The organism is Nitrobacter vulgaris (assembly GCF_031453995.1).
GTDB lineage: Bacteria > Pseudomonadota > Alphaproteobacteria > Rhizobiales > Xanthobacteraceae > Nitrobacter > Nitrobacter vulgaris.
In genome coordinates, this window is sequence record NZ_JAVDPZ010000024.1 from 1 (window position 1) to 56,693 (window position 56,693).

The following is a 56,693-nucleotide window of genomic DNA, read 5'->3' on the forward strand; positions in this document are numbered from 1 at the left end:
TAGGGAAAAGCGCGCTTCGCGAGCGGCCTCTGCCGCGCCCAGACTGGCCTGCTTTTACTCCGCCTCCGTGGCTTGGTTTTGCTCCGCCGTTGACATGGGAAACTGCGGCGATCCCTTCGAATGCGAGCGCATGGGCCAGCATCTCGCCGGAGAGGGCATCAATCTCCCATTTTCCTCCGATGCACAGGACCCTGGGCTTTGCCTCCGGACCCAGGGAGGAGGGGTATTCATCTCTTAGATCGTCGAGGAGCGAGTCCATTCCGCTTGTTAGGCGCATGCGGTGCTCGGCGCTTGCGTTCTGGAGGTACGCCTCGCTTGCCAGACGAAGGACCTCAATGCCGATTGCATCGTAGAACGATATGACTGAAGTCTTCTCGATCTCGGTGCTTGCGATCTCGGCAGCTTCGTCGGCGTCATCTGCAATCAGCCGCTGATAGATGCGGGCCGGAACGTCCAGTGCAGGCGTCGAGCCGAGCATGGTGTCGAGGAAGCGCAGTTGTGGCAGATTGCGCCCGAGAACCAGCAGGCAAACGGTGAGGGGGGTGGAGAGGATCAGCCCCACTGGGCCCCAGAGCGCTGTCCACAATATCGTCGCGGCGATCAGAGATATGGCCGACAGGCCGGTGCTGGACCCATAGAGCAGCGGCTCGACGATGTTGTTGCTTATCAACTCGAGGATGACGATCAGCGCAATGGTCCAGAGCAGCATGCTCCAGCCGCTGTCGACGGCAAAGGCGAGCGCGATCGGAAAGATCGCAGCAATCAGCGGGCCGACATAGGGAACGAAGCGCATGACCGCGCCCACGGCGCCCCACAGCAGTGCGCCGGGTACGCCGATGATCCAGAGGCCGGCAGCGAGCGGCACACCGTAACTGACGTTCACGAGCAGCTGCATCAGAAGATATCTGCTGATACGCGCACCGGCCTCCTGAATCGCATCCGTTGAGCGATGGAAGTTCCCTCCGAATAGGCGCAGAAGCCGGTCGCGAAGATCGCCGATATCAAGCAGCGCCAGAATGACGAAGATCAAGACGATGCCGGCGGTAGCCAGGGGCTCCACTGAACGCACAAGCCAGCCAAATGCCTGCTCGAACGGTGTTGGCGGTATGGGAACGATTTCGACGCGCTGCGGGACGGGGCCGCCCGCTGGTTTATCGTCCTTTGACTCCACCTCTTTCTGTAAGCGTTCGACGGTTCTCAGCACGCCGTCCAAAAATCCGGGTGCTTTGAGATTCTCGCGTAGATCTGACAGCTTCGTCAGTATGGTCGATTGATAGGTCGGCAATTCGACCGCCATCGAACGGACCTGGGCGCCGAGAACGACGCCTAGTCCCAGCAGAGCGCACACGACGGTCACTATGACGAGACCCGTCGCAAGCAGTCTGGGGAGGCCTTTTCGGACAAACCAGGTGACCGGCGGGTTCAGTGCAAACGTGATCAGGAAGGCGATCGCGAGCGGTATGAGTATATCGCGGCCGTAGTACAGGCCGGCAAGGAGGATAGTGGCCGTCGCCAGGGCGGCCGCAATTTTCACAATATCCAGTTCGCGAGACGTGACCGGATCCGCACGGACCTGGCTTGGTAAGGGACGTCCTGGGACTGTAGGAAAATCAGGCATTCTGCTCCGCCTCACACCAAAACGCGAACGGACCCAGCAAGTTCCTTCATGCCAATGTCGCGAGCGTGCCTCGTCACGCCGATTTCGCACTGCCCCAGATCAGGGCGCGCTTAAATCCGCTGTGCTACTAACGGCGCCACGAACGCGCAAATACGGTGGAATGAGTGGACGACGATAATGGTTTTCAAGCAACACGACGTAATCATCGAGAGGTGGACGGAAGCTCGCCAAGCTGAACCGGGTCCGTCGGTGTTATTGTTGGCGCGAGAATCGAATGCACTAAGCCGCTCCTATGGGCTATAGAAAGCCCTCCTGAACAGCACGCATGTAACCAAATGACCATCCCATTCGATCCGACTGCCCTCCTTGACATCGCCGACAAACTTGGCCTGCTAGACGGCGTCAAGAAAAAGCTGTTCCGCAATCCGGATGCAGCCACAGACAAGTTGGCGACCGTGCTCGACGAGCTGTCGAAAATCTATTCCACCCTCGAATCCGAGTTGGTCCGCTTCCTCAGCCTGCATTTCGAACCGGCGGGTAATCTGGCGGCCGAGCGGCAGGTCTTACTCACATTGGAAAGCGGTCAGCTCACGGTTCGAATGGGCGAAGCCCGGGGCCACTGTCACAAGATTTACAACATCTACCAGAAGCACCTCGACCGCTGGTTTCACCGGGTGCTGTCGCCACAGGAGGCGGAAACCATGAAGCGGCTCTTCGAAGCGCTGAGCTATGGCGATTCCCAGATGGATCTGGCCATTCACCAACTGGCCGGCTGGTTGGGTACGGCGGCCAGCGAGACGCTCGATCTCATCGATGCAGGCAAGGTAGCCGAGGCCCAGCAGAACATTCGCACTGCTCGCCGAGAGGTGTTGCCCGCACGCCAGGCCATTACCCAGACCCTGGCCCGTCTGGTTGTTCTTCAAGGTGACTTTGTCTCTGCGTCAGGAACCGATTGACGTAGCAACATTCTAGGTCGGTTTGACAAAGTGTCTGATCCAGAGGCGGATGGCTGCGAAGCCGAGATAGCTTCGGCGATTTTGTTATATCCGGTCGCCAGGCGGCGAAGGTGCGCCACCCTTGGCTTGGCGGTCCTCGCCGTTCGAACGAAGCGTCGATCAGGGGAGCTTGTCGAGCACGATCAGCTGCCGCTCCTCACGCCTGCCGGGCGCGCTCTCCAGGCATGCCTCCAGGGCATCCTTGACTTGCTAGCACCTTCCCGTCGGTGCTTCGGGATCGTCGCTGAAGTGCGCGATGTACCTTTTTTCGCCCTGGCTGGATATGTTTTTGGGTCCCCTCGTAAGGAATTTCAGCGTAGGCCTCTTCGTCGATCAGGTTGCCATTTTTATCCAGCAGACCGGTACGCTTAATCGTCGCCCTGGGCCGTGATGTCTGGTCGCGGAGGCGCCAAAGAATAATGAATGTTGTCAAACATCATGAGGTGCGTTCGACTTCAAGTTTCGCCTGCTCGATGCCGGACGTTTCGATCGCATTTAACAATGCCGCCTCATATCTTCCCAGGAACTAACCCCTGGCTGCCGGTTGGATTGGGCTCTCGAGGAATGTCATGTCAAAGAGCGATACATTACGGTACGGCCCTCCGGGAGAGCGCGCGGTGCATCTTTGCGTCGATATGCAGAGAATGTTTGCCGAAGGCACCGAATGGAAGATGCCCTGGCTTGAGCGGGTGTTGCCGAACATCATCGCGATCACGTCCGCTCATCCCGAGAGAACGTTTTTCACCCGATTTATCCCGGCCGAGAAGCCCGGACACGGCGTGGGGATGTGGCGGCATTATTACGAGCGATGGGCCTCAATGACTATCGACCGAATCGGGTCTGACATGGTGGGGCTGGTCCCTGACCTCGCCGCGTTCGTCCCTCCCGGCAGGGTCTTTGACAAGCATGTCTACTCCCCTTGGACCGGAAGCGACCTTCATCAGCAACTGCGCGGTGCTGGAATCGACAGCCTTATCATAACCGGCGGGGAAACGGACGTTTGCGTTCTGTGCACGATGTTGGGAGCGATCGACTGGGGCTTTCGGGTCATCCTCGTACAGGACGCGCTTTGCAGTTCGGCTGATGAAACGCACGACGCGATGATGAATATCTACATGAATCGGTTCGGAGAGCAGGTTGAGACCGTCACGACGGAGACTCTCCTTGAGTGCTGGTAAGGCAAAATCTCTTGAATTCGGGCCCCTCGCATCTCGTGCGGATCCTCCTGCCCCAGGAAACTGGCAGCAAGAACTGGTTCGGCGGTTTTCTCGAAGACTTAGCGGATAAGTTCGGCGGGCCACGAGCTTTCAGCGCCCTTCGGGTTTGGGTTTCTGACTCAGCGGCGGCGGCGAGACCGAGGAAGCATTGCGGTCGTCGAAGTCATGTGGGGCGACCGCACTTCTGGCGGTCCTTGTAGGATAGATTGGCCGGGGAGCTCCCGCGGCGGGCGATTGCCACTCGGGCCAACGAATCACGCAATTCTTGGCGGCTTGTGGCGCTGGTATACAAACGCGCCGAAGGAAATAGCAAGGATGCCTCAGTCGCAAAATCCATCGCGGCGAAGGAACACCTTGTTGATGGCGACGGCCGCCTGCGCTCCTTCCGCGATGGCTGCTGCGACAAGAAGGACGTCGCGCGACACGTCGCCGGCAACATATACGCCGGGGACACTAGTCTCCTCTGTATCAGTGTCCATCACGACGCCACCCTTCGCATCCCGCTGGCAGCCGAGACGCTTCGAAAGGTCAGATGCCTGATGGCAGCCGGTCGAGAAGAATAGGCCGACCCGGGGCAAATCAGGTCCGCTTTTGAATATGATCTTCGTAAGCTCCCCGTTCGTGCCTTCGAGACGTTGAATGGGCTCGGGACGCACTAGAATATTATGTTTGTCAAGCTTTCGCATAGCTTTCGCGCTGATTTCACTCCCATCGCTGCAAACCACAATGTCCTGGATCCAGTGTTTCATCATAAGGGCAAGCTCCGCGCCTTTATCCCCTTTCCCCAACGCGGCTACAGGCTTTCCTGCGTACTCAAAGCCATCGCAGTAAAGACAATGATGGATTGAAATCCCGTAGAGCGGTTCGATGCCGGCAAGTTCAGGAAGTTCGTCAACGAGACCCGTCGCGAGCAAGATCTTCGATGCGTTGCCTGTGGTGCCGTCCGAGCAGCTAAATTCAAACGAGCTGCCGACAGAAACAATGTCGGTTACTCTTGTCCCGCGCACCGAGACAGAATTATAGCGTGTGAGTTCTTGACGGGCCTCGCCCAGGAATGCAGCGGGAGATCGGCCTTCCCGACCGAGCAGACCATGTATTGCCGGGGACCTCAGATTGCGTTGTTGTCCTTCGTCACAGAGCAAGGCCGTGCGGCGGCATCTTCCCAGGAGAAGCGCAGCGCTTAGTCCGGCCGGTCCGCCACCGACGATGAGAACATCGTATTTCATCAAAAGCTACTTTCGTTGCGTACCTGTATAGGGCCACACGCGCAGCCCGGAACCCAAACCAGCCGATCAAGCGTTAGGAGGTCGGAGGATATCATGCCGGGCGCCCTTACAGCACCAGAGTCGACAGAACTGACGCCCGAAGAGCGCCGGGAGCGCAGGCGGCTGCGCCGTGAAAAGCAGCGCGAGGACAATGTCAAACGGGCGGCGAAGATGCATACTGCCCGGCTTAAGAAAGCTGATAGCTCGAAAGCGCCGTCCGACATCACGCGATCAGTTCACGTCGGGTGCTCGGGCTGGCGTTACTGGAAATGGCGAGATTCATTCTATGCCGACGTGCCTCAGCAGGAATGGTTCGCATACTATTTGAAACGCTTCGATACCGTTGAGATTAACGCGTCCTTCTACTCATGGCCGACAGTAGCCGGCGTTCAGGCTTGGCGCCGCGCGCCCGGCAAAAAGAAGTTTGTGTACACCGTCAAGGTTTGCGAGCTCATCACTCATGTGAAGAAGTTTAAAGGCACAAAGACGCTCGTTCGGGATTTTGGAGTGATCGCCGACATTCTCGGTGACCAGATGGGCTGCTTCCTGTTCCAGCTTCCGCCGAGCTATCGATACACCAACGCCCGTCTCAAGGAAATTGTCAGCCAGCTCGACCCGGCACGCCGCAATGTTGTCGAATTCAGGCACGCCAGCTGGTGGAACGAAGAGGTCTACAGCGCCTTTCGCAAGGCAGGAATAATATTCTGCTCCTGCAGCGGACCAAGATTGCCGGATGTGCTCGTCAGGACGGCGAACGAAGTGTATATCCGCCTGCATGGTCCGAAGCGCTGGTATCGGCATGACTATTCAAATAACGAACTGACGGAGTGGGCGCGCCGGATTAAAGCGAGTAGGACGAAGCGCGCCTGGATTTACTTCAATAACGATTACGACGCCCATGCTCCGAAGAACGCCGCTGTTCTCCGGCGCATGTTGAAGCACGTTGGTTCCACTCTCCCGAAATAAGGTGCTTCCGGTTGATTCGCCTCTTAAAACACGGGAGACGACAAGGAACGGCAAGCGCGCTCCGCGCCGATGAGTATGCCGACAGCAAACTAAAACCTATCCGGCTTCACATGATTCTAGGACGTTGCCCTCGCAGCGCATTCGATAAGGCCGCAGTTGATCCGCCGCATGAGCTTGCTGTTTTATTATTCGGCCGCTGCCAGTTGCGTTGATGCGTTGACTACTTCCTTTATGGCCGACATCACTTGATCCGTGGCTGTTTGTTGTATCATGTGGCCGTTCCCAGCAAGCCTATAGAATCTGCTCTGAGGAATATCGGCGTGTAGCCGGGCTGACTGACTCTCGATATCGATCAACTTGTCTTCCTCTCCGGCGATGATGACTATCGGCATGTTCAAATCCTCATACTGACGGCGCAGCATAGCGTCCGGAATCATTAACGCCGACTCAGCGGCTGATGCCCTTATCTGAGCTGGCCGCAGCGCCAATTCCTTGGGAAAGGCACCAAATTTCTTAGGTACCGATCTCGGGCCAAATATTTTTTTCAGCATGAGCGGCCATATGACCCGGCTCAAGAGGGGGGATATGGTGCGACTTAAAATATCACCCACGATCGGCAAAGCAGGTGCGCCCATCGCTACGACGTCGGGCCGTGCAGTGGGATAGTAATATCCGGATGCGAGAACTAAGCCCCGGACTAAGCTTGGATACTTTAGGGCTATTGCGACCGCAACCGAAGCGCCCCAAGAATGGCCAAGCACCACTGCGTTAGCAACGCCAAGTTGCGCGAGCGCCGCGTCGATCAATTCCGCCTGGGTATCGGGCGTCCACACGACGTTGCGCGGACGCTCGCTGTGGCCGAAGCCGGGGCGATCGAAAACGATGACCCGGTGATCCACGGCGGCGAGGTCGATCAGACCGCTGGATTCGAAGTCCTGGATCATGCTTCCGTTGCCATGAAGGAATACGACCGCGTCGCCGGTCCCCCGTTCGACGTAGTGAAGCCGGACCCCGTTTACGTCGAGGAAGCTGCCCGCAGGCGGATTATCGCGCTCCGCTTTGTTTGCGAGATGTCTATTGACGGCGGCGGCGAGAGCCAGAGTTGTAAGCGCTATTGCGGAGGCAACAAAGAGCGAAGGTGCCTTGCGACTACTTTGACTTGGAACTGCTTGACGAAGTCTCTTCAAGGATGGAACGGGGGTCACGGGAGCATACTCAGTCGGCGCATGCACGAGATCTCGGACAATTCTGGGAAATGTTGCAGCGCGGAGCGAACCAGCGGCTCCGAGGATCGTTCCGTACCGCCCACTTCAATTGTCGAGATACGCAACGATCGTCCAATTTTGGGGGAACCAGCGAAGAGCGCTGCCGGCGCGCCATAATGAGCCAAAAATGCACGGTATATCCCCTCGGGGAACACGGGGATGATCGACGTGTGTGCGTCTTTTGACAGCATTCGAAAAAGGCTGACATGCCGCTCCGCATCGGCCTAACAATTGGGTGACAATTGAAAAAACCAGGATCAGCCTTAGTAAGCTAACTCCAACAATCGGCATGAGCCGTGGCCATTCGCCGAAAGCCGCTTCCGGGGGGATCGATTCAACGCTTCCGCGTGAAGATGAAAACCGAGCTCCAATCGGCTCATATATGCTTTAGCATAGGAACGTTGCAGATTACGGACTGTTAATCGGAGGAAATCATCCTTTATTGTCCGGAGTCTTGCAGATGTATCACCATGTGAAAAAGCTCATGTTTACTGTGCGGGTTGATGAACCCGATCCGCATTTCGGGAATATGCTTTTGGAACAATTTGGAGGCGCAAACGGCGAACTGGCGGCTGCGATGCAGTATTCCATTCAGGGTTTGAACTGTGAAGACCCTGAGCGCAAAGACCTCCTGATGGATATCGGAACGGAAGAACTCAGTCATCTTGAAATCGTAGGCACATTGGCCCGTCTGCACCTTGCGCCCACGAAGTTTGATCGTGAAGCAGCAGAGGCCGATCCTCTAATCGCAATCGCCGGGGGTGGCGGCGTTAACCTCTTTAACTCGCAAGGAAATCCTTGGACGGCAGATTATTTGAAAATCACCGGAGAGTTGGATGTCGATCTACGAAGTAATATTGCGGCCGAAGCACGCGCGAAAATCGTTTATGAGCGGCTGATCAATTTCTGCGATGACGCAGGTACCAAGGACGCATTGCAATTTCTGATGACGCGCGAAATTACGCATATGAAGGCTTTCGCGGCAGCCCTTGAGAGCATGTCCAAACCCGCGTTTTCGATAGGCCGGATCGCGCCTACACCGGGACTGGTGAATCAATTCTTCAACGATTCGACGGGATCGGGAGATCACGGTGAGATCGACACCCGTGGTCCCTGGAATGAAGGCGGCGATTGGGAGTTCATGAAGTCACCGGCAATTCAAACCGATGCCGATGCCGACACTAAGGCTTCCATGGAAAGCTCTCCCCCGGAAGCCGCCGAGGGAGTACAGGAGCTTCTTGTTGACGAACTTCGCGACATCCTTCATGCGGAAAAACAACTCACCAAAGCGCTTCCACAAATGGCGGAAGCAGCCAGATTTACTCAGCTCCGCGAGCTTTTTGAGCAGCACCTAATCGAAACGGAAAATCAGATTGAACGCATCAATGAGTGTTTTTCTCTCCTCGGAGAGACAGCTCGCGCTAAGCCCTGCAAAGGCATGATGGGGTTGGTCGAGGAAGGTCAAGAAGTGATGGATAAAGGGGAGAAAAAGCCGGACGCTGCGGCTGATCTTGCGCTCATTGGCGCCGCTCAGCGAGTCGAGCATTACGAAATATCGGGCTACACCAGCGCTCGTAATCTCGCCTCTCAACTTCGCCACAGCGCCATCAGCGCACTTCTCTCGGCGTCACTGGCGGAAGAAGAGAATGCAGACCAGTTGCTTAATCAAGTCGCTCGATCTTTGATGTCGGTGGCAAGAATGCCAGCGGCACTTGAGCGGACGGCCATGGAGGAAAAATGAGTTGAGTGCATCCCTCTGCACGAGCTTCCGACCAAGCTGTAGCGGGTGCTGGAGACGCCCGGACTGAACTGGTCTGAAGGAAACAATATAAATAGCGAAAAATTTAGATTTGCCGCTTTAATACGGAATACTACCGCTCACAAGATAGGAAGACGGTATGTGAGAACATTTGGGACTGCGCGAGTGGCAGTATTGTAAAACTGAATCAAGGAAGCAGTAGCTCCTAATCTGCTTCCTTGATTCATGCCATCCAGCGTCTCCATTCGCTGGGATGTCCCAGCTCATATGGTTGGCCCGCGCAATCCTATCATAGCTCGGGATTGAAGAGTTGAAGCGACAGTTTAACAAGGGGCAAGGGCGTCCAATACAGCCGGTATTTTTAAAGCGCGGCAGATGCACGCTGCTCTTCGTCTTACTGAATGAGATGGTGTCGGGATACAGAGCGCTCCGAGCAAGATTCGTTAAGCAATGGCTGGCCCACCATCAGACCCTCGCCAACACCGATATTGAGCGATTTTATGAACCCACCGATGAGGCTGAAAAAACAGTCGATCACTATACGAAGGCGATTAATGACTCTCGCAATAAATGCATGCTTCCGTTATCGAACGATTTGGAAAGGCCTCGTCCCCGTCGTCCTCGAACCAGCGCCGCGGACGCTCTGTTGATAAGCCCGCTGTTGCGGTAGCGACCGGTCCGTCCGTTGTCTTCAAGTTTCGAGCAGATCAAACCGTTGTTGCCTATCCTGCTGAACGCTTCGAAGTAGGACAACTTTTTGCGGAAGAGCAGCGGGCGCAAAACGGCAACGCCTGGTCATCAGTTGCAGCAGGCCAACGCTTTCGCGTAACGATCTGACGCTGGAAGATTGAGAAGCCTAGTTTCGCAGTAAAAGCCCGATCTCGTGGTTGGGGTGGCATCGTTCAAATTGCCCGTGTCCAACAGCTATTTTCTGATACTCCGGCGGTCTCGTTTGAGAGGTCATTCACAGCTAGCGTTATAAAAGATCGCGACGACGATTAACAATCTGCCATCGTGGCGTCCTCGCGATTCCGACCCGCAAGCGCTACTACCAAGACTAGCCGACAAAGGCGTCCCGGGTTGACGGCGAGATGACCCAAACTCAGCATCTCCGCCATACAGTTGCCAATCCATTCAAATGTATGGAGTGGCTTCGCTGGAGTGGCGAGTGAGATTGCCGAAGCTTGCGTTTAAGAAGCCGGCAAACTCTCTCGGCGGATCGCGAACTCGCGATGCCGGATTGAACCTGCTGATAACCGTTCTCAATGCCATCGAGTTTCTGCTGATCAACTTCAGGCTGCTGTTCTCGGATTCCTAAGTCCAGACCCGATACGCGCGCGCGCCGAGCGGGACCAGCGTGCCCGACCGTAGGAACGATTCGCCTGAGGGGGAGTTCGCTTCCAACAATCATAACGTGGTGGATTACCATGACACGATCCGTTGAGGAATTGAGACGGGAGTCAGAGCGTAACCGGGCCGAGCTCGCGGCGACGGTGGATCGGCTGAGGGAGCAGCTCACCGACACGGCGGAGGAACTGCGCTACAAGGTGTCGCCGCAAGGGATCAAATCGGAGGTTTCCGATTTCGTCAGCCGCAAAACTCATAGTTGGATTGATGAGCTCAAGCAGCGGGCGATGGAAAATCCGATGCAGGCAATCGCTGCTGGGACTGCGGTTGCGGTGCCCGCCCTGCGGCTGGCACGGGGATTTCCACTTCCTCTCTTGATTATGGGTGCAGGCTTGGTCCTGAGTTCGAAGTCCATGCGCGCCCGGGCAACGGACGCCGCCGCTCCGGCAGCAGAAAAGGTCAAGGAAATGGCAGGTGAGACTGCCTCGCGCGTGCGATCGTTCGGTGAGGATGCGATTGACGCGGCGTCCCGGACAGGTCGCGATGTCACCGACAAGCTAAGCGAGGCTCAAGCTAGGGCGGCCGGAATGGCCGAGGACCTGACCGACCTGGCGGCGCGGTCTACCGACAGAGTGAAAGCTAGCCTGGATATTGCCTCGGAAACCGCGAAAGCGAAGTTCGAACAGGTTCGCTCCACTGTACGCGACAAGGCTAATGCGGCCCCGGAAACCGCCCAGCAGATGATCGGTGACAACGCCGCCCTGATTGCCGGTCTGGGAGTTGCGTTCGGCGCGATCATTGCCGCTTCCCTTCCCGCCACTCAGGCTGAAGCCACTGTATTAGGTAAGGCAAGTGTCGGGGTGAAGCGCACGGCGGGCCAGGCCGTCCAATCCGGATTAGAGGAGGCCAAGGATGCGGTGCTGTCGGCAGCCGATGGCGCCGCCAAGAACCTGTCCCAGGCGGATCTCGGTAAAACCGCTAGCCACATGACTCGGGAAATGTCTGACAAATTGAAGGAAGCAGCCGACGATATCGTATCCGCGGCGTTCAATCCTGCAAACCCAAGGTAAACCTCATGAGCGAATTTGATATCCGACAAGCTGTTCCTCAAAAGCAAGACTCGACGTCCTCTCAAAGTCTGAAGGGCGAGATCGCTGATGCAAGCGCCGAGATCAGTCAACGCGCCCGCGATGCGCTGCGCGCGTCGAAGGACGTGGCGCGTGACAAGTTTAAGGAGGCCTCCGGCGCTGCCGCGGAAGTTGCGGAGGGAGCCTCGGATCACTTCCGGGATAAAACCCAGGAGCAACAGCGATCCGGAGCCGACATCATCGACCGGCTTGCTGGGAACATTCGGCAAGCAGCCCATGCATTCGAAAACGACGCGCCGTTTGCCGCGCGCGGCATCAATTCCAGCGCCGACTACGTGGAAGATGCTGCCGAGAAGATTCGCAATGGCACCTTCCGAGATCTCGTTGACGGGGCCTCCGATTTCGCAAAGCGGCAACCGGCTGCCTTCCTCGGACTGTCGGTGCTTGCGGGCTTCGCAGCCGTGCGTTTCTTTAGAGCGTCGGAAAAACATACCGCGTCATCCCAACAGGAGGACGTGTGATGAGTACACGATCCGATTTTGGGACAATCTCAACCCTGCTCAGCGATGCACTTTCGCAATTCGCGAAGCTTTTTCAGAACGAGGTCGATCTCGCTAAGGCCGAGCTCGCCGAGAAGGTCCAGCGTGTCGGTTGGGCAGTCGGTTTTTTGGCGGGCGGAGCGGTGCTCGTCATTCCCGCGCTTGTCATGGCCCTGTTTGCGCTGTCGGCTGCCTTAATGGCGGCCGGCTGGTCGCCGGCGATTTCCTACCTCGTCTGCGCAGTCGGTGCCGCAGCGGTTGCCAGCGCGCTGTTTGCCGTTGGCATGAACCGGCTGGATGCGCGCAACTTGGCACCTCGAGAAACGATAAGTCAGCTCGAGAAAGACAAAGTCACCGTAAAGGACATGGTGCGATGAGTAATTTTTTGGACAATCTGAAGGAAGCCGTTGGCGAAAACCCGCTTTCTGCCGCGCTGATCGGCGGTGGCGCACTTTGGCTGTTGTTTGGTAACGAGACGCTGAAAAGCGCGGCAGCTTCGGTCAGTGCGGCCACCGCACGGCCTCTAGCCGATATCAGGACCAATCTGCGGTCGAGCGCGCCCGATTTCGCTAACAGTCCGCAGACCGCTCCGGAAATGGAACATCGATCGCTGCATGATGGCCATACGTTGAGTGAGATAACGAGCGCCGCATCGGGCGCCGCGAACGCGATTAAAGATCGGCTCGGAGAAGGGGCGACTTACGCGCGAGAGAGTTTCAGCAAGGCAGCCGAAGTGCTTCCCCCAAAGGAGACCATCGCGAAGGTCCAATCCTCCATTTCCAGTCTGATCGAGAGACAGCCGCTGGTGCTGGGGGCCGTAGGTCTGGCGGTCGGCGTTGCCGTCGCGAGTGCGTTCACCGCGTCGGATCTTGAAAATGAATGGATCGGAGAAGTTAGTGACCGCGTCAAAGAGGACATGGAAGCACGTGCTGGATCCGTCTCCTACAGCGTCCGGGAGGCCTCCGACACGCTAAAGGCCACATTTCGCGACATCGGATCGGAAGCCGCAGAACGGCTGCAGGAGACCGGCCGCAACGTAATGGATGCAGCTCGTCAGAAGGCGAGCGCATAACTCCCACCACCTCGAACTGCGAAGGCGCGTCTTCGCACAGGTGGCCGGAAAAGGAAGTCCGTATTTTAACCGAGGAAGCCATGAGCCGTGGAACGACATCACTGACTGCGCTGCTCGGACTGCTCGCGATCGGCGGCTATCAGAACAAGGACAAGCTGGCGGAGATGCTCAGCGGAGCCGGCAACCATACTGGCGGGCAGAAGCCTCAAGCCGGGTTGGGCGGCTTATCGGCAACCTATCCAACATGATCAGCGGCGTCGGCCTGGGCGGTCTTCTGAACGGCGGGCTCGGAGAGCTCGTCGAACGCTTCAAGCAAAACGGCCAAGGGGAGGCCGCGCAATCCTGGGTCGATGAGGGTCCCAATGAGGACATCTCGCCGCCGCAGCTGAAGCAGGCAATCGGGCCGGATATCGTGGCTGCGTTGGAGCAGCAGACCGGCCTTTCGCAGGACGAACTGGTTGCGCGGCTTTCACGAGAGCTTCCGACCGCCGTGGACAAATACACGCCGGGCGGCCGTTTGCCCGATAGGAATGCCTAAACCTTTTATACGGGAGATGCCAAGATGAGTGTGTTATGGACGATCGTTATTGGCTTTGTAGCTGGGGTTATTGCTAAGTTCGTCATGCCTGGCGACAACGAACCCTCGGGATTCATCCTCACCACCATCTTAGGTATCGTGGGGGCCTTCGTTGCGACGTATCTCGGGCAGTCGCTCGGATGGTACCGCGTTGGCGAGGGTGCCGGCCTTTTCGGCGCGATCGTCGGCGCAGTTATTGTCTTGCTCATTTACGGGTTCGTCGCTGGCAGGCGTAGAGCCGTTTGAAGGGCGCTTCCGAACAACGTCGGGCCGACTCAATCATCTCGGACTGTCAATGAGCGTAAGCTGCCAAGCAAAGCATAGCCGTAGCTCACCCCAGCTAGTCGCACGGGTTCTTAAACTCGGAGAGACAGTGTCATCAGCGCGAGGCGATTCCCTCATCGGGAGGCAGGCGGAAAAGTTGCAAATGATCACGTCTGCATCGCTGCAGCTCTCGTTCGGATGGGCCAGCACGCCGGCGCCCATATCGATTATTATCAACTCGATTAGCATTTTTTAACGAGAAACGATGAGATGATGCGATGCGGCCGCGATTGTGGGGATCGCCCAAGGATGGACTGGCAGGGGGCCCGTCTCCGAGCTGATGGAGGCGGCGGACAGCGAATGCATGTGCTCGAACGATCTATCGTCCGATGGCATCAAGGAGGGGTTGATGCGGATCGAGGCGAGGCCGGGGCGCGAGGTCGCGCGGCACCGGTCTGCTTGCCGAAGTCGGGAGTTAGTTTGCCCTTAACATTAGGTCTTGGCCCATCGCTCCACGAGATATGCGATCGGCTTGAAAGCGTGATTGTTTGATTGCAGCGCCGAGCAAGCTGTCAATCCAACTACGAGATCCATCTCCGCGCGGAATTTAATAAAGTCAGCGGGGCGACTGAGGGGAGCTTCAACGGTGAAAACGCCGGTCGCCGGGTGGATCACGACGTTCATGAAACAGTTGAACGCGATCGGAATTTGATCGGGACCTACGCCGAAAGGAGCTAACGCGACCTCAAGATTTCCGAAGCAGCCTTGATGCGGATTTTCGTCCCGATAGATGATCTTAAACGTCTCTCGGGAGCAGGGTGTCAGAAGGAAATCATGTCGGCCGACCTTGTCCTCGACAATCCGTAGCATGATGTTACTGCGGTTTGAGTAGATGGCGTCACCAGTGGTGAGGTAGAGTTTACTCGCATAGTCGAGACTTCTACCGGACGAAATTGCCTCGCGCACATCAGCGGCGCTGAAGGCGACAAGATCCGAAACCTGCTCTCCTCTGGGATCAATGACTGTAAGGGAGTCGCCCTTCTCCAACCGAAAAGCTGTTCCGGAGCGCGGCGGAATGGTTATGGGTTGTTTCATACGCGTCCAACCGGTTTGAAAGGACAGACCCATCCCGATTCAGGAACATTGCGGCCACTGTATTGGCGCGCTTCGGAAGTCGTGCCGTGCCTTGCAAGCATAGGATTCGGCGATCCCGCCAGCGCAATGTCCCGCTCAATTATCATTGCGCGCATTCGTTCGTACCGTCCCTGTTGCCGCAGTTGCTCGAACTGGTCATGAAGATTGAACACCAGCACCGGACGTTTAAAACGGCGTGCAGGCCGGCTGGCGCGAGGATTTAGTCCAACTATAAAGAAAGCTTCCTCCCCGAAACTCAACGAAAAATGGGGGTTCGCCGGATCGCTGCTAACACGTGCATCATGCAGCTCACCGAGCCACGTATCCTTATTGGTGAGACTTTCTGCACGTGCCCAGAGGAATTTCTCAAACATCTCTTCGTCGAGATCAATGGGACCTTCGAAGATGACGGCAAAACTGTAAAAAAGAGCTCGATTTCTTCGATAGGACTGCACAATTCGAGTGATGCCGTCGTAAATGCGCCTATCGTCCCAATTGGATCTTATATCACGGGCGACCAGCAGCTCGAGCTTTCCTTTAGCCAGGGCGGATTTTGCGCCGACGCAAGGGAACTCAGCTTGTTGGACCAGATTGCGGAAACTATCGGCTAGACTGGGCGACATCATCGGTGCTCCGTATTAAGTGCGCACTAACGAAGTACGTTCGATTACGTGCCAGGCTGTGAATTGTTTTCTTCACGGGAACTAATGGAGCGTTGTCGAGCCATGGTCACTGAGAAATGCTCCTCGATCCAGTCGCGGCCGGTTCCCCGTTATTCGATCGCGCGACGATCGAGCGGCTTATCGCGCAGTGCATTCAGCCGGCGGGAGAGAAAGCGGGCCTTCGTCTCTGGCAGGAATACAACCCCGCGCATCGCTACGCGATTGGGGCTGACACCAAAAAAGGCAACGGCAACGACCATAGCACATCCGTCCTCATAGACTTCTCGACGATGCCCGGCGCGGCAGGTCGGGCCCTCCGCGAACAACTCATCCCCGCGGACAGCCCGCGATTTTCACGAAAGGCCGACTTGTTCGGTTCTTCCCATATCGCCTCCGAGAACAGTAGCGGGAACGGGGAACGGTGAGGCAGATATAAGCGATCATAACTCTCGGCGACAAGGCATGCAGGAAAAAGTGAACCTCTCACAAACTTAGGAACGAACGGACCGTTTGGCTCTTCAACAGTCAAGCGCTGCGGCGTCCGGCCTCACGCTCACATCGACTCCAGCATCGAAGCCCCTCATTGCTGCCATGACGGCGGCAGCAGGGTATTGAGAGAGATTATCATGTCACCCACCCGCTCACCCAATTTTGAGACTGTCGTATCTGATCGCGATCCACCACAGATGAGTCCAACGTCGGCAACGGATGATGTCCGAACGGTTGTATTGAACCAAGTGTCGTGGGGAGCGGTAATAGTCGGCTCCATTGTGGGGCTAGTGGCTCAAGTGATTCTCAACATGGTCGGCCTCGGCATCGGGCTATCCACTGTCGATGCAGTCGCTGGCGACAGTCCTAGCGCCAGTTCCTTATCGCTTGGCGCAGGCCTTTGGTGGGTCATTTCTGGAATCGTCGCGGCCGGTATCGGTGGTTACCTAGCTGGCCGACTATCCGGAAAGCCGTCATCGTCCACTACGGCATACCACGGCCTGGCTTCCTGGGCCCTCTCAACGCTGGTCCTGGTTTACCTGGTCTCGTCAGCAGGAAGTAGCTTGGTTGGTGGCTCGCTTAGCACTGTATCTAATGCGATGAGCGGAGCCGGAAATGCAATCGGCAGTGCAGTCCAGACCGCCGCGCAGACGGCTGCTCCGTCTTTGAACAATGTGAACGATCCAATGACGAGAATCGAAAGTCAGATTCGAAGCGCATCAGGTGGTCAAGACCCTGCTGCACTCCGTGATGCGGCAGCCTCCTCAATACGTGCCGCACTTTCAGGCGATCCCGCTGAGCAAGCCGCCGCCGCCGACAAGGCCGCTGAAGCTCTGGCAAAAGCCCAGAATATTCCGGTCGACCAGGCACGTTCGCAGGTTGCTCAGTATCAGCAGCAGTACAAGGAAACTGTGGCGAAGGCGAAGTTGCAGGCGAAGCAAGCCGCCGATGCAACAGCCAAAACGGTATCGCGCGGGGCACTTTTTGGTGCACTCGCCCTGATGCTCGGAGCACTCGCGGCATTTGTGGCCGGCAAGGCGAGTGCGGTTAATCCGACCGTAACTGGAGGGCGACACTTCGGTTGAAAATCTACTGTGGTTGTGGCCGGCAACAACTCAAGAGAGACAGCGTGAGTCCCCGTGCTCTCGCTGTCCGCCGGAACGAAAGCCGGCGAAGATGTCTTCCCTGCAAAACTGAAAGACTACGAATGCCTTTTTGATGTTAAGGCTGAATTGTATCGACCGACTCCGCGGGCGGCCCTGCGGGATGGACGCATGGCCGCGCAAGCCTTAAGCCGTCTGACCGCCTCAGGCTGCGAAGAACAGGCCGTCGCCGGGCAATTTAAGCTCGAGCGGACCTGTTGAGTGTGCGGGTCTTACAGGTCACCGCCGCGTGGAACGTGGTCTATCTGACATCATGCTTGGATGTCCCAGCAATGACCGCCGCTTACTCTGGTAACTGCGGCCGGAACAATGTCGATGCGATCAGCCGGTCTCGTTTCGACGAGCGCAGACGCGGCAGCGCGGCTAGAATCACAATCTATAATCGCGTGTAACCTGTCTCGCAGCTCAGGAACCAGCTTGCGATCGACCGACTTCACTGACCAACAGACGAACCTGTTCTTCTAACTCAGTCGGCGTAAACGGCTTGGTGAGCCGCCGCTTCTCGCGAAGCGCCGGGGGCAGCGCCCAATCTCCATAGCCACTTGCAAGGATAAATGGCACTCCTCGCGCAATGAGCTCTTCGGCGACGGGGTAAACTTTGCCACCTCGAATGGTGACATCGAGAATCGCGATATCAAAGCCGCCATCCCTGGCTGTTTGCAGCGCGGTCTCTAATTTGGCAATCGGGCCTACAATCTGACACCCCATCTCGGCAAGAATTTCCTCAACGAGGATTGCGATGAGTGTCTCGTCCTCAACGACAAGAACGCGGCATCCTGTCACGTCGCTCTGCATAATGTACCTAACTTCGCGAGGTTGAGACGTAGATAACTTCCGGCGTAAGAGGCATTGCGATGGAACACTTCAATCCGGACAATAAAAACTCTCGCTTAACTGTGGCATCAAACTCGAGAGCCAAAGTGCGCTCGATTAGCGTGGAACCGAACCCCCGCCGCGATGGCTGCTCCGTAATGGAAGGACCGCCTGTTTCAATCCAGCTGAAATTAAGCAGACCAGAACTTCCCTTTTCAATTTGCCATGATGCCGACAGTACGCCAGCCGGCTTTGATAGCGCGCCGTATTTTGCCGCGTTACTCGCTAACTCATGAATTGCCATCGCTAATGCCAGTCCGGCCTTTGGGGTGAACTCAACTGGCGGGCCCTCAATCTTGATGTTGGTGTTTGTGCGATTGTAGGGCGCCAATTCGGTCGAAACCAGTTCCCCTAGTGAAACCGCCCCGCGCCCGTTGTCCGTTAAGCGTCCGTGTGCCCGCGCGATAGCAGCAATGCGACCTTCGATATCAACGGCGAACGCGCCGGGGGAGTCGCTGGTTTTCAAGGTTTGGGTAACGACTGAAGAAATGACGGCGAGAATATTCTTAACCCGATGATCAAGTTCACCTAGTAAGAGCGTGTTACGTTCTTCTGCGCGCTTCCGCTCGCCGATCTCCTGGGTGACGGTGAGGATGCGAGGCGCGTCTCCACCCCTCTGGACGAGAAGCGAAACGCTGTTATGAACCCAAATCGGCGTGCCGTCAGGGTGAAGATACCGCAACTCGATTTGGAACGGGATGCCATCTTCGATCAATCGCTGGAACGACTGCTCCGCACGCTGCGAATCGTTTTCATGAATTAAATCATGTTGGCGCAGCCGCTTAAGTTCATCCTCGGATCGATGAACAATATCCCCATACCTGGCGTTTGTCAGGACAAAGCGGCCCTCGAGATCGGTCTCGGCCACTCCAACTGTCGCTTGATTGACAATGGCGGAAAATCGCTCTTCGCTGGCCTGAAGCGCCAGGTCGACTTTCTTGCGTGCGCTGACGTCGACGAAAGTTATAACCACGCCGTTTATGACATTCTCAACCGTGCGGTACGGACGAATCCGCATGAGGAAGGTCACTTCTAAGGACTTTAAGGAAATTTCGCGCTCAATTGCCGATAGATCGCGCAAGACCTTTAAGAAATCGCGGTGCAAATCAGGGTAGTCAATCAAGTTGGCGATGTCGGAGATCGGTCGACCACGATCGCTCTCACGCAACCGAAAGATCTCGGTCATGCCCGGCGTGAAGCTCTTGATGCAGAACTCGTCATCGAGAAAAATTGTGGCGATCTGCGTGCTATCGAGCAGGTTCTTGAAATCGCTATTGAGTACGGTCAGCGCTTCATTCTTGGCAAACATCTCGGCGTTGATGGTCTGAAGTTCTTCATTGATTGATTGCATCTCTTCCTTCGAGGTTTCCAATTCCTCATTTGTCGACTGCAATTCCTCGTTGACCGACTGATACTCTTCCGAGATGGAGCGCATTTCCTCGTTTGCCGTCTCAAGGTCTTCCACCGTGGCCTGAAGCTGCGCCTTTGTTGCTGACAATTCTCGCAGTGCACCCAGGGAATCAATCTGCTCGCCTGGACCCAAACCTTGCTCGCCGCTGTCCGCTGGCTTCATTCGACCTTCAATGAAGGTGACTAGGAAGGCAGATGCCTCAGCGCCACGCTCTGCGAGAGGTTCAATAGCAATCGTTACGGCGTGTGTTTTTCCGTCCGCTTCAAACACCGCGTCATCGTTTACGGCTGCCTGCGTGCTGATAGCGCTTAGGAGCGCCGCTCGGACGGTCGGACGCAATGACCTGCGCAAATTGTTGAGGAGGTCAAGGCTTGCGGCGCCTGCCGAAGGCTCCAGGTAACGACCGAACTCGCCCCCCGAAAAGCGCAGAATGTGATGGGCCCGGTCGATAATTACATAAACTGGCGAATACTTTTCCAGTGCCCGCCGGGCGCTGCGTTCGATCGGATCGTCGAGTTGGGCTGGAGCGGCGAAGCGCTTGGACTGCTGGGCAGAGACGGTCGGCACCGACCCAGGAAGGCCCCGAGGCGCATCGGCTCGTTGGAAGATGCGGTGTTTCTTGTCCAACGAGACATATGATTCCGGTTGCCGCCCGACACCTTCGGAGGGCCCGAGAAAGAGATATCCTCCGGGTTTCAACGCATAACGGAAGGTCTCCAGCAACCCGTCTTGCAGTTCGTGATTAAAATAGATCAGTAAGTTCCTGCATGAAATCAGATCGAGCTTCGAAAATGGGGGGTCCTTGATAACGCTATGGACCGAGAAGATGCAGGATTCTCGGATCGACCGATTGGGAAAGGTCTCGTCCCCGTCGTCCACGAACCAGCGCCGCAGACGTTCCGATGATAAACCGCTCGTTTTGCGATAGCGACCCGTCCGTCCAAATGTCACGGCGGTCTCATCGAGGTCGGTTCCGAATATTTGAATTTTCGAAGAGCGGTTTTGACGCTCCATCTCCTCCTTTATGAGGATGGCGATTGAGTACACCTCTTCACCGGTTGAACAGGCAGGAACCCAGATACGAATGGTGTCGTCCGGGCCCTTTGCTTCCACAATCTTGGCGAGGGCCGTGGTCCGCAGGGACTCAAAAGCATCTGGGTCTCGAAAAAACCGCGTTACGCCGATCAAGAGTTCGCGGAATAGCGCTTCCGCTTCCTGCGCATCGTCGCGCAAACGCTCGAGATAAACCGGTACCTGAACAATTTGGAGTACCTGCATACGGCGCTGGACGCGGCGCGCAACGGTAGCTTCCTTATACCTGCTGAAGTCATGATCTGTTTTGATGCGCAACATGGCGGTGATTGCCGTCAGATGCTCCCAGGCATCCTCGCGCACGCCGTCGCCGTCTTTGTGGCCCGCGACGTTTCGTAAGTGATCCCTATAAGCAAGAAGCCTGGCCGGCATTTCCTCGACAGGCAAAATGTAGTCGACCAGGCCGGTCAAAACGGCGCTACGAGGCATCCCGCTCATGGCCGTGTGATCAGACTCGGCCTGTGCGATAGTTAAACCTCCACTTTCCTTGACAGTCTTTAGGCCCAGCGAGCCGTCCGTTCCGGTCCCCGATAAGACGATGCACACTGCATCCTCGCCTTGATCTTCGGCCAACGACAAAAAAAATGAATCGATCGGACGCCGTCGCTCGCGCGGTGGCGCCGGCCGCGATATTGAAATGCGCCGGTCTTTAATTGTCAGCGTGGAATCGGGAGGGATGACGAACACCCGGTTCGCTTCAATCTGCATACCATCCTCGGCCTCCATCACGGGCATTGAGGTGGTCTTCGCTAGCAAATCGGTCAGGATACTCTTATGGTCGGGAGAAAGGTGCTGAACCAGAATAAATGCCATGCCACTGTCACTCGGCATGTTACTCAGAAACGACGTGAATGCCCCCAACCCTCCAGCCGAAGCGCCGATACCGATAATCAGTCTGGTGCCAATAGCGGAATCCGATGCTGCAATGCGAGAACTCGATACCTTGCGTTTCTCTGAACCTCTTGCGCCTTTGTCACCTTCGCGGGCCATCCTTAGACCTCGGGCAGACAGGCAGTCGATGGCAACGGCACGATTTGCACATAAAACTCCAGAAGAACGTTAGGCATGCCAATTTCAAGAAGAGAGAAAATGCCTAGCACTGATAATATCTGCGCGCCTCGAAAGGGAAAGCTTTAGCGTTTGACGTGTGATGACTAGTTTGGTGCACGAAAGTTCCACTGGCGTGCAGGAGGTCAAGGCTTTCGGAAGCGCAATGATCGAAGGCAGAAGATTGAAAAGACGGGCGGCGCAGTAAAGCCCGATCGCGTGGTTAGGAGCGCCAATTTTTCGGACATGGGGCAATGTCCGACTTCCGCTATCTGCACCATTAGGTCGTTTCACGGTCACGTTTGGGGTTCACGCCGGCAGGGTCTCCTTCCATCTCGCACGAACCAGCCCGGCGAATGAGCGCGTCTCATTGAGTGCACTGTGCTGGGGAATTTCGCTGTTGGCATGGGCAGCTTGAAAACTTCGAGCTCGCTTCTTTGCTCGCCATCAATCCCGTTCCGGCAGTCGCCGACATGCCTGCGCTAGCTTCGTCCTTGAATGTGGCCTGGCGGCTTCCTCTGCGGCGATCACGGCGGAGAGTTCATACCGCGGGCGGCGATGTTTGTTTTCTGCGGTGCAACCGCCCGCGTCGGTGCCCCAATGTCGGCTTCGGCCTTACATGTTCGGTGCCCGTTAGATCCCAGGTGCCAGGTGCGTCTGCTGCGCTGGCGTTTTTGCTCGCCAATCGGACGCACTAAACATGCCATCGCGAGTAGCATTTATCAGAGGATCGCAAACCGATGGAGAGTGCTCGCTGAAAGCGCCTTCCGGCCGTGGCTCTACTTGCCGTGAAAACCAGCACGAGGCGGACGCAATTAATGCGACTTATTCCGCTTTGAGCGAATGCTCGAAGAAAAAACGAAGCATTTCCCGTGTAGCGTCTGGCCCTGCAGGATCGGTGTAGGAGCCTGCAGGGCTGCCTCCGGACCAGGCATGTCCGGCACCGTGGATACTCCAGTGTTCCAACATTTTGCGGCCGCTCGCGTCGCTCAGGACCGTCCGGGTATAGGTATGTCCGCCGGGCACGTGCCCGCGATGAACTTTCTTTTGTGTGGCCATCGTGCTCACCGACTGCTCAAGAATCTGACCGCCGTTGTTTGGGTGCACGGTCATGTCGCGATCACCGTGAAAGACAATAGTGGGGACCGGTTGTCGGTCACCCAAGGTTGTCTTGTGATCGGGCGGGCCACCTTGTTTCATAGCAGCGAGCGCTGTAGGCAGGTCAGTGGCCACTCCGCACGCGAGGCCAGAATGTATACCGATTGCCGCGTACAGATCGCTGTATGTTGCTCCCATGATGGCAGCAGCGGCCGCCCCGGCTGACAGCCCGGCAACGTAGACGCGCTTTCGATCGACCAAATAGCTCTCCATGATTTGCCGAGTGATGCCCGCGATAAGCGCGGGTTCACCACTGCCTCGCTGCTGATCGGCAGTGCGAAACCAGTTCCAGCATTTCGCAGGATTGGCTCGGCTGGGCTGGGCAGGATAGACTACGAAGCAGTTTTGTTCCTCGGCGATAAAGTTCATCCTCGTGCCTGCAGCGAAATCATCCGGCGACTGGGTACAGCCGTGAAGCATGACGACTAATGGAAGCGGTCGCTCCTGATAGCGGCTCGGGATGAAGAGCTTGTAGGCGCGGCTCCCCGCCGGGTTGCTGTACGTACCTTCGATGAACCGGGCGCCATCCGGCACGATGTCCGGTTTGGACAACGGTGCGCGCTTCATCACGCCTCGCAATCCGATCCCAGCGTGCCCAATTTTGCGATCTAGTGACGCGCGGAGCATGCGCGGATGTGCGGTGGCCGGGTTCGATTGCTGAGGACTATCCGTCCTCTGAATAGCATTAGCATTCGCATCAATGGTGAGCGGTTCGCGGCCATCAAGAGCGAGGCGCTCCTCGCGACGTGATGGTGCGTCGGGCACACTATCACCGCGAAGCATGCTCTGAAGGAGCACGGTCGCCTCAACCAATTGACCCGCGCGCGTGAGGCGAGTCGCCTGCCGAATGACGTCCAGGTTCAGCATCTCTTTCACCTTGTTCTGTCGGAAAGAGCGGCTCTGACCGCCGGGCTGGCATGCAATGCGCCCAGCACGCAAACGGAGGATATGGTCGCGCGAGCAAGCTCAGGTGTGACGTCTTGCGAAATGCTGGCAAGGCCCAAAACGTTGATGTGGAGCATCTCGCCACTTCGCTGCACCGCCTCCAGGTCCTGGCGGCTGTAATTGCGCAGACCGAGGTCCAAGCTCTTTCGGGCCGTTGATTGCTTTACGACCTCGGCATGACGTTCGAGCTGGTTCCGGATCGCAGTCCGGATGAAATCGGAGCGGTTCGAGTAGAACCCCTCCGCAACCATTAAATCGACGTGGCCCAGGTCGACATAGCCGAGATTGATAGTGATCTTTTCTGTATCGGGCGGCTTGGGTCGCAGTTCTCGAACAATGCCGGTCATAAATTTGATCTGCCATATGCCATCTGTATGGATGGTATATGGATGTCAAAGCCAAGCTTTCAATAGCCTTCGTTTAAAGCGCCACTTGCCTCGTCAGAAATGGAGAGCGGCTTGCGGTTCACCGGGTTTACAAGGTAGGGGCACCGCGATGGAGGTGTGACGATCCGCCGGGTCATGTGACGTCCTTCACGTCCAGTTCGTCATTGTAGGTTGGGAAACGCGTGCGGTGAAGAATTGGAAAAGCGCGCACCAACCTGGCTATTCATCGCCCCGAACAGCCGTCGGATCGCATCCACGTACTTCGTCATCGAATAGAGATTGCAGATGTGGACGGCCCCCCACTTGTCAGAATTGTAGCAGACTTCTGGCCAGATCGCTTGCTATCAAATGTCCGGCCTGTTTGCGCGGACAAAGTCCGCTGGCCGAGATGGTGTTCGCTACGCACGCTCCAAGCACATGGGCGACACTCGTGGTGCCAGTGTAATCTTCGGAAGCTCGCGCGTATCGACCGATCGGTCCTTCCATCTACTGCGTCCTGCAAGTTCGTGGGCAATCCGCCGAGCAACCTTGCTCGCGGGCCGATTTCAGATCAAGTGGGTATGGCGACTACCGGCCGGTTGTACACGCCGCCCGATATCATCAAGCGCCAAGCGATGCGGCAAACTTGTTGGCCAAGGCCACCGCGACCAACTTCGGTGGCTTTCGCTCCAGCAGCGAAGCGAGCCACGGTATGGGCTTATGGCGACCCTTTCGGACATGCCTCAGCAGCGCGGTCGCACCGACGATCAACGTCGATCGCAGTGCAGAATCTCCTTGGTGATGCCGCCGAGTCTTTGCCGACCGCCGCTTGAATGATCCTTGGGCGTCAGTCCGAGCCATGCCGCAAAGTCGCGTCCCGCTCTGAACGTCTCAGGCGGCGGAGCCTTCATGCTGAGCATCGACGACCCAATCGGACCGATGCCGGGAATTGTCGCAATACGCCTGCTGGTGTCATCCTCGCGATGCCACTTCATTAGCATGGCTTCGATCTTCGCCAGGCGAGCTTGAACCGCGGCATACTCGTCTGCCTGAAGGCGGAATAGATCCCGCGCCATTTCCGGAAGGCTATCGTCTTCGAGCACGCGTTTGATGAGTGCCGCGACGTTCTGCCGGCCGGCGGGGCCGACGATACCAAACTCAGCGGCATAGCTCCTGAAAGCATTGGAGAGCTGCGACTTCACGCTGACCAGGCGTTCCCGCACGGTCATCAACATGCAGGCCGCCTGCCGTTCCTTCGATTTCACCGGTACGAACCGCATGCTCGGTCGAGTGACCGCCTCGCACAGCGCCTCGGCGTCGGCCGCGTCGTTCTTGCCACGCTTCACGTAGGCTTTCACATATTGAGGCGGGATTAGCTTTACCTCGTGTCCAAACAACTGCAGCAGGCGACCCCAATGGTGCGAGCTGCCGCAAGACTCTATGGCGACGAGAACTGGCGGAAGCCGCTCGAAGTAGCGGATCATCTCGGCTCGCCGAAACTGGCGACGGACGACCACTACCTCATTCTCATCAACACCGGGAAGCTGGAACACCGACTTCGAAGTATCCATGCCGATACGAACGGGAATATTCACTAGACTTTCCTCTCATTTCTGACGCCGAGAGCGCCATAAAACCGTGGGGATGAGAGGCCGTCCACACCAGCACATAGGGGGCTACGAGTGTGATTGCAGCGGCATAAGGAAGGTAAAGCGGGTTTCCTCACTTGTTGAGGTGGCCGTAAGTGTCCCTTCATGAGCCTTTGCGATTTGCGAGGCAATATGAAGGCCTAAGCCAAGGCCCTGCCGGCTGAGCCTCGTCTTTCCACGGAAGAATGGGTTCAAATAATTTGTCGAGCGCAGCTTCGGGGATGGGTTCGCCGCCGTTTGCGACAGATAATTTAAAGAAACCATCTTCTGTTGTCGCGCGAATGCATACCGGCTTATCAGAGGCTCCATGACAAAGTGCGTTTCCGATGAGATTGGAAACAAGCTGTCCTATTCGAGATCTGTCGCAGTCCACTGGAACGTCAATCGCAAATTCTGCCTCTATTCGACGGCCTGGCGACGACAGCCGAAGTTCATCAACCACTTGATGCAGGACTGGCTCAAGCGGGCCGGCACTATCTCGATCCAGCGTGATACCGCCGCCCAGTTGTCCCCGCGCGAAATCCAGGACGTTGTCGATCAATCCCGCCATACGAAGCACGGTGGTTTCGAGCATCGCTATGATCTGATGCTCTTTATCTGTTTTTGCTCCGCGCCCCAGCAGCCGTGCTCCGGCACTGATTGACGCCAACGGGTTGCGCAGATCGTGGCCAAGCACTGCGATAAACTGCTCCCGCAACTCAGAACTTTCCCGTTCGCTTGCCAAGTCCGTCTTTGCGACCTCGCGAGCCTCTAAGAGATTACGCTCATAACGGCGTCGATCAGTCGCCTTGATCAGCGCAAGTCGCATAAAAAATGCTTTGCCCGCCTCATTTCGGCTTTCGTTGGCATTGGCAATCATTTGCAACGGCTTCCCGTCAGCCGTGACCATGTCAATTGCAAACTCGTTGAAGAAGCCCTGCAGCCGGAGCAGCGGTGCGATGTGGGTTTCAAAATAGATCCGGCCTGCCATGTTCAGAAAGTCGCTGAACCTTTTATTGAGCATCTCATCAGCAGAATGGCCCGTCCATTCGAGAAGAGTCTTATTGACCCGTGCAACGCGACCGTTCGGCAGGAGAATGATGTAGCCGCACGGTGCATTCTCGAACGCGTCTTCGAAATCGTCGGTCCAGGGAGTACCCACGGCCAGCTCAGACAAACAGTCTTATTGCCGCGATGACTTCATCGGGCGCGCTGAGATTAGGGCAATGTCCCGTCGCATCCAAGAATACAATCTTGCTCCGAGGAATTTCGCGATGGACGTATTCGCCTACTTCTCTCGAAGCGATGACGTCTTCACTGCATTGAAGTATCAGCGTCGGAACCGCAATCTTCGCGAGGTCTGCTCGGTTGTCAGCCATGAACGTTACGCGAGCGAATGACTTGGCAATTTCCGGGTCCGTCCGACAAAAGCTGTTGATCAATTCCTCGCCAAGTTCGGGCCGGTCGGGATTACCCATGATCGCGGGAGCCATCTATATCGACCATCCCATATGGTTAGTTTCCAAAAACTCAAGGAGCTCCTCGATCTGCTTTTGGCTAAAGCCGCCGACATAGTCGCCATCGTCGATGTAGCGCGCCGAAGGACCAACCATCACTAACTTGCCGAACATTCCAGGCGCCTTTTGTGCCGCGAGAGCGCCGATCATGCTGCTGACCGAATGGCCCACGAAAACCGCATCTTTCAGACCAAGCTCGCGTCCTATTTCGACGACATCGTCGGCATAGCCAGCCAAGGTCGAATATTTGGCTTTGTCGTACGCTGTTAGGTCAGATGCTCCGGCCCCGACATGGTCAAAAAGCACGGTTTTGAATTCCCTTGCAAAGGCGAGTTCGACAAACCTCCACATATTTTGGTCACAGCCAAATCCATGGGCAAAGATCATAGTTCGATCGGCTGATCCGCGAATGCTCACATTATTCCGTTTCATCACGCTCACGACACATCCTCTGAGATGGTACAGTTATATTACGCCCGTGCGGCGGGCCTCCCAATGAGGAACAGACGATAGGTTGTTCGGAATATCAGTGGCGGGCAGGGCGGGCTAATTGAGCCGGTAAAATAGAGAGGTCAGCTTGCCTTGCGTCGCTTTTTGGCCGAATTCTTCTTGGAACGCCTCTTCGTGCCTTCGGTCGAGCGGTCGGTTTCAGGCTTCGGCGAAGCGCGCCTGGCGGTCGCCTTGATGGTATCGCGGATCACGGCGTAAGCATCGTGGCCGGCCTTACTATCTGGCGCTGAATTCGACGCGCGGATGCGAACCGCGCTTTGACTCCTACGAAAGATAGCTGCCCTATCTGCCGCGGCATTGGATGGTGCGCGCTATCCCGACAGGCCGTGCGACTGTGAAACGCGCTGCGTGCGCGGCTACGCAGCGCCCTGCGGATGCAACGACAGCGATCCTCATACAAACCACGTGACCATTATCGAAGATGAGACGGTTCACTAAGCGCATTGCATTGCAATTCGAAGATCGCGCACTTACACCCGATTGCGCTCAATGGCGAAAGGCTGGCAGTATGAGCAGAATTGAGAGCATATGCGCCGATCTCGGAATAACGATCGCCTAATGCTACGAGCCGTCCGGCCGTTGCGGAGCAAGGCCGGTCAGATGCACGCCGGATGCTCCTCGTTTACGATGAGGGACATGTCATCATCACGCTACGCACCATCGTGAAATCATGAGGCAATGAACGCGCGCTGACGGCGGCTGAATTGTGGTCTTGTTCTGACGCATTCCAGCTGGCCCGATCACGGACTGGCCTGGATCGAAGCGTTCGACAATATAGATTTGATTGACCTCGACCAAGTCCAACCGCAAAGCCGTTCCGAAACGACAAGCAACGGGGGCGATACTGTACGAACGTCGGGTGCCGATCTTTGATTCGCCGCCGAAGCCACGCAAGGTCAAGCACAATGGACGACGCCGCAGGGAGTTATCTATAGGCGGCCATTAGTGGATCGTGAGAGCGAACTAGTCCCTCGGGCTTCGATTTTCTGGTCTGAGAGACAGCCCTTCGCCGTTCTTGATGCTGGCCTACTCGCTGCGGCACAAGCAGTCGAGCATTACGAAATTTCGCGATACGGTACGCTGAAGAGCTAGGCAACCAAGCTGGGGATGGAAGACGCGGCCAAGCCGCTCGATCAGACGCTCACGGAAGAGAAGAAGACCGATGAAGCCCTGACCGAGATCGCCGACACGGCGGTGAATGCTGAAGCTGGGTGACGCCAGGCGCCGGTGCAGACGGCAAGATTCCATTCGGCCTCATCAGCTGTACCGGTAGCTTAACTATGAGCATACTTGGAAGAATCATGAACGCTATCTTCGGCAACCACGCCGAAGCAGCAACACCGGCATCGACGCCTGAGGCAGACGGCGGTGCCACCTCCTCATCGAGCGCTGCGGCGGTTAGCAATGTCGACGTCGCGGCCATTCTCGACAAGGCCGTCGCCCGCAAGAAGGAAAAGCTGACATGGCGGACCTCGATCGTTGACTTGATGAAGGCGCTCGATGTCGACTCCAGCCAGACTGCTCGCAAAGAGCTGGCCGAGGAGCTGAAATACTCGGGCGACACAAGCGACTCCGCGGCGATGAATGTCTGGCTGCATGGCTCAACTCGCAGCCAATGGTGGCAAGCTGCCGCCCGATCTCAAGCACGGATGAAACGACACGGTGCCTGGCGAACCAGAGTGGCGTCTGCCCACCGGTCACGGGCCGGCGGGCAACGTTCTTCTCAACCCGATGACCTGATAGCTCGCTTTGTCAGCAACGGGGATGTCTTTTACTAAGCCTTCTTTCACAGCATTTTGCCAGACCTCCAATTCCGTCGGGAAAGGCTGTACAAATTTGCTTGTGACCGTCAAACACTGATGAGATCGATCTCCTGATCGCGAGCAATGATGGTTCCGACCCTCGGCCTGAAGCTACCGGGTGTATCGATCGTAATATTTTTGGAGGGTGTTGCGCGGTGGCTGAGACCCTCTGGTCAAGATCACGCCCAGCGCGAAGCCTACAATCCCCGCGAGGAGAAGGGCGCTTCCGGGGGCTTTGGCGACAAGCTCGGAGCCCTCGTCATAAGCGGCTGAGCTCGCAGTGGCCACGTTGTCAGCCACACTGCGTGCGGCGTCCTTAACCTGACCTGCCGCGTTTTGAATTGCGCCCTCAGCTTCTGTGCTGGCGTTACGATCCATCATGATAATCGCTCCTATTGGGGGAGCAATAAGCCGTCCGCAGCACAATCGTTCCGATGGCTGCGGTAATCAATCCGCCGACGGCGGCGCCACGATCGCGTAACCATCTTCGATAGCCTTCATGAAGAGTTCCTTGAGGCCAGGGTCCCGCATCACCTCATCAGCGGCATTGAACGAGGGCACAGCCTTCCATTCGAGGTTCTCGTCAGGTGGCGGCAATTTATCCTGGATGAAGGCGTATGCTGTGCGTCCGGGCTCAACGCCGTCCGCACCTTGCTCAATGAATTTCTGAAGGCGAGCCATTTCGTAACCTGTTTCGATAGAGGGTCGGAAGACCAGGAACCTAAGTTCCGGTGGTGCGTCATTCTGTCCGCCGCAATGATGGAACGATCGGTGTCCCATCACTATCACGGCGCGCGTAGAGAAGGCAGACGATCGGGTCGAAGAGAAGAAACGCAGCAAAAGCTCACAGCTGTTTGGCGAGATCGCAAACGTCACGTCGCGGACCACGGGCCGCGCTCCGACCTTCGTCGCCGCCGTTGCCGTGGTTCTCATTTGGGCGGTCACCGGCCCGCTGTTCGGCTTCTCCGACACCTGGCAACTCGTGATCAATACCGGCACCACCATCGTGACCTTTCTGATGGTGTTTCTGATCCAAAACTCTCAGAACCGGGCCGGCGCTGCCATTCAGGCCAAATTGGACGAGTTGATCCGCGTAAGTACAGCTCGCAATTCGTTCGTCGGGATAGAGCATCTGACCGATGAGGAGCTCGACGATATCCGAGCGCGGTGCGAGCATCTCGCTAACGCTCAAAAGATTAGCGAAAGGGCCGTTCAACTGACCAGCCAAAAGGCCGGGCAGGCTGCCGACCGGGTTACCGATTGAACCGATGGCGACCCTCCATACGTAGACTGTTGAGCACCTGCTTTTTGAACTCTAGTTGCTAAATTCTTATGTCCGGCCCGCAGTTGGTGGTCGAACGGCGTGTTTGGTCGGATTTGTCGTGCAGTTGGCCACGCCTTGGAGCCGGCGTTCGAGGTCGGAAGCCTAAGGCTCGTGCGTGACCAAGATACATAATGCTGTTGAATGGATGGGGCCCGAACCTAAAGTCGAGGTGCCAATCAATTCTACGCGGGCCGAAGCCACGCGTGGGTCCGACTTGAAAACCTACCTGCAGTAAGACTTCACTCAGCTCGGTTGGCTTGATGAAGAAGTCACTGTCGTGCGTGCCCTGCGGCAGCAATCCAAAAACGCGCTCGCCCAGAGTGATGATCACGAATTTGGCGAGCCAAGTGCGATTGATGGTATCGAATACGAACAGCCCTCCATGTCGCAGCACGCGCCGGACCTCGGCAATCACCCTGGGGAGATCCGCAACATGCTCCAGAACGTCCACACAGACGACCACGTCACAGGACGCATCGGGCAATGGAATGCTCTCGCCGACGCCCACAACGTAGTCGATCTCGAGCCCGGACAGACGGGCATGGTTCATGCCGGCGGCAATTGCACCATGCGATGGGTCGACGCCGACAACTTTGGCTCCTCGCCGTGATAATTCTTCCGCGAGGAAGCCGCCGCCACAGCCCAGGTCCAACACGCGTTTGTTGACCCAATCGCCGACCAGCGGGTCAATCATCATCATGCGCGCAGGCGCCATTTTGTGCAGCGTGCGCAGCCATCGCGTCTCACCGCTCCACCATGTGTCAGCGTACCTCTCGTAGATGGAGAGATCGTTCTTCATACGTCGCCGGGCTTGGCAGGGGGCGTCCGTGTTCGATGCAAGGGAAACCAATAGGGCACCCGCCTCTGATAGGCCCTAAACTGTTCGCCAAAGCGACGGGAGAAACGACGCTCCTTCAACAGTGGCCCGGTCACGCAATAAAGTGTCAGGACGACCGCCACTTCAAGCTGTCTGGGGTCCATGTTGGGACCGTCCAGAGTGTCATCGCAAAGGCGACGTAGATCGGTTGCCGGCAGAAACGGAAAAGACCACGCTGGGGCATGGGCGCGTAACATGGCGGAACCTTCCGATAGACGGCCCACCAGCCCAGAAGGCCTATTTGCTGAGCGAAGCCCGCGTCACGAATTGCATTGAGAAGAAAGAGCCAACTCACGAGATAAAGAGTGCAGAGAGGAGTCAGTGCAAAGCCCTGAGCTTGCCACCAAATGATTCCGCTAGGAGACCAGCCCAGAAAGAGCAAAGCTACCTGCATGGAAGCAATGGTGGCGTAAGTGGTCGTTGCAAGGTCTTGGCCAATCGGCCTGGGTGCTGCGCGCGCCAGCAGCTTAGCGCCCCGTCGTCCCAGCAGAGCAGAGTGCGCAAGTGGAAACTGAAGAAGCAGGGCAAGGTTTGCGGCGACGCTCCAAGGCGTGTCTAGACGGCCCAGTGACCGGCTCATGCCGAAGAACATCATGACAATCATGGCGCCAACGCCAACGATGAACGACGCGTGGCATACGACGCCATAGGCTATCGCAATACCAAGGGGGGCCCGGACCGGACCTAAGTTTGTCGCGTCAGTACGGATCAATCGCATCGGAACCATTGATGTTTGAGAGAAACACTGCGGCAATCATGACGAGTCTGATACCCGAATATGTTACTGCCGTGGATGTGCTAGGCGCCAAGGGACCGCACACCATCGGCGGCAAGGAAGCGCGCGTGCGGAACGGGGCTAGTGCCGGTTGCCAAATCGACCCGAACTTGTTGCCCTTGCCGCCATGCGGTATCTATACGGGGGTCTCGACCGACAACGGCCTCGACGTTGCAGGCCTTCATAGCGGCGCCAGGCCTTGCTCAGGCATGTGAAGGGCAGGGACCGCCAGTACCGGAACTTCCTGATGAGCCCTAATTAATGGCTTCCAGGATAGAGGCCATTTCAAGCAACTGACGCTTATCGTCGATGAACCCGTAGGACTTCTTCCGGAGGTCCGAGCGTCGGCTTCCAAAGCTAAGATGCATCTCGTCATGGTAGTTCCAGCATAGGACGACCAAGTCCTCGTCCCGCTCGCGGCCGAGCTTCTCATAAGACGACCAGCACGCAACAGCATTACCTGTACGCGGGCTCTAGTGTGTATTTGATCGCCGAGAAGGCGCGGAAAAGCTCGAGGATTTCAAGCGTCTTCGCGCCAGTACGATTGTGTACCTTCTCGCTCAGCATATACCCCTTAAATGTAGCATGGCTGAAACGCGGCAAGTCAACAGGTGCCCGTGCTCGCTGAACAAAGCAGTGATGCTTCCAGAAGAGCGCTCAGCCGGCTCGTATCCGGCGGCACGCAGTCGTTGCATCGGCAGGGCGCCCCGTATCCGCACGCGCAGCCTGCTTCATCGTCGTACGGCCTGTCGGGATGCCGCTCGCAAACCCATCCGATGCCTCGGCAGATAGGACAGCTATCTTTCATGGACGCGCCCGCTTCTTGGACGGCCTGGCGGCAATCCGGCGCTTGCCCATACGTTTATGTTCGCGGCTGTCTCGGCTTGCTTGAGTTTCTTGAGGAGTTCATATTTATCCATGCTTTCCGGCATGCTGTCCGCCTTCGCGCGCTCGCCGCTGGTGAACTCCGAGAGGCGCTTTTCAAAGGAGGTTGTCTGCTTGAAACGCCGCCGCTTGTGCATGGCGCGCTCCTTTCCGTGAGAGGAAGGCGGGAGCGCAGTCAGCGTTCTCATCACCGATGTAAGCCACGATTTGCTCGGTGGTATGTGCCAACAGCGGCCGGCACTATTGGTTCCTAGTGGATCAGCAAAGGTTGCAAGGGGGACTGTCGGTGCGGGATCGCGAATTGAGAACCCACCGACGCGGTTTACTCGCTTGAAGGTCGCTTTAAAGAAGAGGGAGAAAGCGAGCTGACGATCTGAGGCCGATCCGAGCCGAAGGCCACAATCCTCCGGTTGCCTTCCCAAAGTTCCAGCTCTGAGCCGTCAGTAAACTCTCTGGCCGCCTTCATCGCGTCGATATCGTTAGCCGCGAGGATAGGTTCGGCCTTCCGAAAGTGGCCGTCCAGTCCCAGGAAATAAAGTCGATAATCCGGCATGTACCGCTCCCTTGAATCAGGCGGGAGCGCAACACTCTCAGTCACCGATAAATGCCAGGGGCAGGGCGGTGATAAAATCATTGTGCGCCTATCGACACGGCATAAGCGACTCAATTCGTGCTGCGGTGCCGGGATAGTGAGAGCAGGTGCGGCTTCGGTTCAGAATTTGCGCCCCGTCTTCGAGAGGACGGGGCGCAGAAGAACATTCATGAACCGGGTATCAATAGCGTTCGCGGTGATCGGCGACGCCGACGCGGTGGCGGAACACCATTTCGCCGCCCTTCCAGCCGGCAAACATCAGCACGAGGACGACTATCCCCGAGAGGACCATGCCGGTCGGCACTACGGCGGAGCTGCCGTGCTCGAATCTCGAGTACCAGTTATAAAGCGCGATCAGCAGCGCAATGCCGTTGCTCACCGCGTGCACCCGCGTGTCCGACAGGTCGCGGACCCGGTTGTCGCCGAACACCTCGACAAGGCCCGTCGCGGCGGCGACCGCGGCCGTGATGAGGCCGACGCTGAGGAGCCAGAACGAGGCCGTTGCCCAGAACTGGTTCGACGTTGCGTAGAAGGCGATATCGGAAGCGAAGGCCAGAACGAAGCATGCGATGGGGAACGCGATGACCATCGGGTGGATGGGGTGCCCGGCTATTTGCGCCGTAGAACGTGGATTTCTCATTAGGAAAGCTCCTTTTCTAATGCAGCCAACAGTCCGCGCGTGCGCCCGTTCCTCATGAAACGCAGAAACCCCCGCACTTGGGGGTTTCTTTCGTTAAAGAGCCATTTAGAGGCCAATGTGGGCTTCTAGGACATGCATTCGAACTGCTGGATAACGAACGCGTAGAAGGCGCCGGCGATGAGGAGCACGTTGGCGACCGTCTCCCAATAGCCGACGGCGACCAGCGCGCAGTACAGGCCGGCCGCAGCGAGGCTGATGGCGAGCAGGACCAGAAGCGTCTCAAGCTGGTTTGTCGTCTTCCGATCGCCCGCGTGCGGGACAGGTTGGTGGTGAATGAGGTGATTGACGCCGCGAGCGCGGTGATCGAGTAGAACGCCACGCCGACCATGCTATCAAGTCATGCCGAATTGCACGGCGCACGGGATCGAAGTCGTGTACCCGTTGCCCGCACTCAAAGTTGGACGGATGGCGAACCCTCCGGCTCATCCTGATGTTATCACGCGTCCGTGCGCGGCCGCATAGGAACGGTCGCGGCCCGGCGGCTGTTGTTATCAAACATGCAGGGATCGCAGCCATGGCATTCCCGGATAACAACGACCCTTTCAGGAAGATGAGCAATACACGGCGCTTCAGCCGCACCACCGTCTGGGCTATCGCGGGCGCAGTCGTCCTAGTGCTGTTCGGTATCCTTTTCATCGTGCCCGGGCGCAACACGCGCGATAAGTCCGCCGAGAGTCCGCCGGCTCCTATCGCACCGCACTCTCAGCCGCAGAGATGAGCTCGGGCGACGCGCCGTGAATGGCCTTTTGAACTTTGCCTTCTGCCCGTGCATTCGCCCGGCAGGCAAACGAAGGAGAGTCGACAAGGTAGGCCGCTTCCCACAATTGGCGCGAGGTAGACCCCTCTATCTTCGGCACCCTCCTCGAACAGGCCCTAGACCCAATCGAATGGCGGCGTCTTGGTGCCCACTACACGCCGCGTCCTTCCAAACATACCAAAGGTGTAGGGCGATTATGGGCAGATATGACGAGAATTGCTGGATGGAAGCCTTAGCCGAACAGTTGATTGCGACATACCTGACGCGCGGTGGAAAGGTGTTCATCGCTCCTCAGTATTCCGTTCCTGGGGACGAGGAACATTCGGAGTGGTCTTGTCCTGATTTCGTCGCCCTCAGTTTCGAGAAGCCTGGAGTGCCGGAAGTCATAATCGTTGAGGTAACGACGGCCGCTGACCCAGCAAACCTAATCCGCAAATTGAAACAACGAGAGAATCAGTGGCATGATCGAATTCGGGCGAAACTTATAGCCGATGGCATTATTAGCGACCGATGGAGCTTTCGCTTTCTGAGCTTTGTCCGCAGACATAACCTTGAAGAATGCCAGAGGAGCTTTAGCCCCGCCGATAATGTGTTCTTCGCGGCCCTCGAAGATGCAACCTTTTCATGGGAGTATTGGGACAAACGCCTGACTCAATTGCCTTGGGCACATCCCTGACACCAAACCGATCAGCGGAAACCAGAAATTGTAAAAGCTGTGGAACGGCTGGGAGAAGGGAAGTAACCGCTTCGACTGCCTAGGCGAAATCTTCCTTGGGAGTTTTCAAGGATCATGCCTGATAGCCGTGGGGGGATGAGATCCCTATATCACCGAAGTGTGTACGGGCCGCATTCGTCATGTCTACGTTCTGAAGCGCGCAGGTCGTCAGGGTGTCGCAACCACCCTCATGCGTTATCTGCTGAACTATGCGCGCCGTTCTTTTCGCTCCGTTCGGTTTTTCACAGATACGAAAGGCGGCGCGATGTCCTATGAAGCTTTGGGCTTCAATCCGTCCTTATCAGCTACCGCTCCACATGAGATCGCGGTGTAACAAACGAGGGATGCAGCACGGCGCGCAAGGCGAATCTATTCAGCATTGATTCTCAGCGATCACGTCGCGAAGAATTTCGGTTCAGTCAGTGTTCGCTTTCAGCTTTGCGACGATATCACTCATCTTTGCCGCAGCGACACCCCCAAAACGTCAAGCGCTCCGAACAGGGGCATACGCTAGGACGCGCTCTACCGACCAAGCTTGATCCAGGTCGGCGCGTGATCGCTGGCGTTGTATTCGCCTCTAACATCGCCATCCACGCCGTCTACCGAAATGACAGCGCAGCCAGTTAGCCAAACCGGTGCAAGTTGACTGTCTAAAGTAGATCGCGGGCCCTAGGAACGTTTCCCTCGCCAGTCCCTTCTCTCAGTAACCTTAGGAGAAGTACATGACAACCAAAGAAACGATCGATCACCTGATCAGCGATAGAGAGTCTGGCAAAGCTGTCTATGGGGCAGGGAACAAGAGAATTGGTTCAGTTGAAAGCATTATGATTGACAAGACTAGTGGGGAAATAGCCTACGCCGTGCTCAGTTTCGGTGGTTTCCTCGGGATGGGCAAAGAGCATTACCCGGTGCCCTGGAGGGCGCTGCGATATAACTCCGACCTTGGCGAATACAGTTCCGACATCAGCGGGAGTCGGCTGAAAGGTGGCCCGAAGCACGGTACGGAGTCCGTCTTTGACTGGAACGCCCGATACGCAAAGCTCGATGGCTACCATAACGAGGTAGTGATCCGTCCAGGTTGAGGGCGCGAGACGCGGCCTTGGCTTGCGCGAGAACGCTGGCCCACGGACCCGGATAACGGGATGACAAAACGACGCTCATGAACCAGAAGCGCGTCACGAGATGGAACCTACTGACGACCAGCGAGACAGTGGATACAGCGGCGGCACCTGATAGAGCCGCGCCGCCGCTTTCCCTACGTAAAAGGCCGCCCAATGGGCGGCTTTTTCTTATAGAAAACGCTGCCGGAGCGGGTTGAAGGTCTAATCATCTTCGCAACGAGGATTTTCCAGTAGGCCCTGCCAGCCAAGCTCAACCTGGGAGCTTCTTTTCTTTCTAGGTTTAGGTTGTGCGGCTCTAGTTACGATGGGTGAGGCTTCCCATATAGTTATTATTGCCAGTACGCTTCCAACCGGCTCTGGCAACAGAGAGACGCTTCTGTGCTCCCGCCCCACAAAGGGAGCCAGCTATGTACGCCATGGTCTATCCAATTCATCTTCAGAAAAGGTCGGAGCGCAGGTGGGCAAATCGCATCGCTCGTGAGATACCCATCCGAAGATCGCGCCCCGAAGGGACTGATAGCTGCGCTTGTGGGAATGTTGTAACAGCGCCCGTGAGCTCGCAATATGCGCCCTATGTCGTCACCAACGAATGGCACTGCACTAAGTGCGATACCCGGTGGACGACGGAAGCTCCGGCTAACGCATCGCGCCCCCTGATTCGGCCATCTCGCCGCGAAATCGCATAACGAGTGACGCTTGCGGCGTTCTGAGCGCTCGACCTCGCTTCGCCGCCCGGACCTCCGCATTTATAGGTGATTGATAGCGGTGCGATCCCGCCTTCGGCAAACAAAAGGACTCGCGCCATGCAGACTCGATCTCGCTTTCTACCGAATCCAAAATCGCTCAATCAGCGCCTGAATGACGAAGCTCAGCGTCTGCGTAAAGAGGCGAGGGGTACTCATCCAGGCGTTGAAAGAGAGCGGCTGATCCGAGAGGCACGACAGGCTGAAATGGCGTCCGACATGGACAAGTGGCTGTCGTCCCCAGCCCTTCAGGCACCGAGATAATGGGCAAATATCATGCCTACGTTTTGGCAAGCACGAAACGCCTAGGTCGTTTTCGTGAACGTCTGACGGCCAAATCTGATTGGGCAGTTACAGCAGCGCTGAACCTGCTTTGGGAAAAGTCAAACGATCGAAGCCTTCTCGATATTCAAGAGCAAAATGACCAACGAGCCAAAATACAGAGAGGCCGCCTCAGTGGGCGGCCTCTCTGATGGAAATCCCGCCGAAGCGGGGCTGTTCGCCATTACTGTTTGGGTTTTGCGGCTGTTTATGAGGTTCTCTCATGTCAATTGATCAGGCCAGAAAGTCGCTTCTCTCTCGTTCACTTGTCCAAATCACCGCCCAACAGCAGAAGATTTTTCTGGAAATGGCTACGATGCAGGAGAAGAGGCGCGAACTTGATGTGATGGAGAGTGGGTCCGCGCAGACAATCGCGGAAGATGATCTCCAGTCGTCTTTGGTGCCGGATCGCCCTAGTCACCAAGCGTCCGATTAGGCTTCCTACAATATGAAGAAGCCTCCCTCTCCTTGAGGCCCGTGAAAGCGGGAAGCATTCTCTAATAACGGCACAACGCCGCGCGGCGCGCTTGATCGCCGGCGACGCTACTTCATCCATCCTCAGTTCAAGATTCATTGGTAGAAGCCTCAAGTTCACCGCTCGAACTCCTTCATGGTGTACTCGACGAGACGGTTTATGTGGGGGATATCAGTGTGATCGCCGATCACATCGAGTCCGTTTTCTTCGTTGTCGTACATTAGAGTGATGATGCCAACGCGCTGTTCTTCGACGTTAAGCGTGAGCGTGTCCATATCGGCATGAAACATCGCTTTGATGATCTCTGCGCTATTGCGTGATCGGTTGACGATCGTCTTCTCCCCACTGTTGATGGAGATTTGAAAGCCGTCGTTGACGGCGTTGTGAACGAGCGCGTTGGCGACTTGTTCGTGCAGTGATGTCTTACTCATAGAAACTCTCTTTTCGTCGTCGATGGACGGATCAATCTCAGCGCTCGGGGCGGCGCGACCGGAAGTGTCTTACGTCCGTTTGTTTTCGCGGTGGCGTGAACGCGGCACTTTGATGCAATCATGGATCATGATTGCGTTACTATCTGCTAAGGATGAGTGAAGTTTGTATCACCTTCATGATGCGGGATTATGTGATCGCCAGAACAGAAGCGTGAGCGTTGCTTACCGATGTCCGTAGAAATCGGACAAGCGATGCGTGAGCCATGTTTACGCTCGAAGCACCGACATAACTTGCTCAGATCGATCTCCAATCGTCGCATTGATCATTTATCAACGCAAATGGCGGAGCCACAAAGCCAAGGAATCATCGGCGATACGGGCAAGTCTCGAAAGCAAAATCGTACCTGAATTGACATGACAACTTGCCGGAAAAAGAAACCCGGGCACGCGTCGAGCCTCCCCTTTCACCAAACAATGACAGGATATTTCTGCTTTGGAGCCTCTGGCAAAGGTTTGGTATCGCGCGTGTTGTCCTGAGCGACCGGCTTGGCCTCACCCGGATGTTCAGTGGGAGTGATCGGTGTATTGGACATGGTGTTTCCTTTTCGGGAACGAACCTAAAATAATTTTCTGGGCGCTCGTTGGAAGTGGGGCCTATACCGCTGATCACAATGGGCGCATGCGACAACAAGGAAATATAGTTCGAAAGCAAAACTGCTTTGCCCCGCGATCACAAAGCCATTGAGACAAGAGTCTTTGCAGCTGGCCTCATCGCGCGGCTGATAATGTTCAATTATGTTGCCAGCCAGCGCGGACTTACACGAGGGCGCTTCGGCACGGATTTCCACGATGCGCTGACAGCGTAAGCAACTGACGCGCAGAACGTGGCGTGGGATCTCCGATCATAAGGCGGATGTGGAGCGTATTTACGCCCGCAGGCCATTTGGAAAGACTTCGGCAGTCGCACCGGAGATCCGTCCGTCGGTGAATTCTCCGACGCGGTGGTGTTGAAAGCGTTCGGCGAAGCTAGCGATCTATCAGCCCTTTTAACTCGGAGCTCGCTCACCAAGCGAAGGCCATTTCTCACGGCTGTTGCAGACTTGTTACCAAGTCACCCATTCGTCGCCCCTCCAATAACCTCGCCCCTCATGTTCGCGGAAGACGACATGCGGGTCGGCGCGCCAACTATCGTCGTGAAGGACGATCCTCGCGTCCGGCGGGTAGCTGTACTGATCCGGTGTGTGCCAGCACACGTTTTCCGAACAAACGATTCCCGCCGAAGCGGTCAAGGACGTAAGGACTACAGCGCCGGTTCCGGCAGTTAATGCCAGGATAGTTTGCGCAAAGAAGTCATTGAAAACCCTTCAGCTGATAAATGCACTGCGCCGAGCCTTCGAGAGATTTTGCGGTTAGCGAGCTTCGAATCTGGACTTGCTGGGCTGCGTCACACTTACGGGATCGGACGCCGGAAAGGAGTCGATCAACCCTTCTTCGAGCTGTTGATCGATACGTCGGATACTTGCTCTATCGATATCCCTCACGCTCATGGCCAAATCGTCGTTTACGCGTTTGATCTGCCAGTGAACGTACTCGATGATATCACCGAACTCAGCCTCGATATCGCTAGCTGATATGCCCTCCGTTTGAGCCATCTCAACGCACTTGCGAGCAAGCGCCCTAGCGAGCCTGGTGTCCCCTTTCGCCTGATAACCCTCGGCACGGATGTGAAATTGAATCCAAAAGTCTACGAATGTACGAACCTTATCGCCCAAAGCGTCCTCCATCCGTTATTCGGCGATCAAGCGTACAGCGAACCGCTATCGCCTATCTAATGCTAGTCGCTGAGATCTATCTCAAGGATTCCGGCCTCGGGTGATCGAAAACAATAGAAACGCAGCGCGCTGCCATCTGAGGTGGATCGGAACACCACTTGGTCATCACCATTCCACTGGCTCAGCTCCGCCACCAAATCATGGACCGTTAACAGCCTCTCGATATCTGGCGCGTTCCTGACTGGGGGCACACCGCCTGGGCGAACTTCATTATCGCGATTCATGATCAAACAACTCCGGTAAATTCTCAGCCGTTTAGGACCGTCCGGTTAGCCGGACAAGCCATCGCCTAGCTCGACTACAGCGTCTATTCGCAAGGCTTCTTTCAGATCATCTGGATCAATATCGAACGACTCGGTCGTTAAACGCGCTCTGCGCGAATCGGTCGCTCTGAAGGACGTCGCTATCCGGCGGAACGCGAGGAACGACAAACCTTGGATTTCCTCCTCGTCGGTTACAACCTCGTAGGTACCCGGCGGAAACGGCCGATCGATGCCTTCGATGCAGAAGCTATGTTTGAAAACGACGGAGTCTCTACGGGATCTGACGGTCATAAAACGCTCTCCGGTCACGTTGTCCCTCGAAGCTCCGACGGAGATAACCGCGGAGATCTCGATCACAACATTCGATCTAAAATTACCAACGCCAAATGACAGAGCCCAGAATGACGAGGCCAAGGAACAGAGGAATAACAATCGGCGGAACAAGCCAGTCCCGGACGCGGGATGGTGTCTGAAGCGACATAACAACCTCCCACACATACCCACATTGTCGTGAACTGTGGGGGTTGACTTCTGTAAGGACTAAAATTCTGGACGCTCTTTAGGAAAGTGGGGGTATGAGCGCGTGATCGCAATGGGAGTTGCGCGATAATAGGAAATTTCGTTCTTGCAAACCGCTTGCGGCGCGATCACAGGAAAGTCCTGCACGGCAATAGCCGCGCCCGCGTTCGATGCCTGGCGTCGGGGCCGCAACTATGATGTTTGTGGGCGAACTTGCTCGGTTAAAACGCCGGCCAAGTTCGCCTAATTGCTGCGGCGCCATGTTCCCATTGCGCCGCCCTCCCTCGCTTTCTCCACCATACGCTCCCGCTGTCCGCGACAGGCCGGTTACTTGCCGCTCCAGCCGCCGAGCCACCCAATCAATCGGCGCGAGCACGGGGGGTGTCGCCGGTCAGCTTTGCAGACACGCGCTGCATCTGGCGCGTTTCGGCGGAAATCGATAAGTATGGGTTATTCGCTGCAAATGAACGGCGGTGCTGGATGTGGGACTCGATACCAAAGTGGGTGCGCTACGGCGTCGGCGTGATCGTCACCATTTTTGTCGGGATCGCCATTTGGTACATGAGCCAATGAACGAAACGCCGAATTGGATTGCGTCCGGTAAGGAAAGTTGAAGGTTCGACGGGCTGATCCTCTGTCGGTCGCGGTTGTTTTTGCTGGGAGTCATCACCACATACAATTGACCCAACAAAAATAGGCAGCCGTGAAACCCTTAAAAGATAAGCAGGAAGAAACTCAGCCTGAGGAACTTCGGCCTCGGAACACTCAACGCGCGGATATCATCCCGACCGCAGGTTTTGCAATGGTCGTGGACGGAAAGCTGAAGGCTAACTTTGCCGATGAGGAAGTCGCTAAGGCGGCTGGTGCTGAGCTACTGGTAAGATTTCCAATACTTCGCGTAGAAGTATACAACGCCGAAACTAAAGTCCGCACCAAAGTCGATGCGATGCGTTAATCCAGTAAGTCGTCACGCTCATCCACTGGAGACCATACAATCCGGCGGGCGTTCGCAGGTGCGTTGTGGTCGCGTGGTGTGACGTCCGCCATTCGAGCGGTCGGCCGTAACCCGCGTGATGCAGAGCAATTTCCTCAAAATCGATCGCGTGCTCTTCGAACCCGCCGACAGGAAGCAGACGGATCGCGTTGGCGAACGTAAGCCCATCCAGCGATTATGAAGTTCAAGGCGTTGCACCCGTGTCAACGACAGGAAATCCTTCAGTTCCGTCTGCAATGCAACGTTTGTTCCATGCCATAGTTGCATCATCGGGCAGGTCGACGAGTTCACGCAACTTCAAAAAATCTTTGCGGCCAAAGCCATGCGCTCCGTAGCTCGCGCCTCCGCTAGCCGTCGATTCAATTCGACCACGGCGGCACCAACGCAATCAAGAGCCAGGCGCGCTTTCGTTGCATCATCGTCGGCGGCAAGGATGTCAGCATCACTGCCCATAAATAGGAACGGATGGGTTCAGCCGACGGGTTACGATTGGGACTCATTCTTGGGTCGGACGGTTCGGGAAATCTCTCCTTCTCATCAATCCCGAGAATGCCGAGGCCCTGGCCGCGCCTCCGAGGCGCCAGCAGAAAGAAAGATGGGTGATATGATGCTGTGGATCACTCTAGGCGCCGTTTATCTCGCCATCGGCGCGGTCATAGGACTAGTTTTGGAAGATAGATATTCTCGCAGATCATCCGCAGGCCCACGATCGCTTAAAGACTATGTGCGTTCCGCGTGTACCTACGCGTTTATCTGGCCGATATTATTTTTCTACGGCAAACGGCGATGACCACGGTTTGCACCTAATGAGGACGGCGCGCGCAAACCCTCTTGAAAGACTTACGTCTTAGAGAAACGGACTCGCAGCCGTGTTTAGAGACCGGCTAGGCAGAATTTTTCAAAGTTTTATCCCGACGAGCGCGCGCAGCGCCGCAAACGCTTCGCTAATCAGGAAAATGCCTCGGCGCTCGGCCGCCTTGGGTGTAGCCGCGGCTCTCTCCGATTCGCGAGCGGTTACGTCCTCGATGGCCAAGTCGAGAATCTCAGCATGTGCCGCCTAGTTCCGGCCGCAACTCCCTCTCTATCTTCGCGCTCGGCGAAACATTCGAGCGGCGTGCCGGATTTGCAAGTTGAGTGAGTATTGGCCGGCATGAAGCGCTTCAGGTAGTGCGCGAACCATCTAACAAAAAAGGAACGGACCTACATATCAAGTCGAGGGCCCTATCCCCCTAGGATCCCGCACGGTCCCGCACCTTTTGCCCCCAAGAGTCCCGCGGGGCCGTGCGCCGCCCGTCGCAGAAAGCAGGAAGCCCCATAGACGCCTCACACAACGCCCAGATCACCTTCCGCGCCAATCAACTATGGGAAGAGGCCGGCAGTCCTGAAGGCGAAGAGTTCTATGCTCAGGCCGAAGAGGAGCTGCGCGAGCAAGAACGATCCAATCCCGATGCGCACGAATCTTCAGATTGACCACGAGCCCACTGTTATCTCTGATACCTATCCTCGATAAATCTCACCGATTGCCGCTGCATGTTTTGGTGCGCGTCATTGAGCCAATGGTAGCGGTGGTGGCACCGTCGGCAAAGCGAGCAAAGTCGTTATCGGACATGCTTAGATAGCGGCCGTTCTTCGGGTGCCGCTTATTATGCAGGTTTATGTCTTGTCGCTCTTGCAGCGAGCGCAGATCTTCTTGTGTAGCGAATAGTGTTAGCTGATTGCTCGTCCGGCGTCTGAAGGCCGAGTGAGTGGTAGGCGGTCCAGCTCTTGCGAGGGATTTTGCGGCCGTCACGCAACGCTTCGAGAGCACCGCTGAGATCGGATCCGTAGTTTTCTTCCATTGATGTTGATTGTTCTTATCCCTATTCAGTTTTCAACGAGCCGCTATCAGTTTACGCGCTGTGTGGTTTACATCCGTTGAACGGAGCGGATGGCCTGGGAAGGCGGAATTGGCGCATAAACAATTAAAGCTGCCCCGCATTCGCAGAACGGCTCGTATTCGGTATGTCTCCGCCAACAATGGCGCAGATGAATTCTACCACATCGGTAAAATGCACACGCGCAATCGTCATTGTTTCAAACAAAGGCATATGTGACGTCTACCACGCCTCGAGCCGCGCAAGCTTCGCTATTCCCACCCTAACGTTCAGTTCGGGCTAATCAGGAAGTCTCTATACTTGCGGTCCCAGCCCTTCATATGCCTGAGCAATGCCTGGCGCCGCTGTTCGGGCATGCCGGGGCCGTGTTCTATGAAGTCCTGAACAGTCTTCTTGAACTCGTTTGCCCGCGACTCCGAGCCCTGCGTCAGGTCGCCGTACTGCGCGACGATTTCCGTCACCCGAACTTCTATGTCATCCATCTATATGGTCCTCTGAGGCCTATCTGATATGGTGACCGCGCGCCCACATAGCTAGCTCCGCCTGCTCCGAAAGTCCTTGAACGAAGCGTCGATCAGGGGAGCTTGTCGAGCACGATCAGCTGCCGCTCCTCGCGCCTGCCGGACGCGCTTCCAGGAATGCCTCCAGGGTATCCTTGACCTGCGGCACCTTCACGTCGGTGCTTTCGGGCCCGTCGCTGAAGCGCGCGAGTATCTCCTGTATCTGCTTCTCGGCATCGTCATCATCGCTTATCCTCATGCTCCCATCAGCCCTTCTGCCGAACGGTAAGAGGGCAGCCCTGATATTTTCGAAGCCGGCGCGCGGGTTGCCGTTGGTTTGAAATCCGCCGTCATCAGCGATGTTGCGTACCTCGATCGAAGACATCTCCATCGCCGATAAGGTGCAATGGCGCCCGGTTCGCAATGGCGATGTGATCTCCGTCCCCGCTGGCACATGCATGCGGTCGGCGCCGAAAGCCGGAAATATCGCGGTCGCAGATCTTGTGCGCTAGCGTTCCGGGCTTATGTCAGGAGCGGCTGGCACTCGCTCATTACGACTGCCAATTCCAGAATCCCAACAGCAAAGTAGGATCGCATGAACTTCCGTCCGCTTCACGATCGCGTCGTGGTCAAGCGTATCGACGCCGAAGACAAAACCGCTGGCGGCATCATCATTCCGGATACGGTCAAGGAAAAGCCCTCTCAGGGCGAAATCACTGCCGTCGGGCCTGGTGGCCGTGACGAGGCAGGCAACCTGATCCCGATCGATCTCAAGGTCGGCGATCGCGTGCTGTTCGGCAAGTGGTCCGGCACCGAGGTAAAGCTCGACGGTCAGGATCTCCTGATCATGAAGGAAAGCGACATCATGGGCGTTCTCACCGATCTGCCCGCCGCCAAGAAGAAGGCCGCGTAAGCATAGCCATTTTTCCTAATCCTGAGGAGTCGGCGCAGCCGGAGTCTCGAAGGATAAGGCTCGCAATCCAAATCTCATTTCTCAAGAAACCGTCCAATCGCGCGGTCTTTGGGATCTGACGAAAACGGAGATCATTATGTCAGCCAAAGAAGTCAAATTCGGCGTCGATGCTCGCGACCGCATGCTGCGCGGCGTCGAGATTCTCAACAACGCGGTGAAGGTCACGCTTGGTCCGAAGGGCCGCAACGTCGTGCTCGACAAGCCCTATGGTGCGCCGCGCATCACCAAGGACGGCGTCACCGTCGCCAAGGAAATCGAGCTTGAGGACAAGTTCGAGAACATGGGCGCGCAGATGGTGCGCGAAGTCGCTTCCAAGTCCGCGGATGCTGCCGGCGACGGCACCACCACCGCAACGGTTCTGGCGGCTGCGGTTGTGAAGGAAGGCGCCAAGTCGGTCGCCGCCGGCATGAACCCGATGGACCTGAAGCGCGGGATCGACCTCGCGGTGGAAGCCGTGGTCGCCGACCTCGTCAAGAACTCCAAGAAGGTCACCTCGAACGACGAAATCGCCCAGGTCGGTACCATTTCATCCAATGGCGACACGGAAATCGGTAAGTTCCTTGCCGACGCCATGAAGAAGGTCGGCAACGAGGGCGTCATCACGGTTGAAGAAGCCAAGTCGCTCGAGACCGAACTCGAGGTGGTCGAGGGCATGCAGTTCGACCGCGGCTATATCTCGCCCTACTTCGTCACCAACGCCGACAAGATGCGCGTTGAAATGGAAGATGCCTACGTCCTCATCAACGAAAAGAAGTTATCTCAGTTGAACGAATTGCTTCCGTTGTTGGAAGCCGTGGTGCAGAGCGGCAAACCGCTTGTGATTATTGCCGAAGACGTCGAAGGCGAGGCGCTTGCCACGCTCGTGGTCAACCGGCTTCGTGGCGGCCTCAAGGTTGCCGCCGTCAAGGCGCCGGGCTTCGGTGATCGCCGCAAGGCCATGCTGCAGGACATCGCCATTCTGACCGGCGGTCAGGCGATCAGCGAAGACCTCGGCATCAAGCTCGAGAACGTCACGCTGCAGATGCTCGGCCGCGCCAAGAAGGTGATGATCGACAAGGAGAACACCACCATTGTCAGCGGGGCCGGCAAGAAGGCCGACATCGAGGCGCGCGTGAACCAGATCAAGGCGCAGATCGAGGAAACCACCTCGGACTACGACCGCGATAAGCTGCAGGAGCGTCTCGCTAAGCTCGCGGGCGGCGTCGCGGTGATCCGCGTCGGCGGCGCGACCGAGGTCGAGGTGAAGGAGCGCAAGGATCGCGTGGACGACGCGATGCACGCCACCCGCGCGGCAGTCGAGGAAGGCATCGTGCCGGGCGGCGGTGTCGCCCTGCTCCGTGCTTCCGAGCAGCTCAAGCGCATCAAGACCCAGAACGACGACCAGAAGACCGGCGTCGAGATTGTGCGCAAGGCGCTTTCCGCGCCCGCCCGCCAGATCGCAATTAATGCGGGCGAAGACGGCAGCGTCATCGTCGGCAAGATCCTCGAGAAGGAGCAATATTCATATGGCTTCGACTCGCAGACTGGCGAATACGGCAACCTGATCTCCAAGGGCATTATCGACCCTACTAAGGTGGTTCGTGTGGCAATCCAGAACGCAGCGTCCGTCGCGGCCCTACTGATCACCACCGAAGCCATGGTGGCCGAAGTGCCGAAGAAGAACGCAGGCGCCGGCGGGATATCCCCGGGCGGCGGCATGGGAGGTATGGATTTCTAAGTCCAGCCGTTCAGACCGTAAAAGAAAGACAAAGGCCCGGCATCGCCGCCGGGCCTGCTGCGCTGACGCAGCCCTTCGTCGAGGTCGGCGCGGTCGCTCATCGGCTTGACCTGCAGATCGCGCGCATGGAAGTCGCGGTGCTCGCGAAGTCGCTTGATCTCACGACGGCGACGCGGTTCGTCACGCTGCTCGACGTCGCTGGCATCGACCGGCGGACGCGTGATCCGGAGGGGCGCTGTTCCGCGAGCGCGGCTTCGATGTGCAATTTCACATTCCAGTCTAGGACGGCGGCGAGACTCGCGTGCGTAAGTCGGACGCCATATACGCCGCCGCGTTCAACCGCCTCACGGAGAAGGCCGTCAACGTGCGGTCGGAGGCGCGCGATGCGTATCGGTCGTACCGCTCGACCTACGACATCGCCGCGCAGTATCAGCATGAGGTGTTGCCGCTGCGCAAGATCATCGCCGAAGAGATGCAACCTCGCTTTTCGCAAATGCAAGACAATGGACCTGTCCCTGTCGCAAACCCCATCCGGCTGGCGGTTGATCGGAATCGCGCGATGCTGCTGCTCGATGTTGGATTTGTGCAGACTGATCTTTGGAACGGTGATCGACCTACTGCGGTCGCGAGTTGCGCTTGAGGCAGAAATTCTGGTCTTGAGGCAACAAATCAATGTGCTGCGGCGAACTCGTCCCAGCAGACCTCCCTTCATCTCGATTGACCGACTGATATTGGGAGGTGTCTGCCGGCTGTTTCCCAAGATGTATGATGCACTGGCGATCGTCCGACCGGATACTGTGATCCGTTTGGCATCGTGCCGGTTTCAGCTTGTATTGGCGCTGGAAATCGAGGCATCGCTGCGGTCGACCGGCTGTGCCGTTAGAAATTCGCCGGTTGATCCTCCAGATGAGCCTCGCCAACCCGTTGTGGGGAGCGCCACGAATCCATGGCGAGCTTCTCAAGCTGGGCATCGAGATCGGCCAGACCAGTGTGGCCAAGTATATGGCGCGGAGGAGGGCGCCTCCGTCGCAGGGTTGGAAGACGTTTCTTCGCAACCATGCTGACGGTATCGCGGCGATGGACCTTTTCGTGGTTCCGACAATCTCGTTCCGACTGCTCTATGGGTTGCTGATCATGGGCCACGGCCGGCGGCAGATCCTGTGGTTTGGAGTCACCGCGCATCCGACGGCCGAGTGGATCGCCAATCAGCTCACTCAAGCGTGTGGCTGGGAGCAGGCCCCTCGTTACCTGATCCGGGACCGAGACGGCGCATACGGCGAAATATTCATGCGTCGGGTTCGGTCCATCGGTATTCGCGACCGCCCGACGTCTCCTCGCTCACCGTGGCAAAATGCATATGCCGAACGGCTGATCGGATCGATCCGCAGGGAATGCACTGATCATATCGTGGCATTCGGCGAACGCCATCTGCGTCACGTGCTGCTTTCGTACAAGAGCTACTACAACAGCACGCGCACCCATTTGTCATTGAACAAGGACGCGCCGATGTCACGCGCCGACGAGACAGCTGGACGCATTATCTGCCATCCGATCCTGGGCGGACTGCACCATCACTATGTTCGGATTTAATTTGCAGTAGGCACAAGTATGGGCACGTCACTGAACCATTATGACCGTCCAACTGTCGAAGCCGGCGGCCATGCTCACGCGCAAAACGTAGGCGGCGCCGGCTTCCTCGTCCATCTGCGTGACGTTGTAAGAGCACTCGCCGGTGCCGGCCTGCAGGCCAAACGATGCAGTGGGCTATCCGTTTTCGATGAGACGCCGGCGTCTCCGCTTCGACCGTAGTTGGATCGGTTGGAGAATCGCCGCTTGGCTTAGAGATTACAACGGGGTTCGGCACACGCAGTGCGATCGGTAACAAGGCGCCGATATCTCTGTTGAATGGCTCATCGGCGCCACTGCAGACATGAGCCCTAAACCAAAAAATTCCAGCGCACGCTGGTCAGCTCGGGGAGCACTTCAAAATCAACTTCTCTCTCTTCCGAAATGAGTATAACAATTTCCACGACTATTTTCTTTGGGAAGTCAGCTACAAGAGTTATTCAACGATCTCAATGTCGAAGACACTGTCTGTAGCCCATCCATCATGTCTTTCAAGACCTGAAACATCCTCGAAAACAATGAAATTAGTTTCGTGCGGAAATGATTGCGGGAAACGATTACGGTGGAAATTATTTCCATTGCTCGCGGCTCAATGACGGGTTGGTTTTATGCTGAGGGAAGCTGCAGTCGCTTCACGAGTTATCAAGGTGCCTTCGCTTTCAGCTTGGCGCAAGATACCCTCACCACCTTAAAACAAGAAGGGTTAGCGTTTTTTAAGAACATCAATGAGCCTGATAACGCGGCAAAACATCAATACTTTGGTGGAGTGTGGAAAGCCACTCCCGTTCCGCCAATCGCCTTCTCCAATGGCTTGCCCGGAAATCTATATTGCGGTGCGATTTCTAGGTGGTGGCCCAAGGGCGTCCCGGCAGTTACTATCAATCAGCGAGCCGTCGAACTCTTTATGTGTTTCCCGATTTGGGTCTAGTCGTGGGCGACGCTTCTGATAGGTAGCGGCGCCGTCTTGATGTTATCTCCCATGCAATTCAAAGATATCATCAGCGCCTTCCGTCTGATCTTCCAGATTCGAAAAGCCCGCCAAAGGCCCGGCGACGCGTCGGCAAAATTGCAGAGAATCAAATTTGTTGCTGCTCAGCTGCTGAGATGTGCGAGAAATGTAATGTCAGTCGGAATATTCTGTTACTGACTGCTTATCGCCACTTAGGCACTGGGCGCTCTTGAGGCGTTCCGCGTCGTTGTCGATGATGGTTCGCCGCGGTTCACTGCCAAGTCGCGAACCTGCATCTGCCGCCATGGCAACCGCCACCCTGCAACATCGGGCCGAGCAACATGGCAACGGCACTCGCCGAGCCGGACCCCCAGCGCGGCTACACGGCCGCTGCATTGCTTCGTCAGCGGATGTTGCGATGTGGGGTCTCGCATGGAACCCCGACCCAGTGGCCGCTTGTGAGATGGCGGAGGCGAAGTCCCAACGCCCTCGAAAACTGAGATAAATGCGGGTGAGTTACCTCATCAGGGGCTTTATTGTGATCACTACCAAAGGAAGATTCCGTCTGGAACATGTTTTCTATAAAGGCCCGTCGGCCCGGTTGTTTGCGCAGTCCATGCGCGACCATTTGCCCTTCGCCTCGGCGGAACAGAAGTCCGAGTTCGTTAGTTCTGACCTATTCGCGGTAATTTAGCGCGAAGGAGGTAACAATATGGACTGGAACCAAATTGAGCAAAACTGGGATCAGGTCAAGTATAAGGCCAGAGATCAGTGGGGCAAGCTCAGTTCCGATGAGCTCTTGGAGATCTCCGGCGATCGTGATCGACTCGAAAAGAAACTGATGGAGCGCTACAGGTACTCGGAAGACACGGTCAAAAAGCAAGTCGACAGCTGGTATGCGAAGGCGCAATCTTGGCCTGACACGAAAGAACCGCCGCGCTGGGCGGGATACTAAGGCCCGGCTACGTTCTGGCCGCCGAGTGTCACACGTTTGGTGATGGACGGCGGCCTGATTCGAGTTGCTATTACCCCACGCGGTTTCCTCCGCGGCGATCCGATATTCAGATTAGGCGCGGGCCTCTCGCCCAGAGGGGGGACTGTATGGCGGTCAAGGCCCCCCAAGAGCGGGTGCCTGCCGTCCTGCTGAAACTGCTGGGCGGAGCGAGGGAGGTCGAACTGGCGGAAACGGCGGCCGAGGGATGGCCGGGCCGACCGGACGGGTGCGGCGAGCGCGGGTCCAAATCCGTCAGGCCGGACGGACTTCCCGCAAGCTGGAATAACAGCAGGCTAGCCGAGCCATATTTTACGAACGAAGTCCCGTGCCTCTTGCAATGCCGCATCAGTTTCGACGTTTCGTTGTGTCAAAACCTTTTCAGTGAAATCTGGCCCGTGCCGCGCTTCAATCGTCCTACAAAACCCTTCAAGTTCGCCAACTGGTACAATCCAGAGACCTCGCGTGCCGCATGATTCAACCAACCGGTCAAAGATCGTAATCGGCGCACCACGTCCAAATCCAGTGCGACCAACTTTCTTAATCTGATCCCACGGCGATAGACTTTGAAATATCGATCTGATGTTGCGCTCGACCTGCTTTGGGAAAGGTTTGTTTCCGCTTACGTCTTGAACTTCGGTCTGGATCCGGTGCCGCACTTGGTCTGCAGTCAGCGGCGGCCTTGTATTCACAACCGTGTTGTTAAGCGAATTCCAGTCGCCTTCAATTTCGTTCCAGTCCCCGCCTAGTGTTTCGAACAGTTGCCGAAACGTTGTCTCATCGTTGAGTATATCAATATCGGCTATTACGGATAGCGGAACATCAAGGGAGCGCAGAAGACCAGCAAGCTTTCGCATGCGGCTCTTTCCTCCTGCATGAATAAACAGAACGTCCGGCGCGCTGGAACCACATACAGACTCCGTGTGAAGGATGGTGTGATAAAATAGGCAATCACTTTCAGACTCGGCTATGAAAACAGCTTGATGGAAGACGCCAGAAAGGACACGAGAGTAGCGGGTTAGGGGATCGTTGGCGATCGCGGTCGTCTTTTCCTGTCCGAGTGTTCCCCGTCAGCGCCCCTGAGACAAACTGAGGATCTTCACGAAAGGAGGATTTGTGGTTCATCGTAGCCGTAAGGAGCGAAGATGAAGCAGAAATCCGGGCCGGGCAAAGCGTCGGCAGAACAAGTGCTGAAGGACATTCGGCGCCAGACCCGTCGGCAGCATTCGGCGGAAGAGAAGTTCCACGCAGACCTATCCTTCGCCTTCGCAGGTCTACGGAATGGAATGAAATGAAACAAACATTATTCGCTCTCGCCCTCACTCTTGTCGCGTCTCAGGCGCTGGCCCAATCGCGGCCCTACTATGATTCGACCTACTACGATTCGTCCGGGCGCACTGCCAGGCACTCGACAACCGACTGCCAGGACTCGAGTGTCTCGATCCGAGCGTGTCGGCTCGCTCGTCCACGAGCGGGAATCGATCTACGACTTATGAAAAAACCTTTGGGAAGAATTGCTCCTCAAAGGAGGGAACGTCCTTCTTAACCGTTGAGCGCCACTCTTCCTCGCGCTCCCAGCGTACCGCCTCACTCTGCAGAGCGATCCCCCGCTGCAGCTTGCAACAGCAGCCGTCGCAGCCCTCAGTCTGCCCACAACGACGAACGCTCTTACGGGCCCTCCTACCTGTGTCTCCGCTCCTACTCAGCGTGCCGCCGTTCCAGCGCCCACTGCACCACCTGCTTCATCAAGTGCGGGTACGGCCGCGCTGCCATGGAGGGCTTATCTGCAGCGGCGTCGGGCCCACCTCGTCGGAATACTTGCTTGCGTCAGAATATTTTGCCAGTCCGCTGGCATGAGCCAAGCGAATGCACCAAGATTTTCGTCAAGAAGCGCCTGGCTAATTGAGTCACACTGATCGTCATGCCGACCGCTGGGAAACGCGAAAAGTTCAGCCTCGAAGTCTGGGAGCCACGCGGCTCGCTCGGGTAGGAGTGCTTGGCCGGATTCGAACTTTGCAGAGGCTGCGGCCATGCGCGTGGCTTTATCGCCTTCGGGCCTCACAGCGACGATGCCGGCGACCATTCCTGTCAGTTCCTGAACGAGCATCATGCCGGCACCGGCATCTTCAACCAAAACGCGGCGGGCCTTCCAGGCGTCGGCAAGCTCGCGGATTTTGGTTTTGAGCTTGGGATAGTCGACCTTACCTCTCCAAACATCGACAAGGAAATATCGCCTTTTGGATGCCAAAATCCAGGTCGTGCAAACCGACCAATCGTTTTCCGGACCGCCCTTACTTGCGGTGTCCCAACTTTGAAGAACCACGAGGCGCTCCGAAGTTGGCGGCAATTCACTGTAGCGTTGGATCCAATGGCGCTTCACCATGGCGCCGCCGGGAGGGGTCGGCATCTGTTGATACTGGGCAGAGAATGCATCGCTGCCAAGCTGGAGCTGTAGAGCGTTCAAAACCTCAATGGGTTCGCGTTCAGGTGACAATGCTTCACCGGTTCTGCGTTGATGTACCTGGCCATTCCAAATGGGAACGCATTCATCTAACGGCGCGATGGCCGGCAGGCTGAGTAACTCCCATTCATCAGAGGTTTCAGTGAGAAATCCGGTCAGGTCATCCATATGTACGCGCTGCATCACAACGACAATCGCACCTGTACGCTTGTCGTCCAGGCGAGATAGTAATGTGGTGTTGTACCATTGATTGACTGCTGTTCGCTTTGTTTCGGAAAGCGCGTCATCGGGCTTGAGTGGATCATCGATAATAATGATGTCACCGCCGCGCCCGGTCAGAGTACCTCCCACTGATGTGGCCATTCGAAAGCCGCGGGCAGTGAGCTCGATCTCGGTTTCCGTGTTTTTAAACGGCCCAATCCGTGTCGTTGGAAAAGTTGATTTGTACCAGGACGATTCCAAGACGGCCCGAAAATCGTTGGAGTGCTTTTTGGCCAGATCACCAGAATAGCTGGCACATATGATCCGACGTGCAGGATCCAAACCAAGGACGAAAGCTGGAAAAGCGACCGAGGCCGATATTGACTTCAGAGAGCGCGGGGGCATGTTGATGATTAGCCGCTTGATTTCGCCTCGTCTGACGCGTTCGAGCTGGAACGCGATCGCTTCGATAAGCCAGCTGGCGACATAGGCCTGCCCAGGTGTCAGGGTCTGAAACACTTTTTGTAGAAAGGCTCTGAAATCAGCACGTAATAATGCCTGCAGGAGCCGAGCGTCAGTGTTCATAGCCGCTTCTCCGCTTGCCGGATTTGTTCTTGGCCTCCTTGGGATCTGCGGTCTTGTCGAGGAAATTCGACAAGATCTCACGATCCTCAGCAAGAATTTCATTGAGACGAACGTCGGTTTCTGGCGACTCCCCGTACCGATCGTAGAGAGCGAGCAGGAGTTTTAATGCTCTCGGTTCGCTCCGCATCGCATCGTTGGCTAATCGGCGCAGAATAACCTCCAACGCTGGCAGTCGGCGCGTCCTCCCATTCTCGGTGACTGCGATCTTTTGTTGAAGGATCTCCTGCAACAGCGCACCGACCGTGCGGCTGCCTTTGGGTCGTCCCCTGGGATTGCCACTTGTCCCTTTTGGGAATTGTGTCGCCTTGGGTGGGCGTCGATAGCCCACGGAATAACTCGATGGTTTTGAGCGCGTGGGTCTACGCATGGCCGCGCTCCTTGTTTCTTGAGCGATGCTGCTTCGGCTCACGCAGGCCATTGATCGCCCTCTTGCGATCTGCGGACTGTTTGGGGCAGGTCTTTTGAACTGCCGCCACCGCACGAGGAGAGTCGCCGATTTCCTGGTCTTGACGAAGCGCAGCTATCTCCTCAAATGTTCGCCCATCGCCTTCTAATGTGGCTTCGAGCTTCGTCAGAGATTGCCAGCGCTGGATCGCCACATCGACATAGCGCGGCTCGTACTCCATGCCACAGGCTGTTCGACCGATTTTCTCAGCCGCCAGAAATATCGTGCCGGACCCGGCGAACTGGTCCAGGACAACATCACCGCGTTGCGTACAATCGAGCAGCGCGTCGGCGACCAGCGCAACAGGCTTCACAGTAGGGTGGCTGGCAAGATCCTTCATCCGGTTTCGGCTGAATGCATTTGCTCCTGCATAAGTCCAGACGTTGGATCGATTGCGCCCGAAACGGCCCAATTCAACATTGTTGCGGTGCGCCTGGCCGCCAACCCGAAACACGCCGATCAGTTCATGCTGTGATCTGTAGAACGAACCCTGGCCTGCGTTGGACTTGTTCCAGACCACGAGATTCAACATCGTCCCAAAGAGCTTGCGACCAACCTCGATCAGGATCTCGATGTGACGCCAGTCCATACAGACAAAGTGCACGGCGCCTCCTGCTGAGATGCTAACGCCGTTTCCAAGGGTTTCTGAGAGAAATTGCCGAAACAGAGTTGGGGACATTTCACCAGAGGCGAAGGCGAATTCCGGATGCTGAATGCGACCGCGGCCCCCAATGGCGCTGACGCGTTGGTTATAGGGTGGATCGCAAAATACTGCCGAAGCGGACATCCCGTTCATTAAGCGTTGGAAATTCCCAGAGAGTCGCGCGTCGCCGCAGAGCAGACGGTGTTTGCCCAGTAACCACAGGTCTCCTCGTTGGGTTACTGGATTGCGCGGGAATGGCGGAACAGAATCCTCCGGCTCTTGTTCTGTTTGAGCCATGTCGGCCAGCAGCAAATCGATTTCAGCCGTTTCAAATCCGGTCAGCGAAACATCAAAGCCCTCAGCTGGCATCAGTTCTAACAACTCTTCGAATTCGATCGCGAGTATTTCCCGATCCCAGCCGGCCTGTTCGGCAATCCTGTTGTCGGCGATGAGATAGGCTCGCTTCTGTGTCTCGGTGAGATGACTGAACCGTAAAACGGACACTCGCGTAAGCCCTGCGAGTCGTGCTGCTTCGACAAAGCCGTGCCCGGCGAGAATCATATCGTTGTCGTCGAC

At 56.6% G+C, this 56,693-nt stretch carries 53 protein-coding genes and 7 pseudogenes (1 of these 60 running past the window's edge); 33 read left to right on the top strand and 27 right to left on the bottom strand.

The annotated features are described in order from the left end of the window. Positions 1–1,618 (bottom strand): AI-2E family transporter (locus GGQ85_RS14160; RefSeq protein ID WP_309775048.1); only part of this gene is annotated, 1,618 nt, incomplete at its 3' end. Between the two features lie 335 nt (positions 1,619–1,953). Here GGQ85_RS14160 and GGQ85_RS14165 point away from each other — a divergent pair. Together GGQ85_RS14165 and GGQ85_RS14170 are read left to right on the top strand one after the other, a co-directional pair. Continuing rightward, positions 1,954–2,574, top strand: coding sequence for a hypothetical protein (locus GGQ85_RS14165; RefSeq protein ID WP_079448295.1), 621 nt, complete (start codon positions 1,954–1,956; stop codon positions 2,572–2,574). A 608-nt stretch (positions 2,575–3,182) separates the two neighbouring features. Beyond that, complete coding sequence (locus GGQ85_RS14170; RefSeq protein WP_079448296.1) at positions 3,183–3,791, top strand: cysteine hydrolase family protein; 609 nt, start codon at positions 3,183–3,185, stop codon at positions 3,789–3,791. A 359-nt stretch (positions 3,792–4,150) separates the two neighbouring features. On the opposite strand, the gene GGQ85_RS14175 is transcribed toward GGQ85_RS14170, so the two are convergent. Continuing rightward, positions 4,151–5,056, bottom strand: coding sequence for an NAD(P)/FAD-dependent oxidoreductase (locus tag GGQ85_RS14175; protein WP_079448297.1), 906 nt, complete (start codon positions 5,054–5,056; stop codon positions 4,151–4,153). 93 nt (positions 5,057–5,149) lie between these two features. Here GGQ85_RS14175 and GGQ85_RS14180 point away from each other — a divergent pair, with 93 nt between their 5' ends. Then, positions 5,150–6,061: a DUF72 domain-containing protein gene (locus GGQ85_RS14180; protein WP_244553580.1), complete on the top strand. Its 912-nt coding sequence runs from the start codon at positions 5,150–5,152 to the stop codon at positions 6,059–6,061. Positions 6,062–6,246: 185 nt separating this feature from the next. On the opposite strand, the gene GGQ85_RS14185 is transcribed toward GGQ85_RS14180, so the two are convergent. Next, positions 6,247–7,266: an alpha/beta fold hydrolase gene (locus GGQ85_RS14185; RefSeq protein ID WP_374708897.1), complete on the bottom strand. Its 1,020-nt coding sequence runs from the start codon at positions 7,264–7,266 to the stop codon at positions 6,247–6,249. Positions 7,267–7,786: 520 nt separating this feature from the next. Between GGQ85_RS14185 and GGQ85_RS14190 the strand changes: the two genes are divergently transcribed. The 8 genes and pseudogenes from GGQ85_RS14190 (at position 7,787) to GGQ85_RS14225 (ending at position 13,954) form a co-directional block, all read left to right on the top strand. Next, positions 7,787–9,067 (top strand): DUF892 family protein, encoded by a 1,281-nt coding sequence (locus GGQ85_RS14190; protein WP_079448298.1) that lies wholly within the window; start codon positions 7,787–7,789, stop codon positions 9,065–9,067. A 1,186-nt stretch (positions 9,068–10,253) separates the two neighbouring features. Next, positions 10,254–10,403, top strand: coding sequence for a hypothetical protein (locus GGQ85_RS14195; RefSeq protein WP_158081562.1), 150 nt, complete (start codon positions 10,254–10,256; stop codon positions 10,401–10,403). Between the two features lie 109 nt (positions 10,404–10,512). Further along, the gene (locus GGQ85_RS14200) at positions 10,513–11,502 is read left to right on the top strand and encodes a DUF3618 domain-containing protein (RefSeq protein WP_079448301.1); all 990 of its coding nucleotides are present in this window, start codon (positions 10,513–10,515) and stop codon (positions 11,500–11,502) included. Between the two features lie 5 nt (positions 11,503–11,507). Next, positions 11,508–12,041 carry a hypothetical protein gene (locus tag GGQ85_RS14205; RefSeq protein WP_079448302.1) on the top strand — a complete coding sequence of 178 codons (534 nt, stop codon included), beginning with the start codon at positions 11,508–11,510 and terminating at the stop codon, positions 12,039–12,041. Continuing rightward, positions 12,041–12,436 carry a phage holin family protein gene (locus GGQ85_RS14210; protein WP_079448303.1) on the top strand — a complete coding sequence of 132 codons (396 nt, stop codon included), beginning with the start codon at positions 12,041–12,043 and terminating at the stop codon, positions 12,434–12,436. Before GGQ85_RS14205 ends, GGQ85_RS14210 begins: the two co-directional genes overlap by 1 nt. After that, positions 12,433–13,131, top strand: coding sequence for a hypothetical protein (locus tag GGQ85_RS14215; protein WP_309775050.1), 699 nt, complete (start codon positions 12,433–12,435; stop codon positions 13,129–13,131). Before GGQ85_RS14210 ends, GGQ85_RS14215 begins: the two co-directional genes overlap by 4 nt. 80 nt (positions 13,132–13,211) lie before the next feature. Then, positions 13,212–13,669 (top strand): annotated as a pseudogene (locus GGQ85_RS14220) (YidB family protein). A 24-nt stretch (positions 13,670–13,693) separates the two neighbouring features. Continuing rightward, positions 13,694–13,954 (top strand): GlsB/YeaQ/YmgE family stress response membrane protein, encoded by a 261-nt coding sequence (locus tag GGQ85_RS14225; protein WP_079448305.1) that lies wholly within the window; start codon positions 13,694–13,696, stop codon positions 13,952–13,954. 510 nt (positions 13,955–14,464) lie between these two features. On the opposite strand, the gene GGQ85_RS14230 is transcribed toward GGQ85_RS14225, so the two are convergent. Both GGQ85_RS14230 and gntA read right to left on the bottom strand, forming a co-directional pair. Then, a complete protein-coding gene (locus GGQ85_RS14230; protein WP_079448306.1) occupies positions 14,465–15,067 on the bottom strand; it encodes a DUF1989 domain-containing protein in 603 nt (200 codons plus the stop codon). After that, a complete protein-coding gene (gene gntA / locus GGQ85_RS14235) occupies positions 15,064–15,732 on the bottom strand; it encodes a guanitoxin biosynthesis heme-dependent pre-guanitoxin N-hydroxylase GntA (RefSeq protein WP_079448307.1) in 669 nt (222 codons plus the stop codon). The genes GGQ85_RS14230 and gntA overlap by 4 nt, the downstream gene beginning before the upstream one ends. A gap of 113 nt (positions 15,733–15,845) precedes the next feature. Between gntA and GGQ85_RS14240 the strand changes: the two genes are divergently transcribed. From GGQ85_RS14240 to GGQ85_RS14250, 3 genes are all read left to right on the top strand, one after another. Continuing rightward, positions 15,846–16,193, top strand: a complete 348-nt coding sequence (locus GGQ85_RS14240; protein WP_201789036.1) for a hypothetical protein — start codon at positions 15,846–15,848, stop codon at positions 16,191–16,193. A 201-nt stretch (positions 16,194–16,394) separates the two neighbouring features. Next, entirely contained in the window at positions 16,395–17,342 is a 948-nt protein-coding gene (locus GGQ85_RS14245) for a PhnA-like protein (RefSeq protein WP_309775052.1), read from the top strand. A 54-nt stretch (positions 17,343–17,396) separates the two neighbouring features. After that, a complete protein-coding gene (locus tag GGQ85_RS14250; protein WP_079448309.1) occupies positions 17,397–17,621 on the top strand; it encodes a hypothetical protein in 225 nt (74 codons plus the stop codon). Positions 17,622–17,825: 204 nt separating this feature from the next. Here GGQ85_RS14250 and GGQ85_RS14255 read toward each other — a convergent pair whose 3' ends face one another. The 7 genes and pseudogenes from GGQ85_RS14255 to GGQ85_RS14285 form a co-directional block, all read right to left on the bottom strand. Next, positions 17,826–18,203 (bottom strand): response regulator, encoded by a 378-nt coding sequence (locus tag GGQ85_RS14255; protein ID WP_309775053.1) that lies wholly within the window; start codon positions 18,201–18,203, stop codon positions 17,826–17,828. 19 nt (positions 18,204–18,222) lie between these two features. Continuing rightward, the gene (locus GGQ85_RS14260; protein ID WP_309775055.1) at positions 18,223–21,786 is read right to left on the bottom strand and encodes a chemotaxis protein CheB; all 3,564 of its coding nucleotides are present in this window, start codon (positions 21,784–21,786) and stop codon (positions 18,223–18,225) included. Positions 21,787–22,668: 882 nt separating this feature from the next. Beyond that, the gene (locus GGQ85_RS14265; protein WP_079448315.1) at positions 22,669–23,868 is read right to left on the bottom strand and encodes an extracellular catalytic domain type 1 short-chain-length polyhydroxyalkanoate depolymerase; all 1,200 of its coding nucleotides are present in this window, start codon (positions 23,866–23,868) and stop codon (positions 22,669–22,671) included. Positions 23,869–23,873: 5 nt separating this feature from the next. After that, positions 23,874–24,293: a ribbon-helix-helix domain-containing protein gene (locus GGQ85_RS14270; protein WP_079448312.1), complete on the bottom strand. Its 420-nt coding sequence runs from the start codon at positions 24,291–24,293 to the stop codon at positions 23,874–23,876. A 589-nt stretch (positions 24,294–24,882) separates the two neighbouring features. Beyond that, a pseudogene (locus GGQ85_RS14275) lies at positions 24,883–25,882 on the bottom strand (IS110 family RNA-guided transposase). Positions 25,883–25,987: 105 nt separating this feature from the next. Then, positions 25,988–27,107, bottom strand: a pseudogene (locus tag GGQ85_RS14280) (PAS domain-containing sensor histidine kinase). 1 nt (position 27,108) lies between these two features. Continuing rightward, a pseudogene (locus GGQ85_RS14285) lies at positions 27,109–27,897 on the bottom strand (alpha/beta fold hydrolase). Positions 27,898–28,977: 1,080 nt separating this feature from the next. Here GGQ85_RS14285 and GGQ85_RS14290 point away from each other — a divergent pair. Then, positions 28,978–29,181 (top strand): annotated as a pseudogene (locus tag GGQ85_RS14290) (YciE/YciF ferroxidase family protein); the annotation flags it as partial. Between the two features lie 65 nt (positions 29,182–29,246). Beyond that, positions 29,247–29,619, top strand: a pseudogene (locus GGQ85_RS14295) (DUF3597 domain-containing protein). Between the two features lie 260 nt (positions 29,620–29,879). Here the strand turns inward: GGQ85_RS14295 and GGQ85_RS14300 are convergent. Then, on the bottom strand, positions 29,880–30,149 hold the full coding sequence (locus tag GGQ85_RS14300) for a hypothetical protein (protein WP_079445973.1): 270 nt from the start codon (positions 30,147–30,149) through the stop codon (positions 29,880–29,882). 66 nt (positions 30,150–30,215) lie between these two features. After that, complete coding sequence (locus GGQ85_RS14305; protein ID WP_079445972.1) at positions 30,216–30,449, bottom strand: hypothetical protein; 234 nt, start codon at positions 30,447–30,449, stop codon at positions 30,216–30,218. A gap of 103 nt (positions 30,450–30,552) precedes the next feature. On the opposite strand from GGQ85_RS14305, the gene GGQ85_RS14310 reads away from it, so the two are divergent. Further along, complete coding sequence (locus tag GGQ85_RS14310; RefSeq protein ID WP_079445971.1) at positions 30,553–31,032, top strand: low affinity iron permease family protein; 480 nt, start codon at positions 30,553–30,555, stop codon at positions 31,030–31,032. A 58-nt stretch (positions 31,033–31,090) separates the two neighbouring features. On the opposite strand, the gene ubiG is transcribed toward GGQ85_RS14310, so the two are convergent. Further along, positions 31,091–31,891, bottom strand: a complete 801-nt coding sequence (gene ubiG / locus GGQ85_RS14315; protein ID WP_309775056.1) for a bifunctional 2-polyprenyl-6-hydroxyphenol methylase/3-demethylubiquinol 3-O-methyltransferase UbiG — start codon at positions 31,889–31,891, stop codon at positions 31,091–31,093. A gap of 807 nt (positions 31,892–32,698) precedes the next feature. Between ubiG and GGQ85_RS14320 the strand changes: the two genes are divergently transcribed. Beyond that, entirely contained in the window at positions 32,699–32,959 is a 261-nt protein-coding gene (locus GGQ85_RS14320) for a hypothetical protein (RefSeq protein WP_079445969.1), read from the top strand. Positions 32,960–33,951: 992 nt separating this feature from the next. On the opposite strand, the gene GGQ85_RS14325 is transcribed toward GGQ85_RS14320, so the two are convergent. Both GGQ85_RS14325 and GGQ85_RS14330 read right to left on the bottom strand, forming a co-directional pair. Next, a complete protein-coding gene (locus tag GGQ85_RS14325; RefSeq protein WP_139372839.1) occupies positions 33,952–34,182 on the bottom strand; it encodes a hypothetical protein in 231 nt (76 codons plus the stop codon). 220 nt (positions 34,183–34,402) lie between these two features. After that, positions 34,403–34,861: a DUF2231 domain-containing protein gene (locus GGQ85_RS14330; RefSeq protein ID WP_309775058.1), complete on the bottom strand. Its 459-nt coding sequence runs from the start codon at positions 34,859–34,861 to the stop codon at positions 34,403–34,405. Positions 34,862–34,938: 77 nt separating this feature from the next. Between GGQ85_RS14330 and GGQ85_RS14335 the strand changes: the two genes are divergently transcribed. The 6 genes from GGQ85_RS14335 (at position 34,939) to GGQ85_RS14360 (ending at position 39,014) form a co-directional block, all read left to right on the top strand. Further along, positions 34,939–35,232, top strand: a complete 294-nt coding sequence (locus GGQ85_RS14335; protein WP_309775060.1) for a hypothetical protein — start codon at positions 34,939–34,941, stop codon at positions 35,230–35,232. Between the two features lie 203 nt (positions 35,233–35,435). Next, positions 35,436–35,639 carry a hypothetical protein gene (locus GGQ85_RS14340; protein ID WP_079445962.1) on the top strand — a complete coding sequence of 68 codons (204 nt, stop codon included), beginning with the start codon at positions 35,436–35,438 and terminating at the stop codon, positions 35,637–35,639. 262 nt (positions 35,640–35,901) lie between these two features. Beyond that, on the top strand, positions 35,902–36,354 hold the full coding sequence (locus tag GGQ85_RS14350; RefSeq protein ID WP_309775061.1) for a hypothetical protein: 453 nt from the start codon (positions 35,902–35,904) through the stop codon (positions 36,352–36,354). A gap of 157 nt (positions 36,355–36,511) precedes the next feature. After that, positions 36,512–36,727, top strand: a complete 216-nt coding sequence (locus GGQ85_RS20885; protein ID WP_374708898.1) for a GNAT family N-acetyltransferase — start codon at positions 36,512–36,514, stop codon at positions 36,725–36,727. A 388-nt stretch (positions 36,728–37,115) separates the two neighbouring features. Continuing rightward, on the top strand, positions 37,116–37,475 hold the full coding sequence (locus GGQ85_RS14355; protein WP_079445959.1) for a PRC-barrel domain-containing protein: 360 nt from the start codon (positions 37,116–37,118) through the stop codon (positions 37,473–37,475). 1,326 nt (positions 37,476–38,801) lie between these two features. Continuing rightward, entirely contained in the window at positions 38,802–39,014 is a 213-nt protein-coding gene (locus tag GGQ85_RS14360; RefSeq protein ID WP_309775062.1) for a hypothetical protein, read from the top strand. Positions 39,015–39,169: 155 nt separating this feature from the next. Here the strand turns inward: GGQ85_RS14360 and GGQ85_RS14365 are convergent, their stop codons facing one another. The 4 genes from GGQ85_RS14365 to GGQ85_RS14380 all read right to left on the bottom strand — a co-directional run bounded on the left by GGQ85_RS14365 (position 39,170) and on the right by GGQ85_RS14380 (position 41,870). Next, positions 39,170–39,484 (bottom strand): hypothetical protein, encoded by a 315-nt coding sequence (locus tag GGQ85_RS14365; RefSeq protein WP_079445955.1) that lies wholly within the window; start codon positions 39,482–39,484, stop codon positions 39,170–39,172. Between the two features lie 464 nt (positions 39,485–39,948). Further along, complete coding sequence (locus GGQ85_RS14370) at positions 39,949–40,077, bottom strand: hypothetical protein (RefSeq protein ID WP_309775064.1); 129 nt, start codon at positions 40,075–40,077, stop codon at positions 39,949–39,951. An 816-nt stretch (positions 40,078–40,893) separates the two neighbouring features. After that, positions 40,894–41,256 carry a DUF768 domain-containing protein gene (locus tag GGQ85_RS14375; RefSeq protein WP_309775065.1) on the bottom strand — a complete coding sequence of 121 codons (363 nt, stop codon included), beginning with the start codon at positions 41,254–41,256 and terminating at the stop codon, positions 40,894–40,896. Between the two features lie 329 nt (positions 41,257–41,585). After that, a complete protein-coding gene (locus GGQ85_RS14380; protein ID WP_309775081.1) occupies positions 41,586–41,870 on the bottom strand; it encodes a hypothetical protein in 285 nt (94 codons plus the stop codon). A gap of 931 nt (positions 41,871–42,801) precedes the next feature. Between GGQ85_RS14380 and GGQ85_RS14385 the strand changes: the two genes are divergently transcribed. Next, positions 42,802–43,053, top strand: a complete 252-nt coding sequence (locus tag GGQ85_RS14385; protein WP_079445954.1) for a hypothetical protein — start codon at positions 42,802–42,804, stop codon at positions 43,051–43,053. Positions 43,054–44,373: 1,320 nt separating this feature from the next. After that, on the top strand, positions 44,374–44,562 hold the full coding sequence (locus GGQ85_RS14390) for a DUF2934 domain-containing protein (protein ID WP_079445953.1): 189 nt from the start codon (positions 44,374–44,376) through the stop codon (positions 44,560–44,562). A 673-nt stretch (positions 44,563–45,235) separates the two neighbouring features. Here GGQ85_RS14390 and GGQ85_RS14395 read toward each other — a convergent pair. Beyond that, a complete protein-coding gene (locus GGQ85_RS14395) occupies positions 45,236–45,448 on the bottom strand; it encodes a hypothetical protein (RefSeq protein WP_079445952.1) in 213 nt (70 codons plus the stop codon). A 115-nt stretch (positions 45,449–45,563) separates the two neighbouring features. Continuing rightward, positions 45,564–45,851, bottom strand: a complete 288-nt coding sequence (locus GGQ85_RS14400; protein WP_079445951.1) for a hypothetical protein — start codon at positions 45,849–45,851, stop codon at positions 45,564–45,566. A gap of 210 nt (positions 45,852–46,061) precedes the next feature. Here GGQ85_RS14400 and GGQ85_RS14405 point away from each other — a divergent pair, with 210 nt between their 5' ends. The 6 genes and pseudogenes from GGQ85_RS14405 to GGQ85_RS14430 all read left to right on the top strand — a co-directional run bounded on the left by GGQ85_RS14405 (position 46,062) and on the right by GGQ85_RS14430 (position 51,686). Next, a complete protein-coding gene (locus tag GGQ85_RS14405) occupies positions 46,062–46,379 on the top strand; it encodes a co-chaperone GroES (RefSeq protein WP_011509709.1) in 318 nt (105 codons plus the stop codon). A gap of 136 nt (positions 46,380–46,515) precedes the next feature. Next, the gene (gene groL / locus GGQ85_RS14410) at positions 46,516–48,156 is read left to right on the top strand and encodes a chaperonin GroEL (protein WP_309775066.1); all 1,641 of its coding nucleotides are present in this window, start codon (positions 46,516–46,518) and stop codon (positions 48,154–48,156) included. Between the two features lie 53 nt (positions 48,157–48,209). Continuing rightward, a pseudogene (locus tag GGQ85_RS14415) lies at positions 48,210–48,655 on the top strand (TolC family protein); the annotation flags it as partial. Positions 48,656–49,062: 407 nt separating this feature from the next. Beyond that, positions 49,063–49,746, top strand: coding sequence for an integrase core domain-containing protein (locus GGQ85_RS14420; protein ID WP_309775067.1), 684 nt, complete (start codon positions 49,063–49,065; stop codon positions 49,744–49,746). Between the two features lie 598 nt (positions 49,747–50,344). Continuing rightward, positions 50,345–50,710 (top strand): hypothetical protein, encoded by a 366-nt coding sequence (locus tag GGQ85_RS14425; RefSeq protein WP_139372838.1) that lies wholly within the window; start codon positions 50,345–50,347, stop codon positions 50,708–50,710. A gap of 733 nt (positions 50,711–51,443) precedes the next feature. Then, entirely contained in the window at positions 51,444–51,686 is a 243-nt protein-coding gene (locus GGQ85_RS14430; protein WP_079445946.1) for a CsbD family protein, read from the top strand. A 332-nt stretch (positions 51,687–52,018) separates the two neighbouring features. Here GGQ85_RS14430 and GGQ85_RS14435 read toward each other — a convergent pair whose 3' ends face one another. After that, positions 52,019–52,759, bottom strand: coding sequence for a TOPRIM nucleotidyl transferase/hydrolase domain-containing protein (locus tag GGQ85_RS14435; RefSeq protein WP_374708899.1), 741 nt, complete (start codon positions 52,757–52,759; stop codon positions 52,019–52,021). 108 nt (positions 52,760–52,867) lie between these two features. Here GGQ85_RS14435 and GGQ85_RS14440 point away from each other — a divergent pair, with 108 nt between their 5' ends. Beyond that, complete coding sequence (locus tag GGQ85_RS14440; RefSeq protein ID WP_309775084.1) at positions 52,868–53,017, top strand: hypothetical protein; 150 nt, start codon at positions 52,868–52,870, stop codon at positions 53,015–53,017. A gap of 485 nt (positions 53,018–53,502) precedes the next feature. Here the strand turns inward: GGQ85_RS14440 and terL are convergent, their stop codons facing one another. The 3 genes in view from terL to GGQ85_RS14455 are tightly spaced (each overlapping or abutting the next) and all read right to left on the bottom strand, a layout consistent with a single transcriptional unit that may run on beyond the window. Then, complete coding sequence (gene terL, locus GGQ85_RS14445) at positions 53,503–54,969, bottom strand: phage terminase large subunit (RefSeq protein WP_309775069.1); 1,467 nt, start codon at positions 54,967–54,969, stop codon at positions 53,503–53,505. Further along, positions 54,959–55,396: a DUF5681 domain-containing protein gene (locus GGQ85_RS14450; RefSeq protein ID WP_309775070.1), complete on the bottom strand. Its 438-nt coding sequence runs from the start codon at positions 55,394–55,396 to the stop codon at positions 54,959–54,961. The genes terL and GGQ85_RS14450 overlap by 11 nt, the downstream gene beginning before the upstream one ends. After that, positions 55,389–56,693: the 3' portion of a site-specific DNA-methyltransferase gene (locus GGQ85_RS14455; protein ID WP_309775083.1), read on the bottom strand. The gene runs 132 nt beyond the window's last position; only the last 1,305 of its 1,437 coding nucleotides appear in the window; the start codon falls outside the window, past its right edge; its stop codon occupies positions 55,389–55,391. The genes GGQ85_RS14450 and GGQ85_RS14455 overlap by 8 nt, the downstream gene beginning before the upstream one ends.

Coding starts and splice junctions, on each gene's coding strand:
- GGQ85_RS14165 (WP_079448295.1), top strand. CDS start 1,954: ATGACCATCCCATTCGATCCGACTGCCCTCCTTGACATCGCCGACAAA.
- GGQ85_RS14170 (WP_079448296.1), top strand. CDS start 3,183: ATGTCAAAGAGCGATACATTACGGTACGGCCCTCCGGGAGAGCGCGCG.
- GGQ85_RS14175 (WP_079448297.1), bottom strand. CDS start 5,056: ATGAAATACGATGTTCTCATCGTCGGTGGCGGACCGGCCGGACTAAGC.
- GGQ85_RS14180 (WP_244553580.1), top strand. CDS start 5,150: ATGCCGGGCGCCCTTACAGCACCAGAGTCGACAGAACTGACGCCCGAA.
- GGQ85_RS14190 (WP_079448298.1), top strand. CDS start 7,787: ATGTATCACCATGTGAAAAAGCTCATGTTTACTGTGCGGGTTGATGAA.
- GGQ85_RS14200 (WP_079448301.1), top strand. CDS start 10,513: ATGACACGATCCGTTGAGGAATTGAGACGGGAGTCAGAGCGTAACCGG.
- GGQ85_RS14205 (WP_079448302.1), top strand. CDS start 11,508: ATGAGCGAATTTGATATCCGACAAGCTGTTCCTCAAAAGCAAGACTCG.
- GGQ85_RS14210 (WP_079448303.1), top strand. CDS start 12,041: ATGAGTACACGATCCGATTTTGGGACAATCTCAACCCTGCTCAGCGAT.
- GGQ85_RS14215 (WP_309775050.1), top strand. CDS start 12,433: ATGAGTAATTTTTTGGACAATCTGAAGGAAGCCGTTGGCGAAAACCCG.
- GGQ85_RS14225 (WP_079448305.1), top strand. CDS start 13,694: ATGAGTGTGTTATGGACGATCGTTATTGGCTTTGTAGCTGGGGTTATT.
- GGQ85_RS14230 (WP_079448306.1), bottom strand. CDS start 15,067: ATGAAACAACCCATAACCATTCCGCCGCGCTCCGGAACAGCTTTTCGG.
- gntA (WP_079448307.1), bottom strand. CDS start 15,732: ATGATGTCGCCCAGTCTAGCCGATAGTTTCCGCAATCTGGTCCAACAA.
- GGQ85_RS14240 (WP_201789036.1), top strand. CDS start 15,846: ATGCTCCTCGATCCAGTCGCGGCCGGTTCCCCGTTATTCGATCGCGCG.
- GGQ85_RS14245 (WP_309775052.1), top strand. CDS start 16,395: ATGTCACCCACCCGCTCACCCAATTTTGAGACTGTCGTATCTGATCGC.
- GGQ85_RS14260 (WP_309775055.1), bottom strand. CDS start 21,786: ATGGCCCGCGAAGGTGACAAAGGCGCAAGAGGTTCAGAGAAACGCAAG.
- GGQ85_RS14265 (WP_079448315.1), bottom strand. CDS start 23,868: ATGCTGAACCTGGACGTCATTCGGCAGGCGACTCGCCTCACGCGCGCG.
- GGQ85_RS14270 (WP_079448312.1), bottom strand. CDS start 24,293: ATGACCGGCATTGTTCGAGAACTGCGACCCAAGCCGCCCGATACAGAA.
- GGQ85_RS14300 (WP_079445973.1), bottom strand. CDS start 30,149: ATGATGGATCGTAACGCCAGCACAGAAGCTGAGGGCGCAATTCAAAAC.
- GGQ85_RS14305 (WP_079445972.1), bottom strand. CDS start 30,449: ATGGCTCGCCTTCAGAAATTCATTGAGCAAGGTGCGGACGGCGTTGAG.
- ubiG (WP_309775056.1), bottom strand. CDS start 31,891: ATGAAGAACGATCTCTCCATCTACGAGAGGTACGCTGACACATGGTGG.
- GGQ85_RS14320 (WP_079445969.1), top strand. CDS start 32,699: ATGTTTGAGAGAAACACTGCGGCAATCATGACGAGTCTGATACCCGAA.
- GGQ85_RS14325 (WP_139372839.1), bottom strand. CDS start 34,182: ATGCCGGATTATCGACTTTATTTCCTGGGACTGGACGGCCACTTTCGG.
- GGQ85_RS14330 (WP_309775058.1), bottom strand. CDS start 34,861: ATGAGAAATCCACGTTCTACGGCGCAAATAGCCGGGCACCCCATCCAC.
- GGQ85_RS14340 (WP_079445962.1), top strand. CDS start 35,436: ATGGCATTCCCGGATAACAACGACCCTTTCAGGAAGATGAGCAATACA.
- GGQ85_RS14350 (WP_309775061.1), top strand. CDS start 35,902: ATGGAAGCCTTAGCCGAACAGTTGATTGCGACATACCTGACGCGCGGT.
- GGQ85_RS14355 (WP_079445959.1), top strand. CDS start 37,116: ATGACAACCAAAGAAACGATCGATCACCTGATCAGCGATAGAGAGTCT.
- GGQ85_RS14360 (WP_309775062.1), top strand. CDS start 38,802: ATGTCAATTGATCAGGCCAGAAAGTCGCTTCTCTCTCGTTCACTTGTC.
- GGQ85_RS14365 (WP_079445955.1), bottom strand. CDS start 39,484: ATGAGTAAGACATCACTGCACGAACAAGTCGCCAACGCGCTCGTTCAC.
- GGQ85_RS14370 (WP_309775064.1), bottom strand. CDS start 40,077: ATGTCCAATACACCGATCACTCCCACTGAACATCCGGGTGAGGCCAAG.
- GGQ85_RS14380 (WP_309775081.1), bottom strand. CDS start 41,870: ATGACCGTCAGATCCCGTAGAGACTCCGTCGTTTTCAAACATAGCTTC.
- GGQ85_RS14395 (WP_079445952.1), bottom strand. CDS start 45,448: ATGGATGACATAGAAGTTCGGGTGACGGAAATCGTCGCGCAGTACGGC.
- GGQ85_RS14400 (WP_079445951.1), bottom strand. CDS start 45,851: ATGTCTTCGATCGAGGTACGCAACATCGCTGATGACGGCGGATTTCAA.
- GGQ85_RS14405 (WP_011509709.1), top strand. CDS start 46,062: ATGAACTTCCGTCCGCTTCACGATCGCGTCGTGGTCAAGCGTATCGAC.
- groL (WP_309775066.1), top strand. CDS start 46,516: ATGTCAGCCAAAGAAGTCAAATTCGGCGTCGATGCTCGCGACCGCATG.
- GGQ85_RS14420 (WP_309775067.1), top strand. CDS start 49,063: ATGAGCCTCGCCAACCCGTTGTGGGGAGCGCCACGAATCCATGGCGAG.
- GGQ85_RS14430 (WP_079445946.1), top strand. CDS start 51,444: ATGGACTGGAACCAAATTGAGCAAAACTGGGATCAGGTCAAGTATAAG.
- GGQ85_RS14440 (WP_309775084.1), top strand. CDS start 52,868: ATGAAGCAGAAATCCGGGCCGGGCAAAGCGTCGGCAGAACAAGTGCTG.
- terL (WP_309775069.1), bottom strand. CDS start 54,969: ATGAACACTGACGCTCGGCTCCTGCAGGCATTATTACGTGCTGATTTC.
- GGQ85_RS14450 (WP_309775070.1), bottom strand. CDS start 55,396: ATGCGTAGACCCACGCGCTCAAAACCATCGAGTTATTCCGTGGGCTAT.